Source organism: Mesohalobacter halotolerans (assembly GCF_006120725.1).
Classification (GTDB): Bacteria; Bacteroidota; Bacteroidia; order Flavobacteriales; family Flavobacteriaceae; genus Psychroflexus; species Psychroflexus halotolerans.
In genome coordinates, this window is record NZ_SWMU01000001.1 from 461,372 (window position 1) to 519,042 (window position 57,671).

The following is a 57,671-nucleotide window of genomic DNA, read 5'->3' on the forward strand; positions in this document are numbered from 1 at the left end:
CTTCAAGACCTTAGCGCCACCGTTGAAGATGATCTTTCTACAGCCCTGACTGAAGAACGTGAACTCCAAAAGGTTTTGATTGTTGCCATTTCCTCTAATCGTGGTTTGGCAGGAGCCTTTAATACGAATATCATTAAAAAGGTTAACCAGCTCAAAAGAGAAAACTATCACAACCAAGAAGTCGAAGTCTTAACAATCGGTAAAAAGGTTAATGATATTCTTAAAAAATCTTATGAAATTTTTGAGCATCATGAAGAAATTTATAATGATTTGAGTTTTCTCAACTCAGTTCAAATTTCTGAAACCATTATGAAGGCTTTTGAAGAAAAGGCTTACGATAAAGTTGTTTTGGTGTACAATCGCTTTAAAAATGCAGCAACTCAAATTGTAGAAGCTGAAGACTTTTTGCCACTTGTCGCCGATAAATCTGAAGATGAAACTCCACAACAACTCGATTATATCTTCGAACCTGAAAAGGGAAAAATCATTAAAGAGTTGATGCCGAAAGCTCTAAACATTCAATTGTATAAAGCGTTGAGAGATTCATTTGCTTCTGAACATGGTGCACGTATGACAGCCATGCATAAAGCGACAGAAAATGCCACCGAATTAAGAGACAGCTTGAAGTTGACTTATAACAAAGCTCGTCAGGCGGCTATTACCAATGAAATTTTAGAAATTGTTGCCGGTGCTGAAGCTTTAAGTGATTAAATTCTAGTTGAATTAGGTCCACATTTCAGTTTTAAGCTCTCAAATTTGCCAATTTCTTTTTATTAATCGATTTTTGCAAAAAATACATTGAACTTGGTTAAGATTGGAGACATAGCACTAAACGATTTTCCACTACTTCTTGCCCCGATGGAAGACGTTAGTGACCCGCCATTTAGAGCACTATGCAAAGAAAACGGCGCAGATGTTGTTTATACTGAGTTTATTTCCTCTGAAGGTTTAATTAGAGATGCTGCCAAAAGCGTGATTAAGCTTGATATTTATGAAAAAGAAAGACCAGTAGGGATACAAATTTTTGGTGCTGACAAAGAAGCAATGCTAAAATCTGTAGAGATTGTTGAAAAGACAAAACCGGACATTATTGATATCAATTTTGGCTGCCCAGTCAAAAAAGTGGTCTCCAAAGGTGCTGGTGCTGGAATATTAAAGGACATCGACCTCATGGTTTCTCTAACTGAAGCTATGGTCAAGCACACTGATTTGCCCGTAACCGTAAAAACCCGTTTAGGTTGGGATCACGATTCTATCAAAATAGTAGAAGTAGCCGAAAGATTACAAGATGTCGGTTGTCAAGCCATTTCAATTCACGGTCGTACCCGAGCCCAAATGTATAAAGGTGATGCCGATTGGGCCCCAATTGCAGAGGTAAAAAACAATCCTAGAATGCATATTCCAGTGTTTGGAAACGGTGATGTCAATACACCAGAACGCGCTGTTGAGATGCGCGACCGCTATGGTCTTGACGGCGCTATGATTGGGCGAGCTTCTATCGGATATCCCTGGTTTTTTAATGAGGTGAAACATTTTTTTAAAACAGGTGAACACCTTCCGGCACCGGATATTTCAGAAAGAGTCGATGTGGCTAAAAGGCATTTGCAAATGTCTGTCGATTGGAAAGGAGAGAAACTTGGTATTCTTGAAACCCGTAGGCATTACACCAATTATTTTAGAGGAATTCCCAATTTTAAGCCTTACAGAAAAACTTTAGTGACTTCAGATAACCTCAATGAAATTTACGACACATTAGATACAATTAAAGAAGTATTTGCTGAAACTGTTTTCTTAGTTTAAGTTTTTCAGACAAGTTTTGCGGCTCTTGAAGAGGCTATTTTTGAAGCAACAATGCCCAAACTTAGGGTTGTTATTAAAACAATAATTAATGTCAAAACACTCCATTTGACGGGATAGGCTAGGGAAGAAGTGATATAAACTAAACTATATTTGAGTTGTAAAAATACTAAGACAGAGCCAAAAATTATACCTATTATAGAACCTGCAGCTGTACTGAGTAAACCTTGTATAAAAAATATACTATTGATTTGACTTCTATTTGCACCCAAATAGGAAAGGGTTTTTATGTTTTCTTTTTTGTCTATAATGGCCATAATTACAGCACCGATCAAATTAAAGAGCGCTATGATGACAACCAGTGTACTGATGAGGTAAACCATTAAATTTTCTGTATTTAACATTTTGTAGAGCTCATCGTTAAGCTGTAAACGTGTTTTGATATTGATGGATTGTTCAGAAAAAATTTGACGAATTTGCTGTTTCAACTGTTTGAAATCTGCATTTTCATCTGTAGCCAACTCTATCCCTGAAAATTCATTGTCTCGATAATTCAATAATTCTCTGGCCAAGTTAAGTTGACTGAAAACATAAGTATTGTTATATTCTTCTGAAATCCCAAAAATACCTCTTACCCGACTGGGTATTTTAGTAAAAGCATCCTGCGGATTCATGATTTGCCCTTTGCCAGGCTTTGGCACAATAAAATCTAAATAGTTACTTTGATCTAATATGCCAACAGACAATCTCCGGCTAAGTCCATTGCCTAAAACAACCTGATAAGGGTAATTTGTATTGAGCCACTGACCTAGAAAAACATTGGCTTTGAGTTGATTTACTTTGACGTAATTGCTATCTACAGCCTTGAGAATTGCTGGTAAATTTTTATCTTTAAAATTTAATAAAGTCTTTTCTTCTATCACCTTTGAAGCTTGACTAATTCCATCAAGTTGAAGTAAAGCTCCCATATCTTTTTCAGTAACCAAAAGACGTTTACTCTCTACCGGTAATATTTTTAAATCTGGATCGTATTGGTTGGCAAAACTCAGGCTAAACTCTTTGAGACCACCAAAAGCTGATAAGACGACAAAAAGCGCTAAAGAGGTCCCAAAGATGCCTATTAAAGCTAAATAACTGATAATATTAATTGCATTATTTTTGCTTTTGCTTAGAAAATAACGTTTAGCAATATAAAAGGAAAATTTCAAGACTTTTTACGTTTATTAAGAAGGTCTGGGTTTTTGATAGGATTGTCTTTTCCTTTAAAGGCATCCTCGACTTCACTTACATAAGCTGCAGTATCATCATGGAAAAAACGAATTTCAGGCACTCGCCTCAATTGATTTTTTGTACGTAAAGCCAATTGGTGTTTAATGACATTAGACAACCCTTTGATTTCTTTCATAATTATGGGGGTTTTATCTTCAGGGAAAACACTCAAATAAGCTCTTGCCTCAAGCATATCTGGAGTGACTTTGACTTTAGTCACGCTGATAATCAAATTTTTTTGTCCAGTTTTTCTCAGACTCTCTTGTATGATTTCAGCAAGATCTTTTTGAATAATTTGACTTATCTTTTGTTGTCTTTGACTTTCCATAGTGCAAAATTAAGCTTTTTTTAGACAATAGAATTTCTATACTACATGACTTTGAAACCACTTTATGACTACATCTTATAAATCCATTCGGCAGGATTTTGAGTTTTACTATTTTTATAGATATAAAATCCTAAGGTTGTAGAACCATCAGTCAAATCTTGACCAATTGTACCTATAAATTGGTTGCGATTAACTTTATCACCTTTTCTAACATTCAATTCATCGATGTTTTTATAAACACTTATGTATTGTCCATGACGAATCATCACGACTTTATAGGCATTGGGAATAACCATAATTTGACTGACTTCGCCATCAAAGATAGCTCTGGCTTTAGCACCTTGTTGAGTGTCAATGTGTACGCCTTCACTTTTGGTCATTACTGTTTTCACAACAGCGTGACGTCTTGTCCCGTAGGGTCGAGATAAAAACCCTGAGACAACCGGCCATGGCAGTTTCCCTTTATTATCTTCAAATTTACCCCCTAAAAGTTTAGCTTCTGGCGTCATTTTAAACCGACTACTTGAGCTGCTACCCAACTTCTTGTTTTCTGCAGCGATAGCCTCACGGATCAATTTTTGAATGAGTTCATCAATTTCACTAATTTTTTCTTGCTTGCGTTCTAATTCCTTTTGGTATTGACCTTCCTTCTTGCGAATAGAAGCAATGAGTTCCTTTTCAGCAGCTTTGTCTTTATTGAGTTTTTCAATAGTTTGTCTGTTTTGGACTAGTAATTTTTCTTTCGCTTTGCGCTGTTCAAACAATTTTTCATTTAACTCTTGAAGCGTTTTGGTTTGAATTTGGATTTCTTTGCCTTGCTGTCTCCGATGAGCTGCAAATTGTTTCATGTATTGCAGGCGTTTGTATGCTTGCAAAAAATTGTCAGAAGACAATAAAAACATGATACGATTTTGTTGGGACTTACTTTTATAAGCATCTACAACCATTTGAGCATATTCTGCTTTAAGGGTTTTAAGCTGTGAGCGTAGTTTATCAATAGCCTGAGAGTTGGCATTAATTTCTCGAGATAGCATATTGGCCTCTCTATTGTTGATGCGAACCAGTCTTTCTGCTGCAGCAATTCGTTGGTTTAAGGTTTGAACTTTTTCAATAACCGATTGTTTGCGGGATTGGCTTTGGTCTAAGTTGTTGTTGATCTGCTTGATTTGCTGCTCAATCTGTTGGCGCTCTTTTTCCAACTCTTTACGAGTTTGACCATAAGTTAATGTCCCATAAAGGCTAAAGACAATCAGCAAAAAAAGATATGGCTTCATAATTTAATTAAATTCAATTGGGGAATAATTATTTGGAAAACTAAAAGGAAACCTCAATTTGTCGTTCAGCTTGATGTTTTTGTAAGTCAATATGATTTGTATTTGATTTTCACGATCTCCTGCTAAAATTACAAATTCTTTAGGAAAAGAAGTGCCTTCTACAATTTGATATGCATTGTAAACAACTTTGACTTGTTTATCATTCAGGCTTAAGGTTTGTTCTTTGACTTTAAAGGTTTTAGTATCCAAAAGTAAAACTTGAGTCAAACCCTCATCATAAGTCGTTATCATTTTAAAATATGGGTTTGCAGTTTCAAAATCGGTTTCAGAAATGTTGATATTTTTGAGCGCATGTCCTAAAAAAAGGTTTTGAATTTGATTATAATTTAATTCAAGCCCTAAAAACGCGCTAATCAACTCAAAGTTCCCATCAAAAAATGAGTTGTCTATTCGCTCATAGAACTTCACTTTTTTGGGTGTTATCATCATTTTTGCCACTTGAATAAAACCTGCAAACTTTGCACTCATCCATAGGGTTTTATCTTTTTTAAATCTATAGCTTATGTTGACGTTTTGTCTTTGCTCATTATCTTGATAAACACCTTTTAAGCGTCCTCGCATAGTTTTAAATTGAGGTAAAGCGTTATTATAATTTTTGACAATACCTTTTAAGGTTTCAGTTTTGAGATCTTTTTCTTTTAGTGCAGATTGACTTCCACCACAAGCAGATAAAATGACTACTGTTATCCAAACAACAAGATAAGGTTTCTGGCTCATAGATTTATTTAAGTTTTTCCCGAAGTTGCTTAACTTTTGCTTGATAAATTTTTGATTGTTCTTCTTCATTTAAAGCTGTATATACACGTTGCAAACTGTCATAGAGTTGAAGCATCAAATTATTTTCTTCAAAAATGTATGATTCTGCTTCAAGTAAAACCGATTCTGCAGCCTTATATTGTGTTTGCTGAAGTAAAGCTTGGCCTTTTATTACCATAAAAACGGCCTGTGTTGGGAAAATTTCTAGCGCTTGTTCTGCGGTTACAATCGCCGCTGAAGGATTGTTGAGTTGAAGCTCTAACACACTTATGTATTTTAAAATTTGAAAATCCTGAGGGTTTTGAGTGAGTGCTTTTCTGAAATTTTTTAAGGCTAAAGGTTTATCCTTTTCAAAATAAAACAAGCCCAGGTCTAAAAAACTGGCAGAATTTTCAGCTGTCTGAGAAGCCATATTTAAAACCTCAACAAATTGATTTTGATATTCAGGGTGTTCCTCTACATATGCTTTAATAGATTCTATTGCTTGAACTTTAAATTTTTTTTCTAAAAACCGATCAGACACAATAACTTCAAGCGCATCAAATGCGTGTTGAACTTCATCTAATTTAAGATGAATTTGAGTCTTTAAAACATAAGCCCTTGTAAAACGAGGATGATCGATAAGTAAACTTTTAGAAGTTTCTAGGGCTCTTTGATATTGCTCATTTTGCATTAAAAATGTGGTCAACCTGTAAGCATTTAAAGGATTGTAAGGTTGTAATTTTATGCGTTTTTTGTAGTATTTTATAGCCTCTTCAGGTTTGTTGTAGGTTTCAAAAATTACTTCTCTTAACTTATCTTTATACGGGTCGAATCCTTCTTTGTCTTCTGCTAAAGACAAAGCGTCTAATGCTTTTGAATATTGTTTTGTAATCAAATAAAGGTTGGCCAGAACCTTAAAATAATCTGGATTTTTTTGAGCTAACTCTCGAGCTAGTTGTATCGCTTTATTGTAGTCTTTTTGTTGTTCATAAACTTTAAACAGTGCTTCGCGAATAGCATAATCATCAGGTTTTAATTGGTCTGCCTGTTTTAAATGCTCTAAAGCTGAACTGTACTGTTCTAGATCAAAATAATTGAGTCCCAATTGAAAATAAATAACAGCTTTATCAGGATGACTGTTTTTTAGCGATTCTAAAACCTCAGTAGCCTTTTCATAATTTTCTATACCGCGTTCCGATAGGGCTTTAAAAAATTGAGTTTGAAATTCGCTATTATGATCAGAATTTGTGATGCTGTCCTGAGGCTCAAGGTCTTGTTCTATTTGAGCATTTAACACTTGAGTATAGATAAATCCCAAAACATAAAACAGATATGTCAATAATTTGAAGTTCATTTATTCTAAAACAGAGTAGTCGCCAATGCTGATGCTTGTAAAATTGCCGTCAAATTTGACAAAATTTCCTATCATAGCATTATCGAGATTAGCATTTTTAATCTCGGCTTGTTCTTGAATTAAGCTGTTTTTTATCGTGCTATCTTTTACTACCGTGCCTTTTCCTAAAGATACATGCGGACCGATTTTGGCATTGATGAGTTTGACATCATCGGCGATAAAACAAGGTTCAGTAATTTCAGAATTATGAATTTCAACCTGATCTGAAATCAGTTTTTCTTCACTATTTTTCAAATGTTCTAAAGTGCGCTTGTTGGTTTCTACCGTTACAGTTTTATTGCCGCAATCCATCCATTCATCAACTTTACCAGGTTTGAAGATGATGCCGTTGGCTTTCATTTTTTCAATACCATCATTGATTTGATACTCGCCACCACGAATGATATTTTCGTCTAAAACACGTTGCAACTGCTCTTTTAAAATACCGACATCCTTAAAGTAATAGATGCCAATTACGGCCAAATCAGATTCAGGATGCTCGGGTTTTTCTACCAAATCCGTAATATGGCCTTTATCGTTGAGGTTAACGACACCAAAAGCTTTAGGATTGTCAACTTGCTTGACCCAAATCATGGCTTCGGTATTGTCTTCAATCGTAAAATCTGCCTTAAATAAAGTGTCAGCATAAGCAACAACTGCTGGTCCACTTAGAGAAGGTTCGGCGCTCATAATGGCATGACCTGTGCCAAGAGGTTGGTCTTGTATGTAAATACTTGCTTTAGCCTTTAAGCCGGTCGCTATGTTTTTTAGTTGTTCTTCAACGGCTTCACCAAAATCTTTGCCTATTACAAACGCTACTTCTTCGATGGGCTCATCAACGACCTTTGCAATATCTTCAACCAAGCGTTGCACAATAGGTTTTCCGGCAATAGGAATCAGTGGTTTTGGGACTGTCAAAGTATGAGGTCTAAGTCGCGAACCACGACCCGCCATGGGAACAATTATTTTCATAAATGTATGTGTTTCAAAATTTTTTCAAAAGTAAGAATTTAAGTTTTGAATGCAGTTTATCCTTTTAAAATTGAGGTAAAAATATTGAAATTAGTACCTGACTAGAGTTATACAATTAAATTTATAAAATATCCCTATTTCTTTGTGAATCAAAAAGACAACCTAAATTATAAGTAAGAAACAGTAATCTCTATCATCGCTTAGCTGCTCTTTAACAAACTATTATGTGAAATCTATAAGCTTAAAATTTTAATTTGGCTTAAATTGTCCTTTTGATTTCATAATTTTGAAACGAGTAAAAAACACTCTCATGAAAAATAAATTTGCATTATTGTGTATTGCTGTACTTTTAGCCGTTAGTTCGTGCAGCTTTACTACAAAAAAGTTTGATACAGAAGGTTCTGATAAAGACAAAATTTTAATTGAGCTCATTACTTACGTCATAGACCAAGGGCATTACGATAAGCGTAAAATAGACAATGGCTTTTCAAAAAATGTTTACAAAGAATTTATTGAAAGTCTTGACCCTATGAAGCGTCATTTTACGCAAAAAGACCTCAAAGATTTTGATGAGTACAAAACGAAAATTGATGATCAAATCCTAGAAAAAGACATCAGCTTTTTCAATTTGGTTTACAACCGCTATCAAGAACGTTTAGAAGATACAAAACAATTTTACGGTTCTATTTTAAACGAAGATTTTGACCTCAATTCAGAGGATTACATCAATACGGATTATGAAAATTTAGATTTTGTCAAAAACACGAAAGCATTAAAAGAACGCTGGAAAAAACAATTACAATTTTCCATTTTATCTAATTATTATTCGGCATTTGAAACTCAAAATGCACAAGCTAAAGAAAGCGATACGATTGAGATAAAATCTACAGACGAACTTAAAAAAGAGGCGATTGATCTAACGCGAGAATCTATTGAGAGATACTTTTCAAACTCTGAAGATTTAAGGCGTGAAGATTGGTTTAACTTATACCTCAACACTGTTGTTTCTCAGTTTGATCCGCATACTGGTTATTTAGCGCCAAGAGATAAAGACCGTTTTGATATTTCTATGTCAGGTAAACTAGAAGGTATTGGTGCCAGGCTTCAAAAGTTAAGAGATAACGTCAAAATTGTTGAAATTATATCTGGTGGTCCTGCTTGGAGAGGTAAAGAATTGGAAGTAGGCGACTTAATCATGAAAGTTAAACAGGAAGACGAAAAACAGCCTGTTAATATTACTGGAATGCGTTTAGACGATGCTGTAGAGCTCATCAAAGGGCCAAAAGGGACTAAGGTAACCTTAACTGTTAAAAAAGTAGATGGCACATTTGAAAATATTACCCTTGTAAGAGATGTGGTAGAAATTGAAGAAACTTATGCAAAATCGACACTTATTAAAAAAGATGATATAGAATTTGGGTTCATTAATCTACCTAAATTCTATTTTAACATGAATAATTATGGCGAGCGTAATGCCGCTTCTGATGTTGAAGAAGAAATTAAAAAACTCAAAAAATCAGGTGTTCAAGGACTTGTCATAGACTTAAGAAATAATGGTGGTGGTTCTTTGTCTGCTGTAGTTGAAATGGCGGGTTTATTTATAGATAAAGGTCCAGTAGTTCAAGTCAAAGATAAAGACGGTAACGTTGATGTATTAAAAGACAAAAAAAGCGGTACAATTTGGGACGGACCCCTTGTTATTTTGGTCAACGAACTCTCTGCGTCGGCTTCAGAAATCCTAGCTGCTGCGATGCAAGATTACAAACGCGCTGTTATTCTTGGTAGCCGCCAAACATACGGTAAAGGGACTGTACAAAATGTTGCTAACCTCAACCGATGGATGCGTAATAATTCTCTTGGTGACATGGGCGCACTAAAGTTGACAACCCAAAAATTTTATCGAATCAGTGGTGGTTCAACACAACTGAAAGGTGTAGAAAGTGACATCAGAGTTCCAGACCGCTATTCTTTTATAGATATTGGCGAAAGAGACTATGACAATCCACTGCCTTATGATAAAATCAAAGAAGCAGATTATAAAGTTTGGTCAGGATACGAAGGACTGGATGACATCATAGCAGCCAGCCAAAAACGTATGGACACTCATCAACAAATTGCTTTAATTGAAGAACAGGCAAAGTGGATTAAAGCTCAAAGAGATAAAAACGAATTTCCACTTAACTTTCAAGCATACAAACAATTAATGACCGAAAACGATGCAAAAGCCAAGAAGTTTGACTCGCTTAATGATTATAAAAACAGCTTAACTTTTAAATCTCTACCATCTGAAATTAAGGCATTTGAATCTGATGAGGCTTTAAAAGACAAACGAGAAAATTGGCATAATAATTTGCAAAAAGATATTTATGTCGAAGAAGCCGTGTCTGTCTTGGAAGATTTGAGACAACACACTAAAAATTTTAAATTAGCCGAGGCTTCAACACAAAACTAATTTCATGAAAAGTCCTAAAGGACAATCGCTTTTTAGTCTGGCGCTCCAAAAATTCAGAATGCGTTTTTGGGGCGTTTTTAGTTTGAGTTATATTGTATTTTGTGCTTTAATCGCACTTTTAGCTTATGTTATTGCCCCTGATTCCTCGGTCAATGCCAACCAAATGCAATTGGCCATACATTCCAAACCACCAGGATTTGAGACTTTGGTCATTGAAATTCCTAATGAAAACAAGACATTGCATTCTTGGATATCTTGGTTCACAGGTCAACAAACTGTAAATACTATAATTCCAATTCAGGATTACAACATCAAAGACAAAGTGGTTGAAATCATTCCCTTTGATGCCACTACACCCAAAGAATCTATTGCTTTAAATCGTTTTGAAGACTCTACTCAACTCAATAAAGACTACATCTATACTAAAACTTATATCCTAGGCACAGATCGGTACGGAAGAGACCTGTTGAGCCGTTTACTCATAGGGACGCGTGTATCTTTGTCTATTGGGTTTGTAGCGGTGTTTATTTCACTTGTCATCGGTATTTTTATCGGAGCAATTGGCGGTTATTTTGGTGGTGCTATTGACCAATTTGTGATGTGGCTGATTAATGTGACTTGGTCTATTCCTACGCTACTTTTGGTCATAGCTCTAACACTGGCTTTAGGGAAAGGCTTTTGGCAAGTCTTTATAGCAGTGGGCTTAACCATGTGGGTCGAAGTGGCTAGAGTAGTTCGCGGACAAGTCAAAAGTGTTAAGCAAATGCCATATATCACTGCAGCTCATGCTTTAGGTTTTTCTCACTGGCGTATAGTGACCAAACATATTTTACCCAATATCATGGCACCAGTGATTGTGATTTCTGCAGCTAATTTTGCTGCGGCTATTCTTATTGAAAGTGGTTTAAGCTTCCTTGGTATTGGCGCACAACCACCTATTCCCACTTGGGGTAACATGATAAAAGAACACTACAATTATATCGTGTTAGGGCAACCTCATTTGGCTATTATTCCAGGTCTAGCTATTATGAGTTTAGTGATGGCATTTATGATGATTGGTAATACTCTGAGAGATGCGTTTGATGTAAAAGCCTAAAACGTTAATTTCTAACAATTTCACTATTTTTTTTAAAACCCTTTTTCGCGTTTCCTTGCCCGATTTCGACTTACCGTATAAACGCCTATAAACACGAGGATTCCGGCTATAACCTTGATGAGATTGAGCTGGTCGGCACCCGTTATAATCGCAAAGGCAATAGCAATTAAAGGTTGCAAATACACAAAAACACCTATTGTAGAAGCAGAAAGTTCTTTAAGGGCATAAATATTGAGCAAATACGTTAAAACAGTAGTCCCTAAAACCACAAATCCCATCCGCCAAATGGCAGAAAATGGTAATGCTGACCATTCAACATCTGTAAATTCACGGATACCAATTGGAAAATTGATGATAACGGCAATCAAGAAAAACCATTTCATCAACGTAATACTACTATACCGAGCCGTCAATGGTCGCACCACAATAAGATATAAGCCATATGAAGTAGCATTGACAATAATCATAGCATTGCCTAACGGAATGTTTGAGCATCTGCTGTAGAGGTTGTTGTAAAGAGGACCAGCATCAATGCGCCGACCAAACCTAATACTGCTCCCGAGGCTTTTAGAAAAGTAATTTTTTCTCGAATTAAAACTGCTGATAAAACAAATACCAGAATAGGTGAAATGGTTACAATCACTGATGAATTTATTGGCGTGGACAGGCTCAAACCTTTAAAAAACAACAACATATTGACACACATTCCCAAAAGTGCACAAAGGATAATCCTTAACCAATCACGTCGTTGAATAGGTTCAGATTTTATAAAACAACTGATAAGCCAAAACACCAAAGCAGCGCCTAAGACTCTGAGGATAACAAAACCAAAAGACTCAATATGATTGGGCATTAAGCCTTTGGCTAAAGTATGATTTACACCAAAAATAAAACTCGCACCTGTAGCAGCAAGAATCGCCCAAATGCGCTTATTCACTTAAATGCCCTTTTAAAGCTTCAACAACTTTTTTTGAATTTCCTATAAAAACTTTATCGTCATCAATAAAAATAGGACGTTTGATAAAAGAGTAATGTTCGAGTAACAAGGCTTTAAAATCTTCTTCAGAAAGATTTTGGTTTTTGAGTCCACGTTTTTGCCAAAGTTGTGCTCTACGATTTATCAAAGCTTCATAACTATCGACATGTTGTCTTAAGAACTCAATATCTTTTTTGGATGCCGGTGTTTTTTTAGTGTCTTGCAAATCAAACCCTTCGATGTTAACTTCGGATAAAATACGTTTGCAAGTATTGCATGTCGATAAATAAAGGACTTTTTTCATGGGATTATTATTTATGATGATGCGCTTTTAGATTTTTTCTTTTGCTTTTGATGGGTTTTATAAATATAGTAACCCAAGCCACCCATGAGCAGGTATGGAAAAATCATAAGATAAACGATACCGTCATTGATGCCTTCAGCAGCCGAGTTATCTGCATTGCTTTCTAAAACCGCTCTGCACATAGAACATTGAGCAAATGCAGAATCTGCAACAAAAGCTATAATTAAAATTAGAAATATTCTATTGCTTTTCATTATGCCACAAATTTAATTAATAATACGGATGCATAAAAATATATACTAAAACCCCGGTGATTGCGACATACATCCAAATCGGAAAAGTCCACCTGGCAATTTTTTTATGCTTTTCATATTGGCCTGTCAATCCACGATACATGGTAAATAAGACCAATGGAATGATAATTCCAGATAACACAATATGGGTGATTAAAATAAAAAAGTATACATATCGCATCCAGCCTTCACCACCATAGGACACCGGCTCATGACTAATTTTTGAAATAACATAACTTACTAAAAACACCACTGAAAGCACAAAGGCTGAAATCATGACATTGCGGTGCAAAATCATTTTTTGATTTTTAATCAGTAGATAACCAACAAATAGAAGAATAGCAGTTAAGCCATTAATGACCGCATGAAAAAATGGAAAAGTGCCCACCTCCAATCCGAGAATATTGGTTCTGGAGTCGAGGTTCATCAGTAAAATAACAACCAAAGGCACAGCTACTGATAGCGCAATAATCAAATTGACTGTAAAGCGATTTGGTGAGATGATAGATTTCATAATTATTCTTTAAGCAATTGTTGGATGTCTTCGATCAAAATATCGATTTGTTGTTCTTCGCTGTAGCGGTTTTGGTCTGCGTCGTATTCTACAGCGCCTTGATAAAACACAATTGGATTGCCGTTGGCATCGCGTCGACTTCTCAAATAACCTTCTTGGTCTATTAAAGCAAAAAAACCTGAATGCTCAAAACCACCAGCAGCTTGAGACTCTTGTTTAGCATACAAATTAAAGCCCTTATTGGCTAAATTCATAATCTTATCCATTTCGCCTGTCATCAAATGCCAATTTGGGTGTTTCACGCCTATTTTATTAGCGTATCTTTTGAGCTGAGCGACCGTATCATTAATCGGATCGATGCTAATAGAGGCGATGCCAAATTGATTTTCTCCATAAAATTTACGCTGTATTTGCACCATGTTTTTATTCATGATGGGACAAATGGTTGGACAAGTCGAAAAGAAAAATTCAACGACATAGACTTTGTTATTGTAATCTTGGTTGGTAATGGTATCGCCATTTTGATTGATGAGTTTAAATTGTGGAACCTTTCGCTTTTTACCATCAAGGGTAATGTAAGCCAAATCTTCTTTTTCAGAACGGCTTTGAGATTCTTTAAAAACCCAAAAGCCAAAAACTAAAACTACTATTGCAAGTCCGATATATTTAAAATACTTCTTCATTTTGCTTTATTCATTTTCATCCTTATTGTATTTTTTTAAGGCCAGACGATATTCAGCTAAAATCACTTTGACGTCATCATTCATTTCATCACTGAGTTCAGCTACTGAAGCCATATCATAAGCATAGCGTTTACTGCCATCTTCATCTTCTAATCGCCCTCTCAGGTCTCTGTCTTTATCAATAATAAAAACATGGCTACTGCTTTGAAATTTATCTAGGATCAAATCTGTTTTTAAGCTTTTAAAAAGCTGTTGATTTTGCTGATTGTTAAGTTCTATAAAAAACCACTTATCGGCTTTGGAAGTGTAGATTAAAGCTTCCATAAAACTTTTGACTTCAGTGGCTTGTCCAGGTAAAACCACACTGACAAACTGCAAGTCTTTAAATTCCTTATAACGATCGTAAATTTTTTCCTTCAGATTAAAGGCATAGGCTTTTTTGGTATCCACATCAGCTCCTAAAAAACTAAGAATAGTGATTTTATCTTGAAAAGTGACAAGGCTATCTTTAAAAACACTTTTGTAACTGTCATTGGTCAATACATTTTCACCGACGGTGTCAAGTTTTGCAAAGTTATTAACCCCACTGGCAAAAAACATATAGGCAAACAATGGCAGTATAAACAAAATACTGAGAACTATGTGTTTTTTTTGAATTTTCATAGGTGCAAAAATAAAAAAGACGTTCTTCATATAGACCGCCTTATCAATGATTTAACCAATTTTTATGCTGTTGCTATTCTTTGACTAAAATTTATGAATTTAAAATTATTTAATGAGTTGATACTTGTTAACCAAAACAGAGGCAGAAATTTGTAGCGTTTTTTCTAGTTTTCTTATCATATCAACCGTTAATTTCTTTTTTCGATTTAAAATTTCAGACACTCGGCTTTTACCGCCAATGATGCCTATCAAATCTTTTTGTCGTAAATTCAATTCTTCCATTCGAATTTTTATCGCTTCAATAGGATCGGGTGCTTCAATCGGGTAATGTTCGTTTTCGTAATTTTCTATCATTAGTGAGAGAATTTCCGCTTCATCGCCTTCTTTTGTATCTGTGGGAGCATCAAAAATTTCCTCCAAATGCCTTAAAGCCTTTCTGTAATCTTGGTCTGTTTTAATTGGTTTTAGTTCCATAATACATTTTTTAAATTGTATCAGCATTTATTTTATCGTATTCCTGATGGGTTCCTATAAATCTAATAAACGCCCATTGTTTTTCATAATTAAATTTAACAACAAGTCGATATGAGTTTCCTTTTATGTTAAAAACCACCCTACTATTTTTAAGAATACTTGCTGAAATATAGGTTTGTTTAACGTCACTTGGTGACAACTATTTCGCGTTTTTCGCTGTATCATACCACGTTTTTAAATACTGTTCTGAATCAGCATGTTTTTTCCAAAACTCTCTAAGAGTGCTCTTTGCAATTATTCGTTTCATTAAAAAACTATTAAACAAATTTACAAAAAGTTCTCTAAAAAAGAACTATTAGTCGCTTTATATTATAAAATCTAAAGAATTTGAATTGTGTTCTGTTTCTTAGCAAGTATAATTAGCCCTAAAAATCCCATGTAATATGACCACCGGTATATACTTCCTCGATGTAGCCACCTTCAATTAATAAAATAGCAATTAAATAGCAAATGAGAAAAACAGCTGTCCAAACGACAACGCGTCTGAGGCCCTTAGTCTCATGTTCCATATGCATAAATGCCCAAGTAATGTAATAGGCTTTAAAAATGGTAAGAATGATAAATAACCAATTGAGAATAGAGGTGTTGATAAATGTGGTTTCTACAAAAAACCTTGGTCTGATGTAACCAAAAATCACCTCAACAATGGTCAATACTGAAAGTATGATAAAAACGTTCCAAATGCGTTTTTTAGCTGAGCCTGAATCGTGTGTTGCTGTATCGTGAGCCATATAAAATATCGTTTAAAAAATTATACCAAATAGAAAAATGTAAATACAAATACCCAGACCAAATCGACAAAGTGCCAATAAAGTCCAACTTTTTCTACCATTTCGTAGCTACCGCGTTTTTCGTAAGTGCCAAGTAAAACATTAAAGAAAATTATGATTAAGATAACTACACCGGAAAAGACGTGAAAACCGTGAAAGCCTGTAATAAAAAAGAAAAAGTCAGCAAACAATGGTGCGCCATATTCGTTTTTGGTCATGTTGGCACCTTCAATAATACCAATGCCTCTATTGTTGAGATAGTCCAAAGAGGTTGATCGGTCTAAAATGGTTTTTTCACCATTTTCGTCCAACTTCATCGTTCTGATTCTCAAGTCTTCGTTGGCAGCAAAACCAGCTTTTATTTGATCGAGAGTAAATTCTGGTAAGGCCTTTTCATCCATATACCATAAGCCTTCACTTTCGGTATGTTGTTGTCTGAGTCCTTCTCGTTCGCCTGTAGCAACATCCTCTAAGGCAACGCGTTCACCTTCGGTATTGGCAAATTGGAGTATTTTACCACTTCGGGTTTCAACAGCGCCGTATTCGCCACTTATAAAGTTGGACCATTCCCAAGCTTGCGAGCCTAAAAAGATAGCACCACCTAGAATAGTCAGAGCCATGTAAGTGACAACTTTATTTTTGTTCATCTGATGACCAGCATCAACAGCGAGAACCATAGTTACCGATGAAAATATCAAAATAAATGTCATCAAAGCCACATAAAACATTGGTGCATCTGTCCCGTGTAAAAATGGGAAGTGATTAAAAACCTCATCGGCAATAGGCCATTCTGTAGAAAATTTGAATCTTGAGAATCCGTAAGCTGCCAAAAACCCTGAAAAGGTTAAAGCATCAGATAATATAAAAAACCACATCATCAATTTACCATAACTGGCTTTAAGCGGTTGTTTTCCACCACCCCAAAGTTTCCCTTCAGTTCCTGTTTTTGCAACAGCAGTCGTATCCATAGTTTAGGTTTTATTTAAGAATTAGGCAAAAATAGTTAATTTTATTATTTATAGAAAGTTAAAAACAAAAACAAAAATAACCACAATATATCTACAAAGTGCCAAAATGTCGAACCTATTGTAAATCCTAACATTTTGCTTGAATTATAGCGTTTTCTAAAATGATTATAAATTAGCACAAAAAGCACGATAATACCAGCAGCCAAGTGCACTAAATGCGCCATGACTAATACATATATGTAAGATGAATTAATAGTGCTGGTTTCTCCGGTAAAATAATAGCCGTTTTCAACCAATGTTTCAAAGCCTTTTAACTGCAAACCAACAAATACTGCTCCTAACAGAAACGTGAAAAATAAAAACAAAGATGTAAGGTTTCTTTTATCTGCTTTAAGGAGTTTTTTTGAAAGAAAAAGAGTCAAACTACTCATCAAAATTACTATTGTGCTAGTGCCAAATATCTCTGGTAACTCAAAATCTGAAATCCAATCTGGACGTTTACTGCTCACAACGTAAGCACTGGTTAAACCTGCAAAAGTCATGACCATACTGATGATGCCGAACCACAGCATCATTTTTTTAGACCGGTCTCGTTTTTCTTGTTCTGAACGCTGTTCTATAGCCATACTCTAAATATTTTATCTCCGACGTAAACCAATTGAATTAAAGTAATATATGTGACACTGGCCAACATCAATTGTTTTGCTGATTTGGTATCTCTTTTTTGGTAAAGCCGAATCGCAAAATACAACATGATTAAACCCAATATAAATACGATTCCTGCAGAACCTAGACTTAATCTTAAATCACCAGTAACACCAAACACAGGAATAATAGACACTGCAATGGTCCAAATACAATACAATATAATTTGAATGGCTGTGCCAGTATCCCTTTTTCCAGTGGGCAACATAAAAAATCCACCACTTTTATAATCGTCATATAACCACCAACCCAAAGCCCAAAAATGTGGGAATTGCCAGAAAAATTGTATCATAAATAAAGTGCCGGGTTCGATACCAAAATCACCTGAAGTGGCAACCCAGCCAAGCATAAATGGTATGGCTCCGGGGAAAGCACCTACAAAAACAGAAAGTGGTGTTTTGGTTTTTAAAGGTGTATAAATTGCCACGTAAATGAATATAGAAACCCCACCAAAAAATGCCGTCGTGGGATTGATAATGTATAATAAAGTTAATCCAATTAAAGTGAGAACTACCGCAGTAACCCAAGCTGTGTTCACTGTCATCCGGCCACTGGGTAAGGGTCTATTTTGGGTGCGCTTCATCAAAGCATCCAAGTCTTTTTCTATAATTTGATTGAAGGCGTTAGAAGCACCCACCATGGCATAACCACCAACAAAAAGCAATGCAAAAGTCAATACCTCAAATTGCTGCGCACCCAATACATAACCAGCTAAAGACGAGAATACAACACTCAAAGATAAGCGGTGTTTAGTCAGGGTTTTAAATTCACTTACCCATGATATTTGAGCTGTATGTGTAATGGCTTCTGGCAATTATAAATTTTTGCAAAGATAAAATTTAAAAGGTGGTTTTTAACCTACATAAATCTTAATCTTTTCTAAGTGAAATTTTTATCGGTCATTGCTAAGAGTAAAGTGTGAACGACGAACCAAATTTTCAAATGGATAGTTCTGGATGATGCAATCAATGTTATATTTAAAACCAATCTTGTCCTAAATAATTTTTTACGTTCTTTTTTGCATTGCCAAAAAAAGAACCAAAAAATGCTAGGCTAACATAAAAATATAAAAAATACTACGAAAACACCAGCCATAGATAAAAATAACTCATTCTGCCTTCAGGCAGAATTCAAACAGATTTTTATCTTTTTCCAGCTCCTGCTTCCTTGATTTTTAATATTTTTATAGTATGCCGGTTTTAACCCCTAAAACATAATATTTGATTGTTTATCAATAAAAACCAATACCTAACAAATATTAGTTCATATTATTTTGAACGCTACTGATTTTAAGTATAAATGTTTGTATCCGAAAAGTCGTATAAAGTTTACAACATTCCCAAACGAATCACTTCTTCTTTCTTTAACGTTCTAAAGTGTCCTCTAGGCAAATTCAGTTTAGTCAGATTGCCAAATACAGTGCGGTCCATTTTTATAATCTCATAACCCAACTTGGTCATCAGTTTGGGGACAATTTTTGGTCGCATGCTTTTTAACTCTAATCCGATGTGATGATGAGACTTATTGTTGATGTAAGAGACATCATCGATAAAAACTTTAAAGCCTTCGATGATAACACCGGCTTTTAGTGCCTCCATAGCCTCAATGCTAAAGACCTTGTTAAGCTGAAGTTCATACACTTGTGGAATACCTTTTTTAGCATTCCCTAATTTTTTTGCCAAAGTTCCATCATTGGTATAAAGTATTAAACCACAAGCACTATTTTCAAGTCGGCCAATGGGTTCTAACTTGGCATCAGTGACTTTTTGCAATAAGTTAAGCGCGGTTTTATTTTGATGTTCAATTTTTCCTGAAGTATAAAATCCTTGAGGTTTGTTAAGCAAATAGTATTCTTTAGGTTGAGGATTTATGGTTCTCCCATCAAATTTCACCTCATCATCAAGTTTAACTTTATAGCCCATCTCAGTAACCGGTTTGCCATTCACACTCACACTTCCTGCCTCAATAAAGATATCTGCTTCGCGACGTGAACAAATCCCGGCATTAGCAATATATTTATTAAGTCGCATGCCGGCGTTGGGATCTTTAATCTGCTTATCAACTTTTGAGACTTTATTGGGACGTTGTCCTTTTTTTTTGCCTTTTCCTTTCGACCTATTCGATTTCATGGGTTGCAATTTTTTGCAAAGGTAATTGAAAATTAAAGATTTAAACTTAAATAAATTAGTTTTAGTAGCTTAAACCTGCTTTCAGCTCTATTTTTTGGTGCAGAGCCAAGCATCTGTAAGGCTTGTCAGGATTACCACTTGAGGTGGCACTCTGACAAGCCAACAGCTCCTAAGCTCTACACCAAAAAGATGCCGCTTCAATCAGGGCTAAATGTTGAGCCTGCTAATTAAAAGGTAAGATTTATAATCTTTTCGTAGTAGTTCAAAAATCTTCAGATTTATAAACACTAAACACAGGTAATGGTTGGTTATCAAAATCCCAAAAAGCCTGATTTTCATAAGGCGAACCATCAGTAGCCTGATCACCTCTAAAACTTATCCACTCACTTCCCCAAGAGCAAAATCCATAAGCTTCAGGAATATCTTGGGCAATGCTTTTTATTTCCCAAAAATAATCTTTTTGGCCTTGCGGTGATGGCGGAAAATTATCGAGAATTTGATCTTCGTTGCCAATGATATTGTTGGTAAAATCATTAAAGTCTAATGTGAACGGATAAGCTGTTTCTACAATAGCAACCGGCTTATTCTGGATCAAGTTTAAACTGATTAAATTTTGTCTGAGACGTGACAAGCTTTTACCGTGCCATCTCGGATAATAACTTATACCTATAAGATCATAATCTAAACCCTCCAAGCTGTTAAAAAAAACATCGGCATTTTCATGTCCTGCATAATGCAACATAATTTGAGTTTGTTCGTTTTCGCTTCTCACTGCTTGAATCGCTTCGCTTAAAAAGTTTAAAAACACAGTTTCATTATTAATATGAGCTTCTGGCCATAAAAACCCATGATTAATCTCATTGCCAATTTGAATAATATTCGGCTGTATCTCTCGAATTATTTTAGAAGTATATTGGCTGAGACTATCTTTTAATTGATTTTGATTAAGCCCTTGCCAAGCTTGAGGTTTCTCTTGAGATCCCGGATCTGCCCAAGTATCAGAATAATGAACTGTCAACAAAAGTTTTAAACCCAGTGATCGAATTTCTTGGCTCAGTGTTTTAACGGTTTGAAAGCTTGAAGTCGAAGATTCTGGCTGATGCCATAACCTGAGTCTAATGGTATTGACACCTTCACTTTTTACAATATCCAACATATCTTGCACCTGACCTGAATTGTTGTATATCAAAACTCCACTATTCCTGACTTCAGGGAGCAACGACATATCCATGCCTTTCATAAAAAAAGGAGTGTTTAAATCTGAGTCATTTGGAGAAATTTCATCAGAGACATCAGAACAAGAAGACAGTAATGAAATAGTAAAGAATGTCCACCCTAAAAATAAAATGGACTTAAACATGATATTAAATCAAATAAGTTTCTTCGTCTTCTTGGGTATTTTCAGTTTTGCTAAAGATTTTAAGTTGTTTCATCCAATACGCAAAAAACACTAAACCAATAAATAAGAAGATTAAATTGACACCATTTGCAGCCCACCACGAATCGGGTTGAATGTCTACTCTTAAGAGATCAAAAGGGATAAATAAAACATCTTGAAATAAAGAGGCGATGCCTTCAAAAAAATCTTTCATGGCTTTTGTCAATTATAATTACCTTGCAAAAATAATCATTTGACTGATATGATCGTTAATTTTTTTAAACAATCTAAACCTATTGTTTTTGTTGTTTTACTCTTCTTGCTCAGCCTGATTTTTACTGTTGAGGCGCTTCAAGTCATTACTTTTCCTCTGAATTGGGCAACAATTGGTCTTGTAGTAACAAAATACTTGCTCCTAGTATTGTGTTACATTATGTTTGATTATGCTTTAAAACATTTTGAAATCCAAAAGGGACACAGCTTTGGAGGTCTGTTTTTTATTTTAATGTCGAGCTTTATCATGCCTGAAATATTAGATAGTTATATAATATTCGGCTATGTTTTATTTTTGATAGGTCTTTTACGTCTTTTAAATGTAGTCAACTCAGATTATCCCACGATGACTATTTTTGAAGCCGTATTTTTTTTCTTTTTTGCCAGCCTGTTTTATCAACCCTTTTTATTTGTGTTGATCTTAGTTCTTGTAGTAACTTTAGTTTTTACTAGTCCGCACTGGCGTTACTTTTTGGTCCCGCTTTTAGCGATAAGTTCAGTAATTGTATTGTTAGAAATGTTTAATATTTTTTGGTACAACGAACCACTCATGGTAGATTCTTTTTGGCCTCAATGGGAGTTTAAGATCTATACGTTCAGCTCAAAACCTCAATTATTTTCATTTCTAATATGGGTTTTGTCAACATTAATATTTGTTTATCAAGCTTTTAAGGTGATACAAAAAAGAGCATTGTACCATCAAAAAATGGCGACGAGTTTTTTGTACCTGGCTTTACTTGCGTTTATGTCGAGTTGGTTTTCTATTTCAAATTTAGAAGGTTTATGGATGATGTCTACGATACCTATAAGCATATATTTAGGTGATTTTATATTTAGATTAAGAAAAAAATTTTGGAAAGAGGTTTTGCTTTATGCTTTTATCGCATTTGTAGTTGTATTTAATCTGCTTTAAAAATAAGATTTCTTTAAATTATAAAAAAGTCGTTAATTCGTCAAAAATTTAAAATATGGATGCTCAATATGTAGATAACTTTTTAATGGCCAATTCAAAATATTTTGAATCTCACCAATTAAGCTTTGTTCGAGAACGCCTTTTGGCTTTAGATGATAGCAAAAAATTTCAAGTTCAAAGTCTACAATTTAAAGATCCTACAATGATGCTTATCATTTCTGTGATAGTAGGAGGGATTGGAATTGACCGTTTTTTGGTCGGAGATGTTGGCCTTGGAGTTGCTAAACTATTGACTTGTGGTGGACTTGGTATTTGGACTATTATAGATTGGTTTTTGATTATGGGTGTGGCCAAACAGCGAAATTTAGAAAATTTCAATAGAACTATTTTATAATTTATGGTTCATAAAGCAGATTTTTCATATCGTCCATCAATTGATGAATCTGAGAAAGCTTCTTATGCCTATGTTATTTCGACAATAGTTATTGCAGTGGCACTACCAATACCAATTGCTGCACTATTGGCTACTTTCCTTTACTATGTTGCCAATAGGCGTTCTACGGCATTTGTACATTGGCATGCTTTACAATCTTTGTTGTCTCAGTTGGTTTTGTTTGTTTTTAACACTACCGCTTTGTGGTGGTTTTTATCAAAATATTTTTTCGAAAAGCCCATCCCAAATGCTTTTTTTTATTATCTGGGTTTAGTTGTTATTTTTAATATCCTTGAGTTTTCATTTTCGATTTACTCAGCAGTTTTAGTTAGAAAAGGACAACACGTCACTTGGCCTATTTTTGAAAGCCTCATCAAATCTCGTGTAAAAACAGAATAGCTGTTTGAACCCCATCTTAAATTTTCCTAAACCCAAATAAAAAAGGAATTAAAAGACGTTGTTCAAACAGCTAATAAATAAAGATCAAAGCCTTATTTGATAAAAGCTTTAATTTGCTTTTTAATTTTTTTGTCGGTGAAATCTTGATCTTGTAACTCGAACATGTGCATAAATAATGGCTTATCGTCTATGCTTTTAAGCATGGAGATATCTTGTTTGTTTTCAAAAATCGTTTGCCATTCTGCACGTACGTCGGCCCAATAGTCGTTGTGTTTTGCCCACCAATTTTGAGCGGTTTTACAGCGGCTATCCTCAACTTTGGTATAGGTGTTATAGCCTTTTTCTTCAGCCAATACTACTTCTTTTCCGGTTTCAGTTTTTAAAATTTTTTTGTTGTCTTGGTCGTGCACCCAGCCAAAATCAGTCAGTTCTTGTCGGTTGGTTCTCAAAGTGATGTTGTAATCGTCTCTTATGCTAAATTCACGTCTTGGCAGTGGAGCTGGCGTAGTATCTTCCCAATAATGTTTACCGTCAACATGTACCCAAGATGCCGAACCTTCGTAACGCGGACTATCATCGACTTGATAGACTTTTTGCGTCCATTGACCAATGACCTCATCGTAAGGCAATTCTTTATACTTCCATTGTTTATCACCATCGTATACATACAAATCTTGATTTTGATATAACCAGTCTTGGCGCCAGTGTTTAACGATTTGTTGCTGGTCTTTAGGCCCAACTATTAATAGGTGTTGCATGACAATTTTTTCGGGGTTATCCTCAACCAATTGGACCCATTCTAAGCCACCAGTAATTTTATCAGGAGAAGGCTTGTAAGTGGAGTCTTTAGTATGCTGAAAAGTTTCAGAAAAATTAAATCGCACTTCATAGCAGCCACACATGGCTTTAATGGCTTGACGATCTTGCTCTAGTTTGGTTTGACTCGATAAGCTTTGAAATAATAAAAAACTTAACAAAACTGGGAAAAATGTTTTCATGATGAGATGATTTAAAATTATGCAACAAAAATATAATTTTTATTTGGAATGAATAAAAATAATATAATATATTTGCCCGAAATATTATTTCTAATTAGTCTAAATAAATGAATAAGCTGTCAGTTTTCATATCAATAATCGTTATGACTTTTTGGGTTAAACAAGGTATTTCTCAAGAGAATAAACCAGAAACTGACAGTTTAGCTTATTATGATTTAAAAGAAGTCGTCATTACAGCAACACGCTCAGAGCGAAAACGCCAAGATATTCCAATGCCAGTTAAAGTGCTTAGTCAAGATGTGATATCCAATACAGGCTTAAGGCGCGCCGATGAAATATTAAATGAACAAACAGGAATCATCACCATCACAGACCAAAGTGGTTTTAAAGGCATTCAAATGCAAGGCATTAATTCAGAATACATTATGATTTTGATAGATAATGTGCCCGTTGTGGGCAGACAATCTGGAAATTTGGATTTATCCAGATTGGCATTGGGAAATATAGAGCGTGTTGAAATCATCAAAGGGCCATCCTCAAGCCTTTACGGTTCTGAAGCCTTAGGTGGCGTGATAAATATCATTACTCAAAAACCAAAAAGTAATGATCTCAAACTTGGTGTTGATGCAGCCTTTGGAAGTTTTGAAACCTCAGACTTCAACCTTTCAACTCAACAAAAGTTGAATGATTTTTCATATTCAGTTTTTATAAATCGGTTGAGTTCAGGCGGGATTGATTTGGATAAAAATCTTCAAGGCAACACCATTGATCCTTTTGAAAACTACACCTTATCAAGTCATATTAAGTATAAATTTTCTGACGACTTAAAAACAGCTATCAATTATAGATTATTTTATCAAAATATTGATATCTCAGGTGAAAGAGAAGAATGGGATAACAATTTGACTTCAATCACCAATCACAAATGGTCTTCAAAGCTCAATGCTCATTATGAGTTGTATTTTACACAATACCAAGCCAATCAACTTGAGACTGATCCCATAACCGATAATATTTTGTTTAATTCAGAATTCAATCAACGGTTATTTAGACCGGAAATACGGCTGACCTATGACATAGGTTCTAATCAAGAACTCATTAGCGGTTTTGGCAGTAATTTCGAATTTTTAGACCGAAATTTATTTGAAAATGATGTCAGCTTTAACTCTCAATACGTCTACACACAATATAGTTTTTCAGCTTTTAAAAACCTTGATCTTATTGTCGGTGGTCGATTTGATACTCATAGTGAATATGACTCGCAAATTAGCCCCAAAGCTTCTGCTATTTATAAATTAAATGATAAGCTTAGTATAAAAGCTTCGGTTGGTTCTGGTTTTAAAGCCCCTGATTTTAGGCAATTGTATTTAGATTTCACTAATTCTGCAGTAGGGTATACAGTAGTGGGAAACCGTGTAGAAGAAGCTGTCATAGAAAGGCTTCAAAATAATAACCAAATCCTGAGCCTGAGTGTAAACCCTGAAGATTTAGGCCAACCACTAGAGGCAGAGTCTTCACTTGGAATTAACCTTGGTTTTTCATACCAAAAAAATAAATTTAATCTCGACTTTAACGCTTTTAGAAATGATATTCAAAATTTGATAGACACTCGAATTATCGCTCGAAAAACCAACGGCCAAAATGTGTTTGGATACATAAACAGAGACAACATTTACACTACAGGATTTGAAACGGATTTGAGTTACAGCTTTAATCCAAATTTCAAAATGTCTTTAGGTTATCAACTCTTGTATGCTTTTGATAAAGAAGCAGAAGAACGGATTGACAACGGCGATGTTTTTGTAAGAGATCCAGAAACTTTGGTTACTCAACGATTAGAGCGTTCAGAATATTTTGGCTTGCCGAATCGGTCAAGGCATTTAGCCAATTTTAAAGTCTTTTACAAGATTCCAGAATGGAAAGCATTTGCCAATTTGCGACTCAATTATAGATCAAAATATGCCTTGTTTGATACCAATGGAAATGGTTTGATAGACGACTTTGACGACTCTTTTGTCGATGGCTTTTCACTGGTAAACCTCACCTTGAGCAAAAGCCTGTTTGATCATTATAAATTTCAAATTATCGGCGAAAATATTCTCAATAACGAGCAGACAGGATTACTCAACTTGCCGGGTATAAGAATCACAGGAAAAATTCAATATCAATTATAAATAATCTAAAAAACAAACAATATGAAAACTTTAAAACTCACTACATTTATTTTAATGTCATTATTTATGTTATCATGCTCAGATGACGATGAGGTTATGCCACTTGCTGAAGTAGAATCGACAACCATTAGCAATTTACATGCCCCACAAGAAGGCGGACAAGGCCAACCTGTATCTGGAACTTTTACAAAGTTTGATTTTGAAACCGGTCAAGAGACAAACAGCGACACCGATTGGGATATTGCCTTTAGGGGAACGACTATTGCAGTAAATGGCGGCACTGAAACAGGCACAACAGACGAACCTCTAAGAACTTCTGATGCAGGTGTAACTATTGTAAACGGTACCTTTGAAGATATTACAGAAGTTACTGAAGATATAGAATTTGATCAAGACGGTCAAGATGGTTTTGCCATACCAACAGGTAGTGGAAATGGCTGGTATAATTATGATTTTGCAACAAATATCTTGAGCCCAATTCCTGGTAAAATCATAGTAGTTAAAACATCAGATGGCAAATATGCAAAAATCGAAATCTTAAGCTATTACGAAGATGCCCCATCTGACATAGATCCTTTTGAAGACGCACCGAGATACTACACTTTTAGATATGCCTACAACCCTAATGATGGGCAAACCACTTTTAATTAAAAAAAACCATGAACATAAAATCCATTTTATTTATTGTATTGCAATTATTCCTTGGCGGAATGATGATTTATGGGAGTATTTCAAAATTTGAAACGCCCTTTGCTGAAACTCAAGAAGTGGTGGACAAAGCCCAAAAATACTTAGACGAAGACAAAGAACACATTAGTAAATTGATATTATATGTCAGTGGGATGAAACAAACCGGCTATTTTTGGTTGGTTTTAGGTTTGTCTGAACTCATATTTGGACTTCTTGTGATTTGGAAAAAAACAAGTCTGATTGGGGGTTTGTTTCTTTTGCCAATTACCTTAAACATTTTACTGTTTCACATTTTTCTAGAACCTGATGAAATAGGAGAATTGTTGATGTCTGTTGGATTATTTTTAGCTAATACCTTAGTTGTGGCTTATCGTTCAAAATCATTAAACTTTTTATTGGTAAAATAGGATTTCACATTTTATCAAATGCCAGAAGAGTCGTGGATTTTGTATAAGATAAATTTGCGGCTCTTTTCTTATCCTAAACCTACATCTAAGGTCATCATCACGATAAACCCACCAACAAATCCTAAAGTAGCAATATCGGTGTTGTGCTCGAGTTGAGACTCTGGAATGACTTCTTCTACCACAACAAAAATCATAGCTCCTGCTGCAAAGCATAAAGCGTAAGGCAAAATAGGTTCAAAAGTTAAAACCGCCCAAGCCCCTAAAACAGCAGAAAAAGGCTCAACAATTGCTGAGAGTTGTCCGTAATTAAAACTCTTCCAACGGCTTTTTCCTAAACCTCTTAATGGCATAGCTACCGCAAAACCTTCAGGAAAATTCTGAATACCAATTCCCAGAGCCAATGCTACAGCGCCACCGATACTTGCGCCTTCTATTCCTGCAGAAACACCGCCAAACAATACGCCAATAGCTAAACCTTCAGGAATGTTATGCAATGTAATGGCCAAAGTGAGTAAAACTGATTTATGCCAAGGGGTTTTCAGGCCTTCTTTGCGACTTTCTTTAAAATTGACGTGAAGATGCGGCAAAATTTTGTCTAAAGCAAAAATAAATAAGGCGCCACCCAAAAAGCCTGTTGCTGCTGGAATTACTTTAATAAACCCATTGCCATCACTCATTTCTATGCCAGGTGCTAACAAACTCCAAAAACTCGCAGCCGTCATCACACCACCTGTAAAGCCCAGCATACCATCAAAAACAATGCGATTCATTTTTTTAAAGAGAAAAACCAAAGATGCCCCGAGAGCTGTTAATCCCCAAGTAAATAATGTGGCATATAATGCGGCTAGAATAGGGTCTAGTTGTTCAAAATACGCAATAATAGAATCCATAACTTAATGGTTTGGTTTGATGTATAAATTTTGAGTTGCCTGTTCAGATAAACGTAAAACTTTATTGTCATAGGCCACAAGCATAGATTGATCAAAACTTTCTTTTTCTTTAACAGTCAATGTTTTACCGAGCGCTATAGCTTGTTTATCCAAATAATTTAAAAAAGCAGATGACGAATCTTTTACACCGATGCATATGCCAGATTCACCAATTTCCAACTCAGATAGCATGGTTTTATTAGCCACTTCAAATTGGCCGTCTTTATTAGGAATGGGGTCGCCATGTGGGTCGCGTTTGGGATAATCTAAAAAGCGATCGAGTTCATCGGTAAGCTTTTCAGATTGAATGTGTTCAAGTTGCTCTGCGATATCGTGTACTTCGTCCCAGTTAAAATTGAGTTTTTCTACCAAAAACACTTCCCAAAGCCTGTGCTTTCTAATCACTTTTAAAGCTGTGTTTTCACCCCTGTCACTTAGTTTGACACCTTGATATTTTTTATAAACCACTAAGCTTTTATCTGCTAACTTTTTGAGCATATCGGTGACCGAAGAGGCTTTGGTATCTAACAACGATGACAAATCATTGGTACTCACCGCTTTGTTGTTTTCATGGTGTAGATGATAGATAGCTTTCAGGTAATTTTCTTCTGCTAGGCTAAGCATTTATACAAAATTTTACGCTAAAATAAATAATTTTTTAGACTTGTCTAATAATTTTCTTTCAAATTTATCTTTGTGTTGCTTTTGGCTTAGGGGTAGTAACGGCATCCTTCTTGAGTTTTGTTTTAGCGAAGTGGTGTTTTGGGGTTGACGCCCTAAAGCGTTAAACCCAAAATGCCTACTGAGACTTAACAAAACACAAGAAGATATAGTGGATAACCCGGTATGCCTGAAATTTCAGCAGGCATAAAGCCCCTAATTATTTTGATGTGTTTTGTAAAATCTCTTTACAAGTTAAAGCTGTTGCTCCTTTTTTATCTTGAATAAAATCATGGGCAGCTTTCCTCATTTTAGTTTTTAAACCTTGTTCATCATTCAGTTTGTGGACTATGTTTTGAAGTTCTGAAGGCTTGCTTACCACAGCTAAACCACCCACTTGCTGTAAAGCTTTAGCTTCAGGAAATTTTTCATGGTTTGGACCAATGATAATCGGCGCTCCAAAAGCTGCGGGCTCCAATATATTATGTAGACCTGTTTTGCCCATGGCACCACCGACATAAGCCATGTTGGCATAGGCATAGACTTTGGTCAGTAAGCCAACGGTATCTAAAATCAAGATATCGTATTGGGACAAGTCTTGGGTTTTAATTTCTGAATATTTAATACTAGATTTTTGAAGTTGTTTTTGAAATTGGTTGACTGTTTCAGGTTTAATTTGATGGGGTGCAATGACAAATTTGAGTGCAAGGCTTTTATCGTTCAAGGTTGGTAACAATGCTTTTTCGTCTTCTGGCCAGGTGCTTCCACATACCATACAATCATGGTTTTGCTTAAAGTCTTGCATAAAAGCAAGGGTGTTATCTTGACTGAGTTGCTGATAAACTCTATCATAGCGTGTATCTCCTGCAAGAGTCCAATCGGTGTAGTTGATACTGTTAAGCAAATGTCCTGAAGCTTGGTCTTGTACAAAAATGTGCTGAAAGCTCATTAATGCGTGTTTAAAAAACCGACCGTAAGCTTTAAAATAAAGTTGTTGAGGTCGAAATCTTGCTGCCACTAAAAACGTTTTGATCTGCTGTTTGTGGAGTTCTCTTAAAAAATTTGGCCAGATGTCGTATTTGACAAAAATAGCAAATTGCGGTTTTACAAAATTGACAAAAGCCTGAGATTGTTTTTGAGTATCCAAAGGCAAATAGGTTTCAAAATCGGCAACAGAATTGTTCTTTTTAATACGATAGCCTGAATCAGAAAAAAAACTCAATAGAATTTTGTAATTTTTAAATTGGGGTTTTAAAGCTTTGATGACGGGCACCACTTGTTCGTATTCACCGAGAGAGGCCACATGAACCCAAATCAGAGGTGCTTGGTTTTGAGCTATAAAATATTCTAATTCTTTTTTGGTTTGTTGTCTTTCTAAACGAAAGGTTTTAAGACGTTTAAAAAACAGACCTAAAATGGGTAACAATAGTTGAAAACCATTGATAAAAAAATTATAAATCCATCTCATAATGTAGAATAATTATATATTCTAAGGGATTAGGAGGCTAAAATAAAGAATTCGCCTGAATACCATTTATATTTAGTAATTTTGTTATGATAACGATTTACAATTCCTATGAAAAAACTACAAATGGTTGACCTTGTTGGTCAACGTGAAGCCATCAAAGACGACATCGATTCTGCTTTTACAGAAATTATGGACAATGCGGCCTTTATTAATGGTCCTTATGTGCATCAATTCCAGGCTGACCTTGAAAAGTATCTAGATGTTAAAAACGTCATTCCATGCGCAAATGGTACCGATGCTTTACAAATTGCTATGATGGGATTAGGATTACAGCCAGGCGACGAAGTAATTACAGCAGATTTTACATTTGCCGCTACGGTTGAGGTCATTGCTTTACTTCAGCTCACACCTGTTTTGGTTGATGTGGAAGAAGACACTTTTAATATTTCTCCAGAGGCTATTGAAAAAGCGATTACTCCAAAAACCAAAGCTATTGTGCCTGTTCATCTGTTTGGTCATGCTGCCAATATGGACGCCATCATGGACTTAGCAGTAAAACACAATTTGTATGTCATAGAAGACAACGCACAGGGCATAGGGTCTTCTTACCATTATAAAGATGGCTCTTCACAAAAAACCGGAACGATTGGTCATGTCTCGGCAACTTCGTTTTTCCCTTCAAAAAATTTAGGTTGTTATGGTGATGGTGGTGCAATTTTTACAAACGATGATGAGTTGGCGCATACCATCCGCGGTATTGTTAATCACGGTATGTATGAGCGATATCATCATGATGTTGTTGGGGTCAACTCTAGATTGGATTCGCTTCAGGCAGCTGTTTTAAAGGCTAAACTACCAAAACTTGATGAATACAATTCCAGACGCCAAAAAGCGGCAAGAGCTTATACCGAAGCATTAAAAAATCATAAAGATATTGTCACGCCATCGGCAAAAACCAATAGGCCCTGCGAGAATAAAACTCTTGGTATTTGTGATACTTGTTCTTGTCATGTATTTCACCAATATACTTTACAAATTAAAAACGGAAAGCGCGATAGTTTAGCAGAGTATTTAAAATCACAGAATATACCACACGGTATATACTATCCTATTCCATTACATGAACAAAAAGCGTATAAAGATAGCCGCTATAATCATAAAGATTTTAAAGTCACTAATCAATTGAGCGATGAAGTCATCTCATTACCAATGCATACCGAATTAGATCAAGAACAAATTGATTTTATAACCGGTCATATTTTAAAGTATTTAGAAGAAGGTGGTTTCGACTCCGCTCAACCACCACGTAAAAACGGCTCTGCTCAGTGAGTGCAATTTTGATGGTGGTTTCGGCACCGCTCAACCACCACATTTGAAAGAAGGTTCCTAAGCGAAATCGAGTTTGGTGATTGAGCGGAGTCGAAGACACCGTATAATAAAAAGTCAAAAGATTATAAAAATGAAAGTTTTATTTAAAATTCAATTGATACTTCTTTTCTCAACGCTAAGTTTAAGCGCACAAAACACTTATCTACATTGTTCAAAAATCTTCGATAGTGTATCTGCTGAATACAAAACAGGCGAATTTACAATCGTTGTTCAAGACAATAAGATACTTGAAGTGTTTGATGGCATCGTAACACCAAGAGACGAAGAATCCAAAATTATTGATTTGAAAGCTAAAGTGGTTTATCCGGGATTTATAGATATGCATGTGCACTTGGATCACGAAACAAGCCCAACACGATATTTAGACAAATATCAGGATAACAAATCAGACCAAGCCTTGAAGTCAGTCAAGTTTTGTGAACGCACTTTGAAGGCTGGTTTTACAACGGTGAGAGATGTGGGTGGTAATGGTGTTAATATTGCCCTCAAAAATGCAATAGATCGAGGAGATATTATTGGACCTCGAGTTTATACCTCGGGTAAAATCCTATCTTCTACTGGCGGACATGGAGACCCGACCAATGGTAGTAATGCTGACTATGTAGGTGATCCCGGACCTAAATATGGAGTAGTCAACAGCGTTGCAGATGCTAGAAAGGCCGTAAGACAGCGTTATAAAAATGGTGCAGATCTTGTAAAAATTACAGCCACGGGTGGCGTATTAAGTCAGGCCAAAAACTCATCAAACCCGCAATTTTCAGTCGAAGAAATCAAAGCCATCACAGAAACAGCCGCAGACTATGGTTTTCATGTTGCAGCGCACGCTCATGGTGATTTAGGCATGCAACGCGCTATACTTGGGGGTGTAAAAACCATAGAACACGGTACTAAAATGAGCGATCAAACTATGGAAATGATGAAAGCGCAAGATGTTTTTCTTGTGCCTACCATTATTGCAGGAAAGTACGTTAGTGAAATGGCTAAGGTAGAGGGATTTTACCCTGAAGTAATAAGACCAAAAGCTTTAGAAATAGGTCCAGAAATTCAAAATATGTTTGCAAGGGCTTATAAAAAAAATGTTCCTATAGCCTTTGGAACCGATGCTGGTGTATTTTCACATGGTGAAAATTGGAAAGAATTTGGTTATATGATTGAAGCAGGCATGCCGGTTAATAAAGCTATACAGGCAGCCACTTTGATACCTGCAAAAATTCTAAATAAAGAAAATGAGATAGGACAGCTTAAAAAAGGGTTTATGGCAGATATTATCGCACTAGATGAAGAACCAAACAAAACAAACACCAATGCGTTTAACAAAGTAACTTTTGTGATGAAAGATGGAATAGTTTACAAAAGAAAATGAAGGTGTTGTAAATTTAGATAATTTCAGCATTAATTCCTTCGTCTAAAATTTTTGAGCATCTTGGTTTTAAATCTTTGAATTCACCAGATTTCACGGCACATTTTCCATTATAATGTATAATTAATGTGCATTGTTCAGCTTGAATTGGATTGTGGTCACAAGCTTTAATCAGTGTATCAATAACATGGTCAAAGGTATTGACTTCATCATTGTAAACAATGATTTCATGTTCTCGAGATACCTGCTCTTCTACAATTACATCGTCTTGTATTTGTTCTTTCTGACTCATGGTACAAATATAAAAGTAAAACTTAAACTTTCACATATTTAGCACAAATCCACTCGTTTTTTAATTGGTGTTTAACATAATTCAAACCTAATTGCTGACAAACGTCATCAATTTTTTCTAGATCTTTATCATAAAAACCGCTGAGAAACATCATTCCATTTTGTTTCAAGTGTCGGTTATAAATGGGTAAGTGTTCTAAAAGGATATTTCGATTGATGTTAGCCAATACAACATCAAATCGGCCTTCAATAAGCTCTTCGCCTCCCTGTTTTACATTTATGTTTTCACATTCATTTCTCTCTTTATTTTCTAAAGTATTAATAAAACACCATTCATCTATATCTATAGCTAAGATAGGTTTTGCGCCTAATTTTTCTGCCAAAATTGATAATACACCAGTACCACATCCCATATCTAAAACCGATAAATTGTTTAAACTTTCTTCTAAAACCATTTGCATCATCATATGTGTAGTGGGGTGATGACCTGTGCCAAAAGACATTTTGGGTTCAATTATCAATTCGTATTTTAAATCAAATTTCTCGTGAAATGGTGCGCGGATCACACAGTTTGGAGTAATGTGAACAGGTTTAAAGTTTTCTTCCCAGGCTTGATTCCAGTTGACATCTTCAATATCATGTATGGTATACTCCAATTCAAAATCGGGATTTTTAAATAGTTGGCAATCTTCAATAGTTATTGTTGACAATTGCTCAGTTTTAATATACGCCTTGAGGTACTCAACCTCTTCTATGAAGCTCTCGAAACCAAGCTCGCCAAGTTGAGCAATCAAAATTTGTATGCCATCTTCTTTTGGTTTTACCTTAAAGCGAACTTCAGTATATGTCATCTTTCAGCTTTAGAACGCATTAATAATACTCACAAAATCATCGGCTTTTAAGGAGGCACCTCCTATTAAACCACCATCAACATCAGGCTGAGAAAAAATTTCTTTGGCATTGTTGGGCTTTACACTCCCGCCGTAAAGAATAGAGGTATTTTCTGCGATTTCTTCAGAATATTTATCGGCTAATAGTGAGCGAATAAATTTATGCATCTCTTGTGCCTGTTCGGGAGAGGCCGTTTCGCCGGTCCCAATAGCCCACACGGGTTCATAAGCCAAGACCACCATTTCAAATTCTTTTTGATTTAGTTGAAACACCGAATCTTCAAGTTGTTTTTTGACGACATCAAAATGCTTTTCGGCTTTGCGGTCTTCTAAAACCTCACCACAACAAAACATCAGTTGCATGCCATCTTGAACCACTTTAGAGGATTTTTGAGCTAGCATTTCGTGATTTTCACCAAATATAGAACGACGCTCACTATGACCAATAATGACAGTTGATACGCCAACACTCTTTAGCATTTCGGTGCTAACTTCTCCAGTAAATGCACCATTACTTTCAAAATGTGCATTTTGCGCAGCTAAGCCAATCGGTGAAGATTTGACGTGCTCATGGACAGGATATAAGTTTGGGAATGTAGGCGTAATTATGATTTCTACATTTGAATCATGAGGAATTTTTGCAAGCAAATCTTTGGTCAAAGCTTGAGATTCTTCGAGAGTTTTATTCATTTTCCAGTTTCCGGCAACAATGTGTTTACGCATAGTATTATGATTTTAATTAAGTTGAAAATCGTATTCTTGGGTCGAGCCAAGCATATATTATATCTACAAATATATTGATAATGATAAACATAAGTGCAATGATAAGTACTGCACCCATAATAATAGGTAAATCTAAGGTTTCTAAAGCGTTAACAATTTCTTTGCCTAAGCCATTCCAACCAAAAATATACTCGACGAATACGGCTCCGGCTAGCATAGACGCAAACCAGCCCGATATGGCTGTGATTACCGGATTTAAAGCATTTTTAAGCGCGTGTTTATAAATGATTTTGAATTCAGATAGCCCTTTAGCTCTAGCAGTTCTGATGTAATCTTCCTGTAATTGTTCCAATAAGGCATTCCGCATGAGTTGAGACACCACAGCCAAAGGCCTTATGCCTAAAACCACAGCCGGTAGTATTAAATTTTTTAATATTAAATGCCGCTGTTCACCAAAATCATCCAGCTCGTATAGGTTGCCTGTCATGTTAAGACCTGTTAAATCTTTAAGGACATAAGCGAAAAACCATGCAAATAAAATGGCGCTAAAAAATGAGGGAAGACTCATCCCTAAAGTACTTAAAATCTGAATACTTTTATCTAAAACAGTGTCTTGAAAAATAGCTGAAAAAACACCTAGTAAAATACCTATTAATAAAGCAATGCTAATCGCACTTATCGCCAAAACAGCAGTATTAGGTAAGGTTTCTGCAATGATTGAACTGACAGACCTGCCGTTTTGCTGAAAGGATTCTCTAAGATAGGGTCTTTTTAAAACAACATCATAGCTTGAAATTTTAAATAGTTGAATGGCACTGTATTTCTCTGAATTTAATGAAGTATAATGGTCTTTATCTTTTTTGTGAAATGATAATGGCGACAAATCGTTTAAATAGTATATGTATTGCACTGAAATGGGTTGGTCAAACCCGTATTTTTGTTTGACTTTATCAAGCTGTTCTTGGGATTGATTCTGGCCTAACATCATTTGAGCAGGATCGCCGGGTAAAACTGAAAACATAAAAAAAATAACCGTTACAACACCAAATAAAGTGAGTAAGGCGTAACCTATTTTTTTAAATACTAAAATTAGCAAGGTTGTATATTTTAAATTCCAGTTGAGTGTAATCTAAAACTCTAAATCTTCAGCATCATGCCAGTGCACCTTTTGTTTAATAACACCTTTATTTAACACTAATAAACCTGGATTTGAGCGCACAATGGTTTTGATTGCGGTTTCGTCAGCAAAATAAAAATCAAGCTCAGTTTGTAAGGCTTCATTAATTACATTTTGGGCTTTTTTGCCAGACGACGTTAGAATAATGACTTTGTAGTCACTAGTATTTGCCTTTTGAAGAACCGGCTTTATCGCTTTCCAAGTCTCAATATCACTTTTAGTCAAATTATAAGCTGCTACCATGAGTAATTTGGGTTCGGCCATTAAGCTTTCAGTATAATCTTCTCCATTTTTTTCTAATGAAAAGTCATGAATTGGTGGAGTATAACCTTTGTCAACCAACTCAGTTTCGTAATCTATCAATTCTCCTTCAACCTGTGGGTAGCTGCCTTGGGTTGTGATAATTTTTTCCTCACCATCTATATCAAACTTCCAATGATAGTTGTAAATTGCTTTTTTAGCACCTTCAGGAACAGTCATAGACTCGGGAATATTAGCTCCAATATGGTATGGTCTAAAGTCGACTACAGGTAAGTGGTTTAAACCGTGATAACTCAAATAGCCACTTATAATAAAAGTAACTAAAAAGACAATGAAAGCAAGAGGTTTAGGTAAAATAGGTTTGAGGTATTGCTTTTTTATAAACAAAAAGAGAATTAAAACCAATAAAACCACATCTTTATAAAAAGATTGCCAAGGCGTTAATGGAATGGCATCGCCAAAACAACCACAGTCTGTGACTTTATTGAAATAGGCAGAGTAAAAGGTTAAAAATGTAAAAAACACAATCATTAACAATAAACTCCATCGGGTAAATTTGGGCGCAAACCCCAATAATAAAGTCACCCCGAGTAAGAGCTCAAAAATGACAATAAACACAGCTAGTGGTAAAGCCAAAGGCACTAAAAACTCTAACTCTAAAACGCCAGGACCAAAGTATTCTTGTAATTTATAAGAAAAGCCTAAGGGATCAACCAATTTGACATAACCACTAAAAATGAATAATGCACCTACTAAGACTCTAGCAAGCTGATATATGTATTTCATGTTTGTATTATTTTGATTCTGTTATTAAAATTAAAGCAAAAACCGCATAATTGAGCATGTCTTGATAATTGGCATCTACACCTTCACTGACTTGAGTTTGGCCTTGATTGTTTTCAATTTGCTTCACTCTCAGTAATTTTTGTAATATCAAATCCGTGAGTGAACTCACTCTCATCTCTCGCCATGCTTCACCATAGTCGTGATTTTTATTTTCCATCAGGTCTTTAGTTGCCTTTACCACTTGGTCATAGAGCTTGGTCGCTTCTTTAACGTCAAGGTCGGGTTGCTCCGCAATGCCTTTCTCAAGTTGAATTAAAGCCATTACCGAATAATTGATAATCCCTATAAACTCGCCTTCAATATTATCAGCTATTTTTTGAGCTTTACCATGTTGTAAGCTTCTTATACGTTGAGCTTTGATGAAAATTTGGTCGGTAAGTGATGGTAATCTTAATATACGCCATGCACTGCCATAATCTGACATTTTTTTTACAAATAAATCTCTGCATGTATTGATAACATCATCAAATTGCTGTGAAGTATTGCCCATTCTATTTCAAATTAAAACTCAAAGATAAAACACAAGTCATAAACACGCTCTTTTTTTTAAATTAAAAGCCAAATTGCTTTTTGAAGTTAAATATCTACTTAACAGAAGTTAAAATTTAAAACTCCTATTGCACAAATAGATAGTTGTTTATAGTTTTATAAAAAAATGGAAAGATGAAAAGGCTTAATTTACTAGAGAAATTAAAAAATGAACGTGCTAAAGCAAATGAAGAAAAGCTATTAGAAAGCGTAAAGTCCTTCTTAGAACAATTGCAGGATGAAGATGATAGTATTAAAAAACAGGTTTTAGAGGATAGTAATTCAGATGATAGCGTCAATAATTTTGTTTTTGATAATCTCGACTCTAACCGTATATATCATATTTCTCAAATTGAGCAGGTTTGTGTGAATTATCGCTTAAGATTTTTGAATTCTAACCTTTTTAAAGGAGACTTACCTCAAGAAGCGATTCAAGAAATTAAGCGCCTAAACACTGAACACGATACTGAATTAAAAGGCTTTAAAATTATGGCGCCATCAAAACTATTCAAACTAGAGAATGCAGATGATCCAGTCTTAATGGCTCCTATGGGGAACAATTACTATTATTTCATTCATAAATGGGGGAATGATTTGCATCCTTTAAGACGTTTTTTGGTATGGCCGGTTAAAACTTTAGAAAATTTTATTTTCTCGATGTTTATTATCAGCTTGGTAACTACAGCTTTAGTGCCAAAAGGTATTTTTATAGATGAACAATCCGGTACAGAATTTTTCCTACTGTTTATATTTATGTTCAAATGGCTACTGGGAATGGCACTCTACTACGGATTTGCCAAAGGGAAAAACTTCAACACTGCGATATGGCAAAGTAAATATTATAACGCATAATATTATTGTATGATTATTTTACAATTTTTAAAATACCAGCTCTCGCCTGAACAATTTATCAAATTCTTTTTTAGTTCTTATAAAAAGAAGTTGAAGTCTCAATTACTTTCCAAAACACGTCAAAAGAAGACATGCTATAAGACAAAAAAGTGCTTCGCTTTAAAGTCTAAAATAGCTGTATAATTATATCTCACATACATTTACTATTTTAGCCCGATTAAATTAACTTTTAAACGCAAAACTCTTATTTAAAATTTTAAAAATGACTAATGCAAACCTCCTAAATATATCAAGCAAATATGGAAGTCCTGTCTATGTATATGACAGTGAAAAAATTATATCTCAATACAAACGCTTGACTAAGGCTTTTAAAAACGTAGAAAACTTACGTTTACATTATGCAGTAAAAGCACTTTCAAACCTTAGTGTTTTAAAGTTATTTAATAATCTGGGCAGTGGGTTGGATACCGTTTCTATACAAGAGGTAAAATTAGGAATTAAAGCCGGTGTAGACCCATCCAAAATCATTTATACACCCAATGGGGTTTCGCTTGAAGAGCTCGAAGAAGCAATTGGTTTAGGAGTTCAAATTAATATTGATAATTTAGTAATTTTGGAGCAATTTGGCACCAATCATCCTGATGTTCCTGTCTGTATTCGGATTAATCCTCATGTGATGGCCGGTGGTAACACCAATATTTCTGTAGGTCATATCGATTCTAAATTTGGTATTTCAATTCATCAAATGCCTCATGTTTTGCGGATTGTAGAAAACACCAAAATGCATATCAATGGTGTACACATGCATACGGGTAGTGATATTTTAGATATTGATGTTTTTTTGCACGCCGCTGAGATTCTATTTGAAGTGGCAGAAAATTTCAAGGATTTAGAGTTTCTAGACTTTGGAAGTGGTTTTAAAGTCCCTTATCACGACAATGATATCCAAACCGACATCGACGAATTGGGCAAAAAACTGTCAAAACGCTTTAATGACTTTTGTAAATCTTACGGTCGTGACTTGACTTTAGCCTTTGAACCGGGAAAATTTCTAGTCAGTGAAGCCGGTTTTTTTCTTGTAAAAGTCAACGTAGTCAAACAAACTACCTCTACTGTATTTGCCCAAGTAGATTCCGGTTTTAACCATCTTATTCGCCCGATGTTATACGGCGCGCAACACGACATTATCAATGTCTCGCATCCCAATCGTAAGAAACGTTTTTATTCTGTCGTAGGGTATATTTGTGAAACCGATACATTTGCTAATAATAAGATGATCAGCGAAATCAGTGAAGGTGATATTCTGGCGTTTAAAAATGCCGGGGCGTATTGCCAAACTATGGCAAGCAATTACAACTCTCGATTTAGACCAGCTGAAGTCCTGTGGTACAAAGGTGAAGCCCATCTCATCCGTGAACGTGAAACATTTGAAGATTTAATCAAGAATCAAAAAATGGTAGAATTTTCTTAGCCGTTATAGAATCAATACATTTTAGATGCTTAAGCCGTGTTGAAACACTAAAAAGCTTAATTCAATTTTCAGGTTTAGATAAAATGGCAGCTGTTTTCATAAATATCTAGGGCTAAAAATAAGTTTTGTTGAGGTTCAAAAATTTATTTTTCGTTTTACTTTAGCAAGATGGATTTGGATTTTACGGATTTTTCAAATTGGTTTGCTTCAAAAAATTGGAAAGTTTTTGATTTTCAAAACCAAACCTGGCAAGCTTATGCCAAAGGTAAAAGTGGTTTAGTCAATGCGCCAACCGGAAGTGGCAAGACTTATGCGCTTTGGGTGCCTATTTTGGCCGAAATCAGTCAAACGTCAAAACAACAAAAAGGGTTAAAAGCCATATGGGTTACACCTTTACGCGCTTTAGCTTTAGATATTAAAGCCTCTGCTGAAAATTTAATAAGCGATTTAGAATTAGATATAAGTGTTGGTATCCGAAATGGAGATACTTCTCAAAAGGAGCGTCAACGCCAAAAGCGTAACATGCCTGATTTGTTGATTACTACACCTGAAAGTTTACATTTGTTGTTGGCCACAAAAAACTATCCTAAACTCTTTCAACACTGTAAAGCCATTGTAGCTGACGAATGGCATGAATTGCTTGGCACTAAACGCGGTGTTCTGGTAGAATTGGCTTTGTCTAGATTGAAAAGTTTATCACCACTCAAAGTTTGGGGAATTTCAGCAACTATAGGCAATTTAGACCAAGCCATGCAAGTCCTTTTCGGTGATGACCACGAGGTTTTTGAAACTGAAATGGTCATTGCCGACATCCAAAAGGAAATCGAAGTTAAAAGTATTTTACCCCAATCTATGGATAAATTCCCCTGGCGAGGTCATTTGGGCTTGCATTTGCTTGAGGAAATTGTCCCGATTATTAAAAATTCAAAAAGTACTTTGATCTTTACCAACACGCGCTCTCAATGTGAAATCTGGTTTCAAAAACTATTAGAAAAGCACCCTGAATTTGCAGGAGATTTGGCTATGCACCATGGCAGTATCGATAAGCAAACCCGATTGTGGGTAGAACACGCATTGCGAGACCATCAACTCAAAGCGGTGGTATGTACCTCAAGTTTAGATTTGGGAGTTGATTTTGCACCGGTAGAAACCATCATTCAAATCGGCGGGCCGAAAGGTGTCGCCCGATTTATGCAACGCGCCGGCAGAAGTGGTCACAGACCCGGCAAAAAAAGTCGGATTTACTTTCTGCCAACCCATGCCATCGAACTCGTAGAAGCCCTAGCCCTTCAAAATGCTGTAAAAACTAAAACCGTTGAAGAGCGATTACCGCATATTAATTCTTATGATGTTTTGGTACAATACCTCACAACTTTAGCCATTTCAGAGGGATTTCGTCCTCAACAGATATATGAAGAGGTCAAATCGACATTTTGCTTTCAAGACCTTGACCCTGATATTTGGCAATGGGCTTTAGATTTTATAACAACAGGAGGCAGTTCATTAGAAAACTATACCGATTACCACAAAGTTATTATCGACGAGGATGGGCTATATAAAGTCAAAAACAGAGGAGTAGCAATGAGGCACCGCCTTCAGATTGGGAGTATAGTAAGTGATGCGGTTTTAAAAGTGAAATACATGTCCGGGCGATTTGTGGGAAGTGTGGAAGAGTGGTTTATTTCCAAACTCAATCCCGGCGATGCCTTTACATTTGCGGGAAAGACTTTAGAATTAGTACGCATCAAAAATATGGAAGTTTACGTACGTAAATCTAAAGCTAAAAATGCCAAAGTGCCCAGCTGGATGGGTGGTCGATTGAGCTTATCCTCACAAATGAGTGAAAGTTTACGACAGGAACTATATCAGCTGAAACGAGAAACCGATTCGCCGGAATTTCAAAGCTTAAAGCCCATTTTAGAGCAGCAGCAGATGGAGTCCATTATTCCAGATGCCAATGAATTTTTGATCGAGATCTTTAAAACGCGTGATGGCTTTCATCATGTATTTTATCCGTTTGAAGGCCGATTTGTGCATGAAGCCATGGCGAGTTTAGTGGCTTATCGCATCAGTTTACAGCAGCCCATCAGTTTTTCATTGGCCTTTAATGACTATGGTTTTGAGCTTTTGACTGATAAACGCATTGGCTTAAACGTACTTCAAAATCCTGACATTTGGCAAGTCCAAAACGTCAATACCGATTTGTATAAAAGCCTTAACGCTACTGAAATGGCCAGGCGAAAGTTCAGAGATATTGCGGTGATTTCCGGTTTGGTATTTTCGGGTTATCCCGGTAAAGTGATTAAATCTAAGCATTTACAATCCGGATCACAATTGATTTTTGAAGTGTTTAGAGATTATGAACCGGACAATCCGTTGTTTTTGCAAGCTTACCGCGAAACCTTTGAGTACAGTCTGGAAGAAGGCCGATTGCTGAAAGCTTTAGAGCGCATCAATCGGCAGCAAGCTGTGATCAAATCCTGTGAACAACCAACGCCCTTTTCATTTCCCATCATCACAGACCGACTGCGAGAAAAATTGTCTTCAGAAAAATTGGAAGACCGGATTAAAAAGATGATTAAGCGACTACAGAGAAAATAGAATTAAAACAGTAACCCTTAATTGAGTTTTTTTATTTCTCTTCCTCAATCTCTCTTATCAAATACACAAAGACCGGAAAGTGATCGCTATAGCCTCCAGAAAATCCGCCGCCGGAAAAGCTTCTAAACGGATAACCTTTCCATCGGCCTCTGGGATTTTGTAAAAACGTGGGCGCAAAAATACCAGACTTAAAATAACGGAACTCCGAGTAATCTTCACTGTTCAACAAGGGTTCAGTAAAGAAGATCTGGTCAAAAATATCCCAGCTCCCGCGATACGCTATGGTTCCACCGCCTTTTTTGCGAATTTCTTCATAAGGATTGTAAAACTCTTTTAAACCGACCTCGTCTTTGTCAAATTTTGCACCAATCACTTCAGCAACACTTTTATTGTATGGTCCGTCATTAAAATCGCCCATGACCATAATTTTGGCATAAGGATCAAGGACTTGTAAGGAGTCTATAGCTTTTTTAGCCACTTTTGCTGCTGCAACACGCCCGGGTTCTGAACGCTTTTGACCACCACTTCTCGATGGCCAGTGATTGACAATAAAATGGAAGTCTTCACCTCTCAATTTCCCTGAAACAACGAGGACATCTCTTGTTTCATTACGGTCAGACTTGTCATTGTTTTTATAAATCAAGACCTCATGTGCTATAGAATTTGTAGGAATAAATTGTGACTTTTGATACAGTAGCCCTGTGTCAATACTCCTCTCGTCTGGCGATTCGTGATGTACTATTCCATAATTATAGGGCCTTAACCTTGAGTGGTTGACTAAATCGAGAAGGACATCGTCATTTTCGACCTCGCATACGCCAACAATAGCAGGAGGCATTCCCGTAAAATCAGTTCCAATTTTTGAAATCACTTTAGCCATATTGGCAATCTTCTTCTTGTAAACTTTAGGCCTCACGGCGGAGTCCATTTCCATTATGGGTGAGCGTTCATCCAATTTATTAGGGTCATTTTCAACGTCAAATAAATTTTCTAAGTTGTAAAACGCTACAGTCTCAACTCTGTACTTTTGGTCTTGAGACCAAGTCAAGAAACTAGTCAAGAAAAGGATTAGTACTAAAAAGGAAGGGATGTTTCTAAGCATGTAAATATTATTTAATTGTAAATTTTTCGGTTCAAAAATAGTCAATAAATAAATATTAAATACATTTGCAGCAAAATCATAATATTTTCTTAAAGAGATTGGTCCCATATAACATATCCAAAATGAACAAATCAATTTTTCTTCCCTTATTTCTGTTTTTTTCAGGTCTAGTTTTTAGCCAGCAAACACTTGTAACTGGAGTTATTGTTCAAGATGCTGATGAGCAACCTATTCCAGATGTAGAAATAAGTATAGAAGGTACAGTACTTAGTGTAAAAACTAATAACAAAGGTGTATTTAACTTAAAAGGTGATGAATTACCGCTTGGAGAGCAAGTCCTATTAGTTGATAAAGAAGGATTTGTTTCTAAACGCTATCCTATTATTATCAACGAAGGTGAAACCCTAGATTTAGGCACTTTATATTTAAAAGTCGATATCAGTGAAGAAACTGAACAAATTGGTGTTATCAGTTTATCGGACAATGAACTGGCGGGAGATGACAATGTTTTGTTTAATGTTTCCGGTCTATTACAATCTACAAGAGATGTGTTTTTAAGAGCAGCTGCCTACGACTTCAGTGCAACCTTCTTCAATCCACGTGGGTATGACAATGCTAGAGGTAAGGTCTTGATTAATGGTATGGAAATGAATAAATTTTCAACCGGAAGACCGCAATGGACGCAATGGGGCGGTTTAAATGATATCCAAAGAAACAGAACCTTGAGTATGAATACCCATGCCAATGAATTCCAATTTGGAGATTTGGCGGGAACGACCAATATTGACATGAGAGCTTCTGGTCAACGTAAAGGCGGTCGAGTATCTTATGCAACATCAAACCGCTCTTATCGAGGACGAGTTATGGGAAGTTATAATTCTGGAATCTTATCCGGTGGTTGGTCTTATTCAGTGTTAATGTCCAGACGTTTTGGAGACGAAGGCTTTCAAGATGCGACTTTATACGATGCCAACTCTTTTTCAGCTTCTGTAGAAAAACAATTTAACGATAAACACAGCTTAAATTTTACCGGGTTTTACACGCCTAACCGAAGAGGCTTATCCAATGCCATTACTCAGGAAGTTGAAGACTTAAAAGGTCGACGCTATAATCCGGAATGGGGCTACCAAAACGGTGAAAAACGAAACGTAAGAATCAGAACCATAGAACAACCTGTGTTTATGTTAAACCACTATTGGGATATCAATGAAGATATTTCTTTAAATACTAATGTGGGTTACCAATTTGGGACAATAGGAACGACACGTGTCGATAATGGAGGAACTCGAAAAGTTGAAACTTCAGATGGACAAGTGGCCTACTTAGGTGGCGCAAGAAACCCAACGCCGATCTATTACCAAAATTTACCTAGCTATTATTTGAGGTTTCCGAATCCAAGTACGACAGATTATGCCAACGCTTATTTAGCACAGCAGGAATTTATAAATGATGGTCAATTTGATTGGAATGCCGTATACACCGCAAACCAAAATGCTCTACAAACAGGTGGAAATTCAATTTATATTTTAAAAGAAGATGTCGAAGATGAAAATATGATATCCTTTAACTCTATTTTAAACGCAAAATTAAAAGACAACATCACCTTGAATGCAAGCCTAGATTATAGAAATAGTAAAATAGAAAATTATGCACAGGTCAATGACTTACTTGGTGGACAACAGTTCTTAGATGTCGATTTCTTTGCAGATGAAGATGCTCAAGCTGCAGGAGTAGACCCTTTTGCACTAGCACAATCTGATGTAAGAAACCCCGATAGACTTGTTGTAGAAGGTGATCGCTATGAGTACAATTTTGAATATGATGTACAAGAATACAACGCCTTTGCACAAGCTCAATTTCAATATTCTTGGGTAGATTTTTATGCAGGTGCAAATTTTGGTCAAACTACTTATCAGCGCACAGGTTTATATGAAAACGGTTATTATCTCGGAGATTTATCTTTTGGTAAAGGTGAAAAACTAGAATTTGATAATATTGCGGCAAAAGCAGGAGCAGTGTTTAAAGTTGAAGGTGGTCATTATATTGATGCTAATGTAGCTTATATGGAACAAGCACCAACTTTAAGAAATTCTTATGTCAATCCGAGAATTAATCATTTAATTGTCGACAACCTCAAAGAAGTGGTTTCCTCCCATGCTGACTTAGGCTATGTCTACCGCTCACCAATAATACAAGCAAGATTAACTGGCTTTTACACAAAAGTTGAAGATGAAACCAATGTTGGGTTTTATTTTAGCCAGGATGATGCTACAAGTAACTTTTTGCAAGAAACCATGAACGGTATTGATAGAGTTCATTTGGGGGCAGAGTTTGGGATTGAAGCCCAAGTGACGCCAACCATTAAACTTAAGGCGGCGGGAACCTGGGGACAACACACCTATGACAGCAACCCCAACCTAGAATTGTATAGTCAACAATTGTTTGCGCAATTTGATCCGGAAGTGAATACTAACACAGACCCTTTAACATTTGGTGATGGCACAGCCGCCCTTAAAGACTATAAAGTAGAAGGTGGTCCACAGCAAGCCTATCAATTTGGGTTTGAATACCGTGACCCAAATTTCTGGAATATTGGTATTACAGCAAACCATTTTTCTCATGCATATGTGAGCCCTAGTGCAATACAACGTTCACAAGGATTTGCTAATGATAGTGATGGTTTGCCTGTCAATAATTTTGACCCAGATATAGCAAAAGAACTTTTAGAACAAGAAGATTTTGGAAGTTATATGCTCTTTAATGCCATTGGTGGTAAGTCTTGGAAAGTTGGGGATTATTACATCGGTTTCTTTGCCGTGATCAACAATATTTTTGGTGAAGACTATATTACAGGTGGTTTTGAGCAGGGTAGAATTGGAAGTTATCAAGGGCTATTAGAAGAAAGTAATAGGCCAGGTGGTCCGCTTTTTGGCAATCGATACTTTTTTGGAAGAGGAACGACTTATTACTTAAATTTTTACGTAAGATTTTAATAAAAAACTATAAAACATTTTTAATTTTTAGACGATGAAAACAATTCAATTTAAATTCACATTTTTATTCATTTTAGCCCTCGGGCTTAGTTTTACTTCTTGTGTAGAAGATGATGATTTTGATATCCCAGATATCTCCATCACTGAACCAGAAATTGATGGTGATATAGTAAGCATAAATGCTATTCAAGGGATTATAGAACAAAATGATGGTGAAAACTTTACGATACAAGATAGTATTTACGTTGAAGGCTACGTCATTTCTTCTGACGAGGGAGGAAATTTCTTTGAAGAATTGATTATACAGGATAAACCAGAAAACCCAACCGCAGGTATTCGGATTTCGGTGAATGCTAACCCTTTGTTTACGAAATATAACTTTGGAAGAAAGGTTTATGTAAAAATGGAAGGTTTAACCGTTGGAATCACTAATGGCGTATATGCAATTGGAACAGTTGATGGTAACCGAATTGGACAAATACAAGAAAGCCAAGCCGATGATGTGATCTTAAGAACGTCTGAAACTGCTGAAATCGTGCCATTACCAGTTTCTATTTCTGATTTTTCTAATGAATTAGAAAATCTGTATATCCAATTAAATAATGTACAGTTCCCTAGAAGTAGCGTTTTAGTTGAAGAGCCATTAACCTTTGCTGCAGAACCAACAGACGAATTTGACGGTGAGCGCGTTTTAGAGAGCTGTGACTCCGGAAACACAACCATAGTAAGTACAAGTACTTTTGCAGACTTTAAAACATTATTCTTACCAGCTCAAGCAGGAAGTATGACAGGTGTTTTATCTAGAGATTTTTTCGATGATTTTTATGTTTTTCTTATAAACTCTCCAGAAGATATTAACTTTGACTTAGAGCGTTGCGATCCAGATTTGTTGTTTTGTGATGGTCCTAGTGGCGGTAGCAATACAATTTTTGAAGAAGATTTTGAAGTTGGTAACATCAATGATTTAACAGGTTGGACCAATGTTAATGTCACAGGTGGTAATTTAGATTATATCATCGGTTCTTTCAGCGGTGACTCTTATGCACAAATTTCAGGCTTTAATTCCGGTGAAACAGATTCGGAGGCTTGGTTAGTGACACCTCAAATAGACCTGTCAACTTCAATTGAAGAAGACTTGAGTTTAGAAATTCAAACCAATTTTGATAATGGTGAAATTTTGACCATTTTTATCACTGATAATTTTACTGGAGACCCCACAACAACAGAATGGACACAACTTGACCTTGAAGTCCCAATTGGCCCTGGAAGTGGATTTGGGAGCTTTGAGCCTGTTGGACCGACAAATATTAGTTGTGCCGGTGAAAACGTATGGATTGGGTTCCGATACATCAGTACAGATCCTGATGCCACAACACGTTATCATATTGATGATTTGACAATTACTGGAAACTAAGAAAAACCTAAATTTTAATAATTTTAAAACCTGTCAGTTTTCTCAAACTTGGCAGGTTTTTTTATATCTATTTTTGTATTTTTAAAAGATGGAAATACAATTTTCAAGAATCATTCAAGGCTGTATGACTTGGGGTGTTTGGGGCAAAAACTTCAATACCTCTGAGATGGCAAAGCGTATTTCAGAAAATGTTGACTTGGGGGTCACTTCATTTGATCATGCTGATATTTATGGCAATTACACCACCGAAGAAGCTTTTGGTCATGCATTATCACAAAGCCAAATCAGTAGAGAAAAAATTCAGCTTATTTCTAAATGTGGAATTCAACTTGTGAATGAAAATCGACAGTCTTTTGTAAAACACTATAACTATCAAACCAATTACATTATTAGACAAGCTGAACAGTCACTAAAAAATTTAAAAACTGATTATTTAGATTTGTTTTTACTACATCGCCCGAGTCCCTTAATGCAATCTGATGAAATTTTAGAAGCAGTATCTCAACTCCAAAAACAGGGTAAAATTAAAGCCTTTGGAGTGTCTAATTTTACACCACAGCAAATAGATTTTTTAACTCCGTCAATTGATATTTCAGCCAATCAAATTCAATGTTCACTTACACATTATCAACCTATTGAAGATGACACACTGTTTTATCATCAACAACACAATATTACGACTATGGCGTGGTCACCTTTGGGTGAGAGTTTAAAACTCGGTGAGAATTCTGTGTTAAAGCAAAATCTCAATAAGCTTTCAAAACAATATAATTGCTCAGTTTCTCAATTGGTTTTGGCTTGGCTACTCCATCATCCCGCTCAGATTTATCCCGTTATTGGCACTACCGACTCACAAAGGGTTAAAACAGCTTTTGAAAGCCTTAACATTAGGTTAAAGCATCAAGATTGGTTTAAGCTATATCAGGCTTCAAGAGGTCATGAAGTGGATTAATTTTTTTATAAACAAGTGAAAGTAATAAAAAACTTATTTGATGAAACTGGAATCATTGCAGAAAAGATCAAAAACTGAGGATCACCCAAAAGCTTTAAAGCAGTTTCAAAAATTTGAAAAACTTTTAGATAGTTTATCTCAAAAAGAACTTCCTAAATCTGTTTTAGATGATATCAACCAACAAGTTGACAGTCTAAATCTTAGTCAAGTAGACACTAAAACTTATCACAAAGACCTCAGGAAATCTTATAATGATATTTTAAAACTATTAAAGAAAGAATTAAAAATAGTGCCTAAACACTATTACCGTAATATGTGGCTAGCTGTTGGGATGTCAAGTTTTGGTTTACCTATTGGGGTGGGCTTTGGTTTAGCTTTTGATAATATGGCGTTTTTAGCCATAGGCTTACCGATTGGGATGAGTATAGGCATGGCTTTTGGTTCAGGAATGGATAACAAAGCCAAAGAAGAAGGAAAGCAGCTTGATATTGAAATTTAACGCCTATAACTCAAAACAAGCTAATTATTTGAAGATTTTAATTTGTTTTTGACCTTTTGGGTCAATAGAGGCTCTAAACATACCCGAGGTATTGAAAACCATAGAAATATTGCCATCTTTATCTAAAGCAATAATACCGCCATCTCCTCCTAGATTTTTCAACTTTTTCATCACAACTTCTTCAGCGGCTTGTTGTAGGCTTTTATTTTGATATTCCATCTGTGCAGAAATATCGTGAGCCACAGCCAATCTAATAAAGTATTCACCATGACCTGTTGAAGACACACCACAAGTAGCGTTGTTGGCATAGGTACCGGCACCTATAATCGGCGAATCTCCAATGCGATTCCAGCACTTGTTGGTCATTCCGCCGGTAGAAGTTCCAGCAGCGATATTGCCATTTTGATCTAAAGCGACACAGCCAACTGTGCCAAATTTTTCATCTTCCCAGTTGAGCAAAGCGGTTTTGTTTTGAGCACGTTTTAAAGCTTCTAATCGATCGGGTACTGCAAAATAAGCTGAATCGACAAGCGTGATGCCGCGTTCTTTAGCAAAAACTTGAGCGCCAGCTCCTGAAAGCATGACGTGCTTGGAGTTTTCCATCACCTCATAAGCCAGGTTGATAGGGTTTTTAACATTGGTAACCCCAGCGACAGCTCCGGCATTCAGCGTTTTACCATCCATGATAGAGGCATCGAGTTCGTTATAGCCTTCGTGGTTAAATACCGCACCTTTACCCGAATTGAACAACGGCGAATCTTCGAGAATATTAATAGTTCGCTGCACAGCTTCTATGGCTGTGCCGCCTTTATTTAAAATGTCATGACCTTTAGAAACAGCTTCGTCTAATTTAGCTTTATAGGCATTTTGCTTTTCCTCGTTCATATTGCTTTGTGCCATATAACCAGCACCGCCATGAATAACGATGGCGATGGGGTTCTCTTTTTTAATCTTTTCTGGGTTGTTGTTTTCTGTTTTGGAGGCTTGAGGTTGGTTTTGACAGGCCAAAAAGAAAAAACCAAGAATGGTATATAAAATAAATGTTTTATTCATGAATTTTTTTTATAAAGGTTTAGTTACTAAACTATGGTTTAAAGATAGGATATTTTGAATAAATCTTCTCTATATTTACGCCATGAATCTGATAGATATCATTATTGGCGTCATTCTTATCCTTGGCTTTTACAAAGGCTTTAAAAAAGGTTTTGTATTAGAACTTACCGCTTTATTGGGTCTGATTCTCGGTATTACTGGTGCATTTTACTTATCTAAAGCGCATGGCCTTTACATCGGACAATGGCTAGACTGGGATGACGAATATTTGAGAATTACGACTTTTTTATTGAGTTTTATAGTCATTGTTATCATAGTTTCTCTCATTGGAAAACTCATCACTAAACTTATTGATTTTGTGGCTTTGAGTTTTATCAATAAACTGCTTGGTGGTCTATTTGGCTTGTTAAAGTTTGGTTTGCTCTTAAGTATTTTATTGTTACTCTTTAATGTGATTAATGAACAAGTTGAAATGGTGTCTGAAGAGACTTTAAATGAATCAATAAGCTATCCCATACTCAATCAATTTACAGATATTATTTGGCCTAAATTAGTCGAGATGAGCCAGGAGCAAAAAGAAATGTTGGATAAGCTGCCTAACATATCTGAGTAAAATTTTATAACTCGTCATTATAAGATTTCCTTATTAACTCGGCTTTAGAATTAATTTCTAAGGTCTTGTTTTTTGATGGGGCTTTTTATATTATCAGTAGAGATAAGTGCTGAGATGCTTAACACTTCCAGAAAAAATGGATTAACAAAATAAAGTAGATATTATATTTTAATCCATAGCGATACCACCAAGACAATTATTATAATAATCGCAAATGGAAAAATTGTGTCAAAACTATATTATCGGAATTAACTAGTACTATTCCATTCACGTATTATAATAAGATGGTAAATAATTTTTAAAAATCAGCAATTATATATTTTTATAAATATTTTTAGCAAAATTACTGATTATGAAAAACAAAATACCAATAGCATATCAAATTGATCAACCCATTAAAGCCAATACATATTTAATCAATGGCAAATTAAAAGCCTGGTCAGGTCATATGGCTGATGTAAATTCTTCGATTTCTTCTACTGAAAAATACAAACCAACATATCTGGGTAGTGTTCCCAATCTGGAGGAAAAACAAGGGCTTGAAGCCTTAGATGCTGCTGTGGAAGCTTACGATGAAGGTAAAGGTTTGTGGCCTACAATGCGCGTTAGTGAGCGCATAGATTGTATGGAGAAGTTTGTCAAAAAAATGGAAACCAAACGGGATATTGTAGTCAAGCTCATTATGTGGGAAATTGGGAAAAACCTGACCGACGCCCAAAAAGAATTTGATCGGACGGTTAAATACATCTATGATACCATCGAAGATTACAAAAATATAGACCGCAATGCTGCCAAATTTGAAAAGCATGATGGCGTTTACGCTCATATCAGACGTGGACCATTAGGGGTCGTTCTATGTTTAGGGCCTTACAATTACCCGCTTAATGAAACTTTTGCATTACTGATTCCTGCATTAATTATGGGCAATACAGCAATCTTTAAACCTGCTAAATTTGGGGTTTTACTCATAACACCTTTACTTGAAGCCTTTCAGGAAAGTTTTCCGTCTGGTGTGGTTAATGTCATTTTTGGTCGAGGTCGTGTACTAGCCAGCCCAATTATGCAAACCGGTAAAGTTGATGTTTTGGCTTTAATTGGGAACAGCAAATCTGCTAACGCATTAATTAACCAGCACCCTAAGAGTAACAGGCTAAGATTAGTTTTAGGGCTTGAAGCTAAAAATCCAGCGATTGTTTTACCGCATGCCGATTTAGATTTGGCGGTTAAAGAATGTATTTCTGGAAGTCTATCTTTTAATGGACAACGCTGTACGGCTTTAAAAATCATATACGTTCATAAAGATGTAAAAGAAGAATTTTTAGGAAAATTCAATAAAGCTGTTGATAATGCTACCTTTGGCAATCCCTGGGAAGATACCATGCTTACACCACTTCCAGAGCCGGATAAACCTCAATACATTCAAGAGCTCATTGATGATGCACAAGACAAAGGCGCTAAAATCCTGAATAAAAAAGGTGGACAGCATTTTGATAATTATATCTGGCCTGCTGTGTTGTATCCCGTAACTAAAGATATGAGGGTTTATGAAGAAGAACAATTTGGACCAGTAATTCCTGTAGTATCTTTTACAGACATCAACGAACCTTTAGATGATATGGCCGAATCTAATTATGGACAACAGGTAAGTTTGTTTGGGAAAAATGTAGACGTTCTTGCTCCGCTAATTGACACTTTGGCCAATTTAGTGTGTCGAGTAAACCTCAACAGCTCTTGTCAACGAGGTCCAGATGTCTATCCGTTTACTGGGCGGAAAGACTCTGCAAAATCCACCTTAAGTGTGCATGATGCTTTGCGTTCTTTTTCCATTCGAACCTTCGTGGCCTCTAAGGATAATGAACAAAACCTTGAGATTCTGGAACAGTTGATGGATAAAAAACAATCAAAGTTTATTAGTACCGATTATATTTTATAGTTACACGAATAAGAATCTAGAATCAGATTGACACATACAAATCCTACCGGACTGAAAAGGCATTTGGCCCTATTTCTTGTCTCATAATAATTTGATTGAAAGTGCAATAGTAATTCCCATAGCTGATAATTATCACTTTTTCATTGTTAAGTTTGATCTACTATAAAATCACCACCAGACATAATACTCAAATGGGCTTGAGTCGACTACTACTAAATTGTATTTTAGCAAAGCATAAATTTAATTTACAATGAACGATTTTAAAGATAAAACCGTATTGATTACCGGTGGTTCCAGAGGAATAGGGAAGGCAACCGCACTGGCTTTTGCTGAACAAGGTGCACGAGTCGGTATTAACTTTAAAAGCAACCGTAAGGCTGCTGAAGAAACTTTGGCAGAGTTATCGGGTAAAGGGCATGAGTTATTTCAATTCGATATTTCCAAAAAGGACGCACAACGACAACTTATTGATGATGTTGTATCCAAATTTGATCAACTTGATGTCTCAGTAAATAATGCCGGGATATCTATTGAACACGATGTTGTAGATGATAATCTTGACCATTGGATTTCTGCATTTGAGAACACCTTTCAAACCAATGTATTTGCCGCAGCTAACCTGAGTTTTCTGGCAGCACAACATATGATCAAACACAGAGGCGGCCGAATAGTTAGCATATCTTCCAGAGGAGCCTTTCGTGGAGAACCGACTAAACCGGCTTATGGCGCCAGTAAAGCTGCGTTAAATGCCATGAGCCAATCGCTGGCAAAAAAACTGGCGCCACATCATATTTATGTTGGTGTCGTAGCACCTGGATTTACAGAAACGGATATGGCCACAAAGACTTTAACACCAATAGAACGTGAAAATTTGTTGAGAGAATCGCCGTTTAAACGTATGGCTCAACCTCAAGAAGTGGCTCATGCTATCCTATTTTTAGCCTCCCAAAAAGCAGCTTATGCTTCTGGCAGTATTATTGATGTGAATGGGGCAAGTTACTTGAGAAGTTAATCTTTTAACCTATTTGAATTCCAGATTAAGGTCAAAATTGATCGTAATGAGAGGATCTACTTGTATTGCACCCAATAACTTTCGGGGTGGTTCCATACCAAAATCTTCGATATTTAACTCTAGGCTACCACAATAATTATAATTGTTGATAGTGCTTATTGTGAAAGAATACGAATTGACCTTATGTGCAATTTCAATTTGAGAATGCACTAAAAATTCATCATTACCGACTTCAATTTTTTTGAACTTGATTTTAATGTGAGGATGTTCCTCAGATTCCATTAACTCATTAAAGTCTTTATTAATCAATTTGCCACCACAATCAAAGGCATTACTTTTCAGGTCAATGATTGCATTTTCTAACAGGAATGTGTCGTGTTTATAATCATAAGCAATGACTTGACAACCAGGAGCAATTGCTTTAGAATAACTACAGGTAAAACGATTGACGTTTGAGCTTCCCATGATTGAAATCTGACTTCCTTTTTCGATGTGAATGTCTGCTGTTTCTTTAACGGGCAATAAAAAGCCAAAACTCAAAACAGCGACAAGATGTAATAAGGCTTTCATAATAATAAATTTTAAAAGGGCCTGTAATACTATCAGGCCCTTAAAGGTAACTCAAATTAGAAACTAATAACGGCTTCCATCATTAGGCCATCAAATTCACCGCCGTCCAGTATATCACCAGTTGGAAAATCTGAGTAAGACTGAGTGACATATTCTATCTTGGCTAAAATATTTTTTGTCATAAACCAACCTGCACCAAGTTGCATTCTATCCACGCTAATGTCCATACCTGAAGGATGCTCTCCATCTACATAGCTGTATCTACCACCGATGTAGAAATCTTCGTTAGATCCAAAACGGTATAATAAGTCAGCGGCATAGTGATTATAGGTTCTGCTCGGTGGGTTAGGGCCGAAACCTTTTCCAGTTGAATTTTCGTAAACACCGAAGAACTCAATTCCTTTATATCTAATAAAAGGGTTAATCATAATTGCCGTTAATTCTGTTCCAAAACCTGGATTAACACGACCAGATCTGAAGGCAGATTGTGCAGAAGAACCTTCTTCTTCAAGAACAAGATAATATCTTGATCCAGCTCTATCTCCGTCGTATAAGAAATTCTTTGAAGATTCACCTGTATGATACAAAGATCCGGTCAATCTAAATCTAAAGTCGTCATTGACCTGTTTATCATACCCCAATTTTGCCAGTAGTGATGCTTGTGTGTTTGTTTCTTCTACAGATTGATTGAGTTTACCATTGGTCATACCGACCATCGCTAACCAACCATTGTCGCGGTAATAAGCTTCAAATCCAACTTCAGTTGTAAATGCATCCATTAAATAATTACCTACAAATGGGTTGTAAATGGCTTGTGCATTATCTGTTCTTCTAAAGTGTGCATCACCATAATTAATTTCCATGTGTCCAAACTTGAAAGTTAGTTTCTTCATCCAATCTTCCATAAAGCCTTCTTTAACGAAGTCCAGTTTGTCGATCAAAATATAACCGCCTTTGACCCAAGCTTCAGGGTGGTGACGTGCAGACAGATAAGTTCTCAAGTGCATTCTTACACCATCATACAATTGAACATCAAGGTCTAAGTTTGCTGTAGCCAAGTTAAAGTTATCTCCTAATGGAACTAATGGCACTGCTCCTGAATTCTCATGATTGATGGATTGATACTGAAGTGTTGAAGCTCCACCTATTCTTACTTTTACATTTTCAAAAGTTGTGGCGGTGTCTTTAGGTTCTTCAAAGACATTGATTCCTCTTTGATCTCTTGGTCTAAAGTTATCCAAGTCACGTTTTTGTGCATTTGTTAATTGTGTAACTGCTAATCCAATTAGCAAGAACAACATAGTTTTCATGGTTTTCATAAGTAAAGGGATTTATTTAAAAATTAAGTTGATGTTTACATTGACTTTATCTCCAGTGGTGATTGTGCCAAACAATGCTGCAGGAGGCTCAACCTTATAGTCTAACATATTGATCTCATAAGATAAATTTAGCGCCAACTGATTGTTTTGCTTTGAAATGTCAAATGGGATCTTGACATTCTTGCTTACGCCAGCTATACTCAGCTTACCTGTAGCGTAATATTTATTATCACTTTCCTCTACAGCTGAAGAAGAAAATGAGATTTGTTCATGTTTTTCTTCTTTTAAAGCTTCGTAAGTGTTTTTGTCCATTCTATTCTTACCGCTTTTCATACTTTTTACTGGGACCTCAAAATGGACTGAATTTATTTCGTTAGAGTCTGGTTTCATCACAAGAGTGCTTTTCAATGTTTCAACACTCATCTCCCAGTCGTGTAGATTAGAGGTTCCTTCGATGATGACTTTACTTTCGTTAACGGAAGCCTTATAGGTCTCTTGGGCGAAAGTGAAAGCATTGAACACTAGAATTAATATTAAAACTAAGCTTAACTTAAAGTTTAATGGTTTCATAATTATTGTTTTAAATGTTAATCCAACTAACACTTGTTCACTGTGCAAATATCTGATAGGAATGCGTTTTAATAAATGATGAATATCATATTAGGGTAAAATAGGCTTTTGAAAATCGACGAAAAGCTTTGAAAAACTGCAAAATCAATAATAAAAATATTTTAATATTGAAAATATTTTAATTTTAAGAGTCATGAAGAGATGAATGTTGTCAGATCCACAGATTAAATAATTAGCGTATTGAAACAAATTTGGAGGAATTGTTGTAAAGTCGACAAGGCAGACGAGTATCTTTTTTTGGTATATTTTATGGACATAGCTACAAAAATTTAGCCTCAAATAAAAGAGAAAACCTGCTCAGTGAATCATCATTTAAAAAACATGGCTCAGCCACAAAAAGCAGCTTATGCTTCTGGTAGTATTATTGATGTGAATGGGTCAAGTTACTTGAGAAGTTAGTTTCAAAACACCAGAAAACTTCCCTTAAATTATGTGTAAATCAATACACTAAATCAAACTAGAGTTAAGACTTTTTAAATGTTATTTTATTATTAACTCAGTTTCGGCAGATGAGTTAGCTTGAGAAACTACAACTTTATACGTGCCTTTAGG

General features: G+C 35.8%; 57 protein-coding genes and 2 pseudogenes (2 of these 59 running past the window's edge). 22 read left to right on the forward strand and 37 right to left on the reverse strand.

Annotated features, from left to right (window positions below; all coding sequences use genetic code 11):
* Both atpG and dusB read left to right on the forward strand, forming a co-directional pair.
* Positions 1-711 carry the 3' portion of an ATP synthase F1 subunit gamma gene (gene atpG / locus FCN74_RS02165; RefSeq protein ID WP_138930949.1) on the forward strand. Its footprint begins 156 nt before the window's first position, so 711 of the gene's 867 nt are visible here — the last part of the coding sequence; its start codon lies off the left edge, out of view; it ends in the stop codon at positions 709-711.
* 93 nt (positions 712-804) lie between these two features.
* The gene (gene dusB, locus FCN74_RS02170; protein ID WP_138930950.1) at positions 805-1,800 is read left to right on the forward strand and encodes a tRNA dihydrouridine synthase DusB; all 996 of its coding nucleotides are present in this window, start codon (positions 805-807) and stop codon (positions 1,798-1,800) included.
* A 5-nt stretch (positions 1,801-1,805) separates the two neighbouring features.
* Here the strand turns inward: dusB and FCN74_RS02175 are convergent, their stop codons facing one another.
* From FCN74_RS02175 to FCN74_RS02200, 6 genes are all read right to left on the reverse strand, one after another.
* A complete protein-coding gene (locus FCN74_RS02175) occupies positions 1,806-3,005 on the reverse strand; it encodes an ABC transporter permease (RefSeq protein WP_138930951.1) in 1,200 nt (399 codons plus the stop codon).
* The gene (gene rbfA / locus FCN74_RS02180) at positions 3,002-3,394 is read right to left on the reverse strand and encodes a 30S ribosome-binding factor RbfA (RefSeq protein WP_138930952.1); all 393 of its coding nucleotides are present in this window, start codon (positions 3,392-3,394) and stop codon (positions 3,002-3,004) included. Before rbfA ends, FCN74_RS02175 begins: the two co-directional genes overlap by 4 nt.
* Positions 3,395-3,462: 68 nt before the next feature.
* Positions 3,463-4,668 carry a murein hydrolase activator EnvC family protein gene (locus tag FCN74_RS02185; protein ID WP_138930953.1) on the reverse strand — a complete coding sequence of 402 codons (1,206 nt, stop codon included), beginning with the start codon at positions 4,666-4,668 and terminating at the stop codon, positions 3,463-3,465.
* A 3-nt stretch (positions 4,669-4,671) separates the two neighbouring features.
* Positions 4,672-5,445, reverse strand: a complete 774-nt coding sequence (locus FCN74_RS02190; RefSeq protein ID WP_171047092.1) for a DUF4292 domain-containing protein — start codon at positions 5,443-5,445, stop codon at positions 4,672-4,674.
* Between the two features lie 4 nt (positions 5,446-5,449).
* Positions 5,450-6,820 carry a tetratricopeptide repeat protein gene (locus tag FCN74_RS02195; RefSeq protein ID WP_138930955.1) on the reverse strand — a complete coding sequence of 457 codons (1,371 nt, stop codon included), beginning with the start codon at positions 6,818-6,820 and terminating at the stop codon, positions 5,450-5,452.
* The gene (locus FCN74_RS02200) at positions 6,821-7,831 is read right to left on the reverse strand and encodes a sugar phosphate nucleotidyltransferase (protein WP_138930956.1); all 1,011 of its coding nucleotides are present in this window, start codon (positions 7,829-7,831) and stop codon (positions 6,821-6,823) included.
* 310 nt (positions 7,832-8,141) lie between these two features.
* Here FCN74_RS02200 and FCN74_RS02205 point away from each other — a divergent pair, with 310 nt between their 5' ends.
* Together FCN74_RS02205 and FCN74_RS02210 are read left to right on the forward strand one after the other, a co-directional pair.
* Positions 8,142-10,283, forward strand: a complete 2,142-nt coding sequence (locus FCN74_RS02205; protein WP_138930957.1) for a carboxy terminal-processing peptidase — start codon at positions 8,142-8,144, stop codon at positions 10,281-10,283.
* A gap of 4 nt (positions 10,284-10,287) precedes the next feature.
* On the forward strand, positions 10,288-11,379 hold the full coding sequence (locus FCN74_RS02210) for an ABC transporter permease (protein WP_138930958.1): 1,092 nt from the start codon (positions 10,288-10,290) through the stop codon (positions 11,377-11,379).
* A 32-nt stretch (positions 11,380-11,411) separates the two neighbouring features.
* On the opposite strand, the pseudogene FCN74_RS02215 reads toward FCN74_RS02210, so the two are convergent.
* The 15 genes and pseudogenes from FCN74_RS02215 to FCN74_RS02285 all read right to left on the reverse strand — a co-directional run bounded on the left by FCN74_RS02215 (position 11,412) and on the right by FCN74_RS02285 (position 21,510).
* A pseudogene (locus FCN74_RS02215) lies at positions 11,412-12,316 on the reverse strand (DMT family transporter).
* Positions 12,309-12,659 carry an arsenate reductase family protein gene (locus FCN74_RS02220; RefSeq protein ID WP_138930959.1) on the reverse strand — a complete coding sequence of 117 codons (351 nt, stop codon included), beginning with the start codon at positions 12,657-12,659 and terminating at the stop codon, positions 12,309-12,311. The pseudogene FCN74_RS02215 and the gene FCN74_RS02220 overlap by 8 nt, the downstream one beginning before the upstream one ends.
* Positions 12,660-12,670: 11 nt before the next feature.
* Positions 12,671-12,913, reverse strand: a complete 243-nt coding sequence (locus FCN74_RS02225) for a hypothetical protein (protein WP_138930960.1) — start codon at positions 12,911-12,913, stop codon at positions 12,671-12,673.
* Positions 12,914-12,929: 16 nt separating this feature from the next.
* Positions 12,930-13,466 carry a DUF420 domain-containing protein gene (locus FCN74_RS02230; RefSeq protein WP_138930961.1) on the reverse strand — a complete coding sequence of 179 codons (537 nt, stop codon included), beginning with the start codon at positions 13,464-13,466 and terminating at the stop codon, positions 12,930-12,932.
* 2 nt (positions 13,467-13,468) lie between these two features.
* Positions 13,469-14,149 carry an SCO family protein gene (locus FCN74_RS02235; protein ID WP_138930962.1) on the reverse strand — a complete coding sequence of 227 codons (681 nt, stop codon included), beginning with the start codon at positions 14,147-14,149 and terminating at the stop codon, positions 13,469-13,471.
* A 6-nt stretch (positions 14,150-14,155) separates the two neighbouring features.
* Entirely contained in the window at positions 14,156-14,812 is a 657-nt protein-coding gene (locus FCN74_RS02240) for a hypothetical protein (RefSeq protein WP_138930963.1), read from the reverse strand.
* A 105-nt stretch (positions 14,813-14,917) separates the two neighbouring features.
* Positions 14,918-15,286 carry a helix-turn-helix domain-containing protein gene (locus FCN74_RS02245; protein ID WP_138930964.1) on the reverse strand — a complete coding sequence of 123 codons (369 nt, stop codon included), beginning with the start codon at positions 15,284-15,286 and terminating at the stop codon, positions 14,918-14,920.
* Between the two features lie 10 nt (positions 15,287-15,296).
* Positions 15,297-15,593, reverse strand: a pseudogene (locus FCN74_RS02250) (type II toxin-antitoxin system HigB family toxin).
* Between the two features lie 118 nt (positions 15,594-15,711).
* The gene (locus tag FCN74_RS02255) at positions 15,712-16,077 is read right to left on the reverse strand and encodes a cytochrome C oxidase subunit IV family protein (protein ID WP_138930965.1); all 366 of its coding nucleotides are present in this window, start codon (positions 16,075-16,077) and stop codon (positions 15,712-15,714) included.
* Positions 16,078-16,097: 20 nt separating this feature from the next.
* Positions 16,098-17,084 carry a cytochrome c oxidase subunit 3 gene (locus FCN74_RS02260; RefSeq protein WP_138930966.1) on the reverse strand — a complete coding sequence of 329 codons (987 nt, stop codon included), beginning with the start codon at positions 17,082-17,084 and terminating at the stop codon, positions 16,098-16,100.
* Positions 17,085-17,128: 44 nt separating this feature from the next.
* Positions 17,129-17,710, reverse strand: a complete 582-nt coding sequence (locus FCN74_RS02265; RefSeq protein ID WP_138930967.1) for a cytochrome c oxidase subunit 3 — start codon at positions 17,708-17,710, stop codon at positions 17,129-17,131.
* Positions 17,701-18,603 (reverse strand): heme o synthase, encoded by a 903-nt coding sequence (gene cyoE, locus FCN74_RS02270; RefSeq protein WP_138930968.1) that lies wholly within the window; start codon positions 18,601-18,603, stop codon positions 17,701-17,703. Before cyoE ends, FCN74_RS02265 begins: the two co-directional genes overlap by 10 nt.
* A gap of 514 nt (positions 18,604-19,117) precedes the next feature.
* Positions 19,118-19,918 (reverse strand): pseudouridine synthase, encoded by an 801-nt coding sequence (locus tag FCN74_RS02275; protein WP_138930969.1) that lies wholly within the window; start codon positions 19,916-19,918, stop codon positions 19,118-19,120.
* Positions 19,919-20,180: 262 nt separating this feature from the next.
* On the reverse strand, positions 20,181-21,278 hold the full coding sequence (locus FCN74_RS02280) for a glycoside hydrolase family 53 protein (protein WP_138930970.1): 1,098 nt from the start codon (positions 21,276-21,278) through the stop codon (positions 20,181-20,183).
* A gap of 4 nt (positions 21,279-21,282) precedes the next feature.
* Positions 21,283-21,510 (reverse strand): DUF6341 family protein, encoded by a 228-nt coding sequence (locus FCN74_RS02285; protein ID WP_138930971.1) that lies wholly within the window; start codon positions 21,508-21,510, stop codon positions 21,283-21,285.
* A gap of 39 nt (positions 21,511-21,549) precedes the next feature.
* On the opposite strand from FCN74_RS02285, the gene FCN74_RS02290 reads away from it, so the two are divergent.
* The 3 genes from FCN74_RS02290 to FCN74_RS02300 are packed head-to-tail and all read left to right on the forward strand — an operon-like array spanning position 21,550 to position 23,314.
* Complete coding sequence (locus tag FCN74_RS02290; RefSeq protein WP_138930972.1) at positions 21,550-22,482, forward strand: hypothetical protein; 933 nt, start codon at positions 21,550-21,552, stop codon at positions 22,480-22,482.
* Between the two features lie 55 nt (positions 22,483-22,537).
* Entirely contained in the window at positions 22,538-22,876 is a 339-nt protein-coding gene (locus tag FCN74_RS02295; RefSeq protein WP_138930973.1) for a TM2 domain-containing protein, read from the forward strand.
* Between the two features lie 3 nt (positions 22,877-22,879).
* Positions 22,880-23,314, forward strand: a complete 435-nt coding sequence (locus tag FCN74_RS02300; RefSeq protein WP_138930974.1) for a hypothetical protein — start codon at positions 22,880-22,882, stop codon at positions 23,312-23,314.
* A gap of 92 nt (positions 23,315-23,406) precedes the next feature.
* On the opposite strand, the gene FCN74_RS02305 is transcribed toward FCN74_RS02300, so the two are convergent.
* A complete protein-coding gene (locus FCN74_RS02305; protein WP_138930975.1) occupies positions 23,407-24,312 on the reverse strand; it encodes a DUF6607 family protein in 906 nt (301 codons plus the stop codon).
* Positions 24,313-24,455: 143 nt separating this feature from the next.
* Between FCN74_RS02305 and FCN74_RS02310 the strand changes: the two genes are divergently transcribed.
* The 3 genes from FCN74_RS02310 to FCN74_RS02320 are packed head-to-tail and all read left to right on the forward strand — an operon-like array spanning position 24,456 to position 27,583.
* Entirely contained in the window at positions 24,456-26,486 is a 2,031-nt protein-coding gene (locus tag FCN74_RS02310; RefSeq protein ID WP_171047093.1) for a TonB-dependent receptor plug domain-containing protein, read from the forward strand.
* A gap of 21 nt (positions 26,487-26,507) precedes the next feature.
* Positions 26,508-27,137 (forward strand): HmuY family protein, encoded by a 630-nt coding sequence (locus FCN74_RS02315; protein WP_138930977.1) that lies wholly within the window; start codon positions 26,508-26,510, stop codon positions 27,135-27,137.
* 8 nt (positions 27,138-27,145) lie between these two features.
* Positions 27,146-27,583 carry a DoxX protein gene (locus FCN74_RS02320; protein WP_138930978.1) on the forward strand — a complete coding sequence of 146 codons (438 nt, stop codon included), beginning with the start codon at positions 27,146-27,148 and terminating at the stop codon, positions 27,581-27,583.
* A 68-nt stretch (positions 27,584-27,651) separates the two neighbouring features.
* Here FCN74_RS02320 and FCN74_RS02325 read toward each other — a convergent pair whose 3' ends face one another.
* The 3 genes from FCN74_RS02325 to FCN74_RS02335 form a co-directional block, all read right to left on the reverse strand.
* Entirely contained in the window at positions 27,652-28,473 is an 822-nt protein-coding gene (locus FCN74_RS02325) for a ZIP family metal transporter (RefSeq protein WP_138930979.1), read from the reverse strand.
* Between the two features lie 3 nt (positions 28,474-28,476).
* Positions 28,477-29,136 carry a metal-dependent transcriptional regulator gene (locus FCN74_RS02330; RefSeq protein ID WP_138930980.1) on the reverse strand — a complete coding sequence of 220 codons (660 nt, stop codon included), beginning with the start codon at positions 29,134-29,136 and terminating at the stop codon, positions 28,477-28,479.
* Positions 29,137-29,392: 256 nt separating this feature from the next.
* Positions 29,393-30,640: a 3-deoxy-D-manno-octulosonic acid transferase gene (locus FCN74_RS02335; protein ID WP_138930981.1), complete on the reverse strand. Its 1,248-nt coding sequence runs from the start codon at positions 30,638-30,640 to the stop codon at positions 29,393-29,395.
* A gap of 108 nt (positions 30,641-30,748) precedes the next feature.
* Here FCN74_RS02335 and FCN74_RS02340 point away from each other — a divergent pair, with 108 nt between their 5' ends.
* Both FCN74_RS02340 and FCN74_RS02345 read left to right on the forward strand, forming a co-directional pair.
* Positions 30,749-31,969 (forward strand): DegT/DnrJ/EryC1/StrS family aminotransferase, encoded by a 1,221-nt coding sequence (locus FCN74_RS02340; protein WP_138930982.1) that lies wholly within the window; start codon positions 30,749-30,751, stop codon positions 31,967-31,969.
* Positions 31,970-32,099: 130 nt separating this feature from the next.
* Positions 32,100-33,392: a metal-dependent hydrolase family protein gene (locus FCN74_RS02345; RefSeq protein ID WP_138930983.1), complete on the forward strand. Its 1,293-nt coding sequence runs from the start codon at positions 32,100-32,102 to the stop codon at positions 33,390-33,392.
* Positions 33,393-33,405: 13 nt separating this feature from the next.
* Here the strand turns inward: FCN74_RS02345 and FCN74_RS02350 are convergent, their stop codons facing one another.
* Genes FCN74_RS02350 through FCN74_RS02375 form a run of 6 tightly spaced genes read right to left on the reverse strand, consistent with a single transcriptional unit; the run spans position 33,406 to position 38,067 of the window.
* Positions 33,406-33,681, reverse strand: a complete 276-nt coding sequence (locus FCN74_RS02350) for an ATP-dependent Clp protease adaptor ClpS (protein WP_138930984.1) — start codon at positions 33,679-33,681, stop codon at positions 33,406-33,408.
* Positions 33,682-33,703: 22 nt separating this feature from the next.
* Positions 33,704-34,531, reverse strand: coding sequence for a 50S ribosomal protein L11 methyltransferase (gene prmA, locus FCN74_RS02355; protein WP_138930985.1), 828 nt, complete (start codon positions 34,529-34,531; stop codon positions 33,704-33,706).
* Positions 34,532-34,540: 9 nt separating this feature from the next.
* Positions 34,541-35,293 carry a triose-phosphate isomerase gene (tpiA, locus tag FCN74_RS02360; protein WP_138930986.1) on the reverse strand — a complete coding sequence of 251 codons (753 nt, stop codon included), beginning with the start codon at positions 35,291-35,293 and terminating at the stop codon, positions 34,541-34,543.
* Positions 35,294-35,309: 16 nt separating this feature from the next.
* Complete coding sequence (locus tag FCN74_RS02365; protein ID WP_246062535.1) at positions 35,310-36,389, reverse strand: ABC transporter permease; 1,080 nt, start codon at positions 36,387-36,389, stop codon at positions 35,310-35,312.
* A gap of 33 nt (positions 36,390-36,422) precedes the next feature.
* Positions 36,423-37,517, reverse strand: a complete 1,095-nt coding sequence (locus FCN74_RS02370; protein WP_138930987.1) for a BT_3928 family protein — start codon at positions 37,515-37,517, stop codon at positions 36,423-36,425.
* Positions 37,518-37,524: 7 nt separating this feature from the next.
* A complete protein-coding gene (locus tag FCN74_RS02375; protein ID WP_138930988.1) occupies positions 37,525-38,067 on the reverse strand; it encodes a DUF1599 domain-containing protein in 543 nt (180 codons plus the stop codon).
* A 173-nt stretch (positions 38,068-38,240) separates the two neighbouring features.
* Between FCN74_RS02375 and FCN74_RS02380 the strand changes: the two genes are divergently transcribed.
* The 3 genes from FCN74_RS02380 (at position 38,241) to FCN74_RS02390 (ending at position 43,029) form a co-directional block, all read left to right on the forward strand.
* Complete coding sequence (locus tag FCN74_RS02380) at positions 38,241-38,957, forward strand: hypothetical protein (protein WP_138930989.1); 717 nt, start codon at positions 38,241-38,243, stop codon at positions 38,955-38,957.
* A 262-nt stretch (positions 38,958-39,219) separates the two neighbouring features.
* Positions 39,220-40,428 carry a diaminopimelate decarboxylase gene (lysA, locus tag FCN74_RS02385; RefSeq protein ID WP_138930990.1) on the forward strand — a complete coding sequence of 403 codons (1,209 nt, stop codon included), beginning with the start codon at positions 39,220-39,222 and terminating at the stop codon, positions 40,426-40,428.
* Between the two features lie 168 nt (positions 40,429-40,596).
* The gene (locus FCN74_RS02390; protein ID WP_138930991.1) at positions 40,597-43,029 is read left to right on the forward strand and encodes a ligase-associated DNA damage response DEXH box helicase; all 2,433 of its coding nucleotides are present in this window, start codon (positions 40,597-40,599) and stop codon (positions 43,027-43,029) included.
* 31 nt (positions 43,030-43,060) lie between these two features.
* Here the strand turns inward: FCN74_RS02390 and FCN74_RS02395 are convergent, their stop codons facing one another.
* The gene (locus tag FCN74_RS02395) at positions 43,061-44,131 is read right to left on the reverse strand and encodes an endonuclease/exonuclease/phosphatase family protein (protein ID WP_138930992.1); all 1,071 of its coding nucleotides are present in this window, start codon (positions 44,129-44,131) and stop codon (positions 43,061-43,063) included.
* Between the two features lie 122 nt (positions 44,132-44,253).
* On the opposite strand from FCN74_RS02395, the gene FCN74_RS02400 reads away from it, so the two are divergent.
* The 4 genes from FCN74_RS02400 (at position 44,254) to FCN74_RS02415 (ending at position 49,989) form a co-directional block, all read left to right on the forward strand.
* Positions 44,254-47,124 (forward strand): peptidase associated domain and porin domain-containing protein, encoded by a 2,871-nt coding sequence (locus FCN74_RS02400; protein ID WP_138930993.1) that lies wholly within the window; start codon positions 44,254-44,256, stop codon positions 47,122-47,124.
* A gap of 34 nt (positions 47,125-47,158) precedes the next feature.
* The gene (locus FCN74_RS02405; RefSeq protein ID WP_138930994.1) at positions 47,159-48,538 is read left to right on the forward strand and encodes a DUF5689 domain-containing protein; all 1,380 of its coding nucleotides are present in this window, start codon (positions 47,159-47,161) and stop codon (positions 48,536-48,538) included.
* Between the two features lie 88 nt (positions 48,539-48,626).
* Positions 48,627-49,490 (forward strand): aldo/keto reductase, encoded by an 864-nt coding sequence (locus tag FCN74_RS02410; RefSeq protein ID WP_171047094.1) that lies wholly within the window; start codon positions 48,627-48,629, stop codon positions 49,488-49,490.
* A gap of 40 nt (positions 49,491-49,530) precedes the next feature.
* Entirely contained in the window at positions 49,531-49,989 is a 459-nt protein-coding gene (locus FCN74_RS02415; protein ID WP_138930995.1) for a hypothetical protein, read from the forward strand.
* Between the two features lie 24 nt (positions 49,990-50,013).
* Here FCN74_RS02415 and FCN74_RS02420 read toward each other — a convergent pair whose 3' ends face one another.
* Positions 50,014-51,042 (reverse strand): isoaspartyl peptidase/L-asparaginase family protein, encoded by a 1,029-nt coding sequence (locus tag FCN74_RS02420; RefSeq protein ID WP_138930996.1) that lies wholly within the window; start codon positions 51,040-51,042, stop codon positions 50,014-50,016.
* Between the two features lie 82 nt (positions 51,043-51,124).
* On the opposite strand from FCN74_RS02420, the gene FCN74_RS02425 reads away from it, so the two are divergent.
* From FCN74_RS02425 to FCN74_RS02435, 3 genes are all read left to right on the forward strand, one after another.
* Complete coding sequence (locus FCN74_RS02425) at positions 51,125-51,655, forward strand: CvpA family protein (protein ID WP_138930997.1); 531 nt, start codon at positions 51,125-51,127, stop codon at positions 51,653-51,655.
* A 352-nt stretch (positions 51,656-52,007) separates the two neighbouring features.
* Positions 52,008-53,588: an NADP-dependent glyceraldehyde-3-phosphate dehydrogenase gene (locus FCN74_RS02430; protein ID WP_138930998.1), complete on the forward strand. Its 1,581-nt coding sequence runs from the start codon at positions 52,008-52,010 to the stop codon at positions 53,586-53,588.
* Positions 53,589-53,838: 250 nt separating this feature from the next.
* Complete coding sequence (locus FCN74_RS02435) at positions 53,839-54,600, forward strand: SDR family NAD(P)-dependent oxidoreductase (RefSeq protein WP_138930999.1); 762 nt, start codon at positions 53,839-53,841, stop codon at positions 54,598-54,600.
* Positions 54,601-54,609: 9 nt separating this feature from the next.
* Here the strand turns inward: FCN74_RS02435 and FCN74_RS02440 are convergent, their stop codons facing one another.
* The 4 genes from FCN74_RS02440 to FCN74_RS02455 all read right to left on the reverse strand — a co-directional run.
* The gene (locus FCN74_RS02440; RefSeq protein ID WP_138931000.1) at positions 54,610-55,170 is read right to left on the reverse strand and encodes a hypothetical protein; all 561 of its coding nucleotides are present in this window, start codon (positions 55,168-55,170) and stop codon (positions 54,610-54,612) included.
* 56 nt (positions 55,171-55,226) lie between these two features.
* The gene (locus FCN74_RS02445; RefSeq protein WP_138931001.1) at positions 55,227-56,489 is read right to left on the reverse strand and encodes a hypothetical protein; all 1,263 of its coding nucleotides are present in this window, start codon (positions 56,487-56,489) and stop codon (positions 55,227-55,229) included.
* 12 nt (positions 56,490-56,501) lie between these two features.
* Positions 56,502-57,059 (reverse strand): YceI family protein, encoded by a 558-nt coding sequence (locus tag FCN74_RS02450; RefSeq protein ID WP_138931002.1) that lies wholly within the window; start codon positions 57,057-57,059, stop codon positions 56,502-56,504.
* 540 nt (positions 57,060-57,599) lie between these two features.
* Positions 57,600-57,671 carry the 3' portion of a VPS10 domain-containing protein gene (locus FCN74_RS02455; protein ID WP_138931003.1) on the reverse strand. The gene runs 2,772 nt beyond the window's last position, so the window shows 72 of its 2,844 coding nt (coding positions 2,773-2,844); its start codon lies off the right edge, out of view; its stop codon occupies positions 57,600-57,602.

Coding starts and splice junctions, on each gene's coding strand:
- FCN74_RS02415 (WP_138930995.1), top strand. CDS start 49,531: ATGAAACTGGAATCATTGCAGAAAAGATCAAAAACTGAGGATCACCCA.
- FCN74_RS02275 (WP_138930969.1), bottom strand. CDS start 19,918: ATGAAATCGAATAGGTCGAAAGGAAAAGGCAAAAAAAAAGGACAACGT.
- FCN74_RS02440 (WP_138931000.1), bottom strand. CDS start 55,170: ATGAAAGCCTTATTACATCTTGTCGCTGTTTTGAGTTTTGGCTTTTTA.
- FCN74_RS02430 (WP_138930998.1), top strand. CDS start 52,008: ATGAAAAACAAAATACCAATAGCATATCAAATTGATCAACCCATTAAA.
- FCN74_RS02315 (WP_138930977.1), top strand. CDS start 26,508: ATGAAAACTTTAAAACTCACTACATTTATTTTAATGTCATTATTTATG.
- FCN74_RS02450 (WP_138931002.1), bottom strand. CDS start 57,059: ATGAAACCATTAAACTTTAAGTTAAGCTTAGTTTTAATATTAATTCTA.
- FCN74_RS02190 (WP_171047092.1), bottom strand. CDS start 5,445: ATGAGCCAGAAACCTTATCTTGTTGTTTGGATAACAGTAGTCATTTTA.
- prmA (WP_138930985.1), bottom strand. CDS start 34,531: ATGACATATACTGAAGTTCGCTTTAAGGTAAAACCAAAAGAAGATGGC.
- FCN74_RS02320 (WP_138930978.1), top strand. CDS start 27,146: ATGAACATAAAATCCATTTTATTTATTGTATTGCAATTATTCCTTGGC.
- FCN74_RS02200 (WP_138930956.1), bottom strand. CDS start 7,831: ATGAAAATAATTGTTCCCATGGCGGGTCGTGGTTCGCGACTTAGACCT.
- FCN74_RS02305 (WP_138930975.1), bottom strand. CDS start 24,312: ATGAAAACATTTTTCCCAGTTTTGTTAAGTTTTTTATTATTTCAAAGC.
- FCN74_RS02395 (WP_138930992.1), bottom strand. CDS start 44,131: ATGCTTAGAAACATCCCTTCCTTTTTAGTACTAATCCTTTTCTTGACT.
- FCN74_RS02265 (WP_138930967.1), bottom strand. CDS start 17,710: ATGGCTATAGAACAGCGTTCAGAACAAGAAAAACGAGACCGGTCTAAA.
- FCN74_RS02280 (WP_138930970.1), bottom strand. CDS start 21,278: ATGTTTAAGTCCATTTTATTTTTAGGGTGGACATTCTTTACTATTTCA.
- FCN74_RS02370 (WP_138930987.1), bottom strand. CDS start 37,517: ATGAAATACATATATCAGCTTGCTAGAGTCTTAGTAGGTGCATTATTC.
- FCN74_RS02345 (WP_138930983.1), top strand. CDS start 32,100: ATGAAAGTTTTATTTAAAATTCAATTGATACTTCTTTTCTCAACGCTA.
- FCN74_RS02260 (WP_138930966.1), bottom strand. CDS start 17,084: ATGGATACGACTGCTGTTGCAAAAACAGGAACTGAAGGGAAACTTTGG.
- FCN74_RS02235 (WP_138930962.1), bottom strand. CDS start 14,149: ATGAAGAAGTATTTTAAATATATCGGACTTGCAATAGTAGTTTTAGTT.
- FCN74_RS02240 (WP_138930963.1), bottom strand. CDS start 14,812: ATGAAAATTCAAAAAAAACACATAGTTCTCAGTATTTTGTTTATACTG.
- FCN74_RS02375 (WP_138930988.1), bottom strand. CDS start 38,067: ATGGGCAATACTTCACAGCAATTTGATGATGTTATCAATACATGCAGA.
- FCN74_RS02325 (WP_138930979.1), bottom strand. CDS start 28,473: ATGGATTCTATTATTGCGTATTTTGAACAACTAGACCCTATTCTAGCC.
- FCN74_RS02255 (WP_138930965.1), bottom strand. CDS start 16,077: ATGGCTCACGATACAGCAACACACGATTCAGGCTCAGCTAAAAAACGC.
- FCN74_RS02330 (WP_138930980.1), bottom strand. CDS start 29,136: ATGCTTAGCCTAGCAGAAGAAAATTACCTGAAAGCTATCTATCATCTA.
- rbfA (WP_138930952.1), bottom strand. CDS start 3,394: ATGGAAAGTCAAAGACAACAAAAGATAAGTCAAATTATTCAAAAAGAT.
- FCN74_RS02410 (WP_171047094.1), top strand. CDS start 48,627: ATGGAAATACAATTTTCAAGAATCATTCAAGGCTGTATGACTTGGGGT.
- FCN74_RS02295 (WP_138930973.1), top strand. CDS start 22,538: ATGGATGCTCAATATGTAGATAACTTTTTAATGGCCAATTCAAAATAT.
- FCN74_RS02425 (WP_138930997.1), top strand. CDS start 51,125: ATGAATCTGATAGATATCATTATTGGCGTCATTCTTATCCTTGGCTTT.
- FCN74_RS02350 (WP_138930984.1), bottom strand. CDS start 33,681: ATGAGTCAGAAAGAACAAATACAAGACGATGTAATTGTAGAAGAGCAG.
- FCN74_RS02420 (WP_138930996.1), bottom strand. CDS start 51,042: ATGAATAAAACATTTATTTTATATACCATTCTTGGTTTTTTCTTTTTG.
- FCN74_RS02380 (WP_138930989.1), top strand. CDS start 38,241: ATGAAAAGGCTTAATTTACTAGAGAAATTAAAAAATGAACGTGCTAAA.
- FCN74_RS02445 (WP_138931001.1), bottom strand. CDS start 56,489: ATGAAAACCATGAAAACTATGTTGTTCTTGCTAATTGGATTAGCAGTT.
- FCN74_RS02220 (WP_138930959.1), bottom strand. CDS start 12,659: ATGAAAAAAGTCCTTTATTTATCGACATGCAATACTTGCAAACGTATT.
- FCN74_RS02285 (WP_138930971.1), bottom strand. CDS start 21,510: ATGAAAGATTTTTTTGAAGGCATCGCCTCTTTATTTCAAGATGTTTTA.
- FCN74_RS02390 (WP_138930991.1), top strand. CDS start 40,597: ATGGATTTGGATTTTACGGATTTTTCAAATTGGTTTGCTTCAAAAAAT.
- FCN74_RS02225 (WP_138930960.1), bottom strand. CDS start 12,913: ATGAAAAGCAATAGAATATTTCTAATTTTAATTATAGCTTTTGTTGCA.
- FCN74_RS02195 (WP_138930955.1), bottom strand. CDS start 6,820: ATGAACTTCAAATTATTGACATATCTGTTTTATGTTTTGGGATTTATC.
- FCN74_RS02340 (WP_138930982.1), top strand. CDS start 30,749: ATGAAAAAACTACAAATGGTTGACCTTGTTGGTCAACGTGAAGCCATC.
- FCN74_RS02405 (WP_138930994.1), top strand. CDS start 47,159: ATGAAAACAATTCAATTTAAATTCACATTTTTATTCATTTTAGCCCTC.
- FCN74_RS02230 (WP_138930961.1), bottom strand. CDS start 13,466: ATGAAATCTATCATCTCACCAAATCGCTTTACAGTCAATTTGATTATT.
- FCN74_RS02210 (WP_138930958.1), top strand. CDS start 10,288: ATGAAAAGTCCTAAAGGACAATCGCTTTTTAGTCTGGCGCTCCAAAAA.
- lysA (WP_138930990.1), top strand. CDS start 39,220: ATGACTAATGCAAACCTCCTAAATATATCAAGCAAATATGGAAGTCCT.
- FCN74_RS02400 (WP_138930993.1), top strand. CDS start 44,254: ATGAACAAATCAATTTTTCTTCCCTTATTTCTGTTTTTTTCAGGTCTA.
- FCN74_RS02185 (WP_138930953.1), bottom strand. CDS start 4,668: ATGAAGCCATATCTTTTTTTGCTGATTGTCTTTAGCCTTTATGGGACA.
- FCN74_RS02205 (WP_138930957.1), top strand. CDS start 8,142: ATGAAAAATAAATTTGCATTATTGTGTATTGCTGTACTTTTAGCCGTT.
- FCN74_RS02435 (WP_138930999.1), top strand. CDS start 53,839: ATGAACGATTTTAAAGATAAAACCGTATTGATTACCGGTGGTTCCAGA.
- FCN74_RS02300 (WP_138930974.1), top strand. CDS start 22,880: ATGGTTCATAAAGCAGATTTTTCATATCGTCCATCAATTGATGAATCT.
- FCN74_RS02310 (WP_171047093.1), top strand. CDS start 24,456: ATGACTTTTTGGGTTAAACAAGGTATTTCTCAAGAGAATAAACCAGAA.
- FCN74_RS02335 (WP_138930981.1), bottom strand. CDS start 30,640: ATGAGATGGATTTATAATTTTTTTATCAATGGTTTTCAACTATTGTTA.
- FCN74_RS02245 (WP_138930964.1), bottom strand. CDS start 15,286: ATGGAACTAAAACCAATTAAAACAGACCAAGATTACAGAAAGGCTTTA.
- tpiA (WP_138930986.1), bottom strand. CDS start 35,293: ATGCGTAAACACATTGTTGCCGGAAACTGGAAAATGAATAAAACTCTC.